Below are 54,765 nucleotides of genomic sequence, written 5' to 3' on the forward strand. Positions count from 1 at the left end.
CTTTGCCCGATTTCAGCCAGTTTCTGATAGCGGCTGCTTTCCGAATGGAAACGGCCGCCCAGGAACGATTGATAGCCTTCGGTGAGTCTTTTAGGGAACATGGTCTTCACTTCCTAGTAACGAGGCCAGGCTTGCTGGCACGCCGACAGACGCAATAAGGGGCTTCGTTTGGAAGCCCCTGTTATCGAGTCGGCAAGAAGAATTTTCCCATATTTGTCCCTACAACCCCCTGTCTAAACCCTGCTCGGCAAAGGGTTTTTTTGCCTCATCGGGGCAATCCCCCGGCGCCGGGCCGCCCCAAGGCGGGGGAAGCCCCCTTGGGGGGCAGGCAGCCCGCAGGGCGTGCCGTGGGGGCTCACATTCATTGAGCCCTGACGTCCAGCACGGTCACCTTGGTGAATTGCAGCGGCGTCACCGCCTTGACCAAGCGGATCTGTCCCGGGGGAATCGGGCCGATCACGTCGTCGTTCACCCGGCCCACTTCGCGCCCTTGCGCGTCATAAAGCACGTAGGTCAGCACCGCGCTTGAGACCGGGCGGCCCGACAGGTTGGCCAGCGACCCGGTGATGGTGGACATGTTGATGTTGGTATCGCGCACCGCCTGCACATTGCCTAGCGTGACGCCATAAGTCAGGCTTTGCGCGCTGACGGCGCCGGACATGCCGGCAAGCAAGGCTAGGGAAGCAAGGGCAAGTTTCATGGCGGTCTCCTGTGTGCCGGCGTGGCGGCGCTTGACTGTCTGCGCCGCCGTTTGCGCCGTCCGCGCATCATGCGGACAGGCTTATCTCACTCCTTTCCGCGGCCGCGCACAACGGGGCAAAAGGATGAATCGGTAACAGGTTGCGTGGGTTGTTCCCATATTCGTCGCCTAATGACAAGAATGCGTCGGAATGTCTCTAGATTGAGATTTTTAGGCCCTGTATTTTCTTAACTTTTCGATGCTTGCAGTGCGGGGTGGTTTGTTCGATGATGGCCGGGTCGGCACTGGGCCGACGGCCCGTTTCAGGCACGTTCCCACGCAAGCGGGCGCTTAACGCAAGGGAGAAACTCATGCTTTCCCGTACTAGCCAGTTGGCCTCGGCCATTGTGTTGTCCGCATGTTTTTTCGGGGCATACGCCCAGACCCCCGCCGCGCCTGCGCCCGCCAAGACGCCCACCCCGCAGCAGCAGCGCATGACCGAATGCAATAAGTCGGCCACTGGCAAGACAGGCGACGACCGCAAGGCCTACATGAGCTCCTGTCTGAAAGGCGAAGCGCCCGCGCCGGAAAAGCAGCTGACGCCGCAGCAGCAGAAAATGAAGGACTGCAACGCCAAGGCCGGTGATCAGAAGCTGACGGGCGATGCGCGCAAGACCTTCATGAGCACGTGCCTGAAGGGCTGATCGTTCGGCTTACGCCGTGGCGATCGGCGTGACCGGCGAACCGATCGCATGCGGCAGGCGCAGCGGCGGGGCGGTCAGCATGAAGTGATGGCGGCCATTGGCGTACAGGAAGTCCGCCAGATCCTTCAGATACCAAAGCTCCGCCAGCGGCAGGCCCAGTTTGAACAGGCAATGGTGGTGCAGCGGCAGCATCGCGCGCGGGCCGGGTTTTTCGCGGGCGGGGTAGGCCTCGACCGCGTAGTTGTCGGCGCAGATCGCGGCGATGCCGCTGTCCGTAATCCATTGCAGCAGCGCTGCGTCCGTGCCATCCAGCGCCGCGCCGTACGTGTGCAGCACCTCGGGGTCCGGCGTGCCGTTCATGGCGACGACGGCCTCGGCGTAGCCCGTGCGCAGCACCAGCATGTCGCCGGGTTCAACGCTGATGCCATCCGTTTGCAGCACATGCATCAGCTCGGCGTGGCCGATCAGCGTGCGGCCCGGGCCGTAGTGGCGGAACAGGTCCACCAGCACGCCGCGGCCTTGCATGCCTTTCTGCGCCAGGTTTTCCACCCCCAGCTTCAACGCCGCGGACGGGCCGCCGGTTGAGCAACCGCAGCCGGTGTGTTCACTGTCAGCGGGGCCAACGACATCAACGCCCGCCTGAAAGCCGTTGTAGTAGCGCAGTTCAGGCGTGCCATCCCCATCAGCGTCAAACAGCGCGCCCACGTGCGCCAGCGCGTCCCACTGCGTGGAGTACTGCATCGACAGCAGCACCTGATCATCGCTCAGCACGTCCAACGCATCCGGGTTGACGTTCTTCAACGGAAAGTTCAGGTAGGGCGTGCCGGCCAGTTTCGTCGGGCTCAGTTGCGGCGGATGGCGGCGCGGGTTGAGCACGTTGCCGCCGGGCAGGTCCAGCGGCAGCGACAGGCAGAAGGTCTTGCCCGCGCGAATTTCGCGCGCGCCCTTCAGCACTTGTTCTTCGGTGATGAGGTTCAGGCGGCCGAGTTGGTCGTCAGGCCCGAAGTCGCCCCAGTTGGAGCCTTCAGGCCGGTGTTTCCAGCGCTGCATGCGGTTACTCCGTCAGGAAGTCGACGACCGCGCGGGTGAAGGCTTCCGGTTGCTCCCAGTTCGAAATGTGGGAGGTGTTCAGTTCGACATAGCGCGCGCCGGCAATGGCGGCAGTCAGTTCGCGGCCTTGGGCGGGCGTTGCCGCCAGGTCGTGCGTGCTGCTGATGACGAGTGTGGGCGCGGTGATGGCGGACACTTGCTCGCGGTAGTCGGCGTCGCGCAGCGCGGCGCAGTTGGCCGAGTAGCCGGCGTCCGGCGTGCGGCGCAGCATGTCGATCAGCACTTGCGTCAGGCCCGGTTCGGCGGCGCGGTAGTCATCGGTCAGCCAGCGCTCGACGAGCGTGGGCGCCATCTTTTCCAGCGTCTGATCGGCAACGGCGGCGATGCGGGTGCTCCAGCCTTCGGCCGAGCCGATGCGCGCGGCGGTGTTGCACAGGATCAGCTTGCCGACGCGTTCCGGGTGCGCCAGCGCCAGCGCGATGCCAGTCGGGCCGCCCATGGACAGGCCGCAGAAATGCGCGCGCTTGATGTTCAGATGCGCCAGCAGCTCGGCGACATCGCCAGCCAGTTGCGCAAAGGTGTATTCGCCATCGGGAATCGACGACTTGCCGTGGCCGCGGGTGTCGTAACGCAGCACGCGAAAGTGCTTGGTCAGTTCGGGAATCTGGCGGGCCCACATGTCGGAGCAGGTGCCCAGCGAGTTGGAGAGCACGAGCACCGGCGCGTCGGCGGGGCCATCGATGACGTAGAACAGCCGTGCCTGGCTGAGTTCGGCGTAAGCCATGTGGGAATACCTCGGATAAGACAGCGGCCGCGCAATCGGCGGCCGCTTGGGGATTACAGGTGGCAGGTGCCGTCGACGTAGGCTTTGCGCCAGCGCGTGATGGTCACGCGGTCGAACAGATTGGCTTGCGAGAACGGGTCGGCGTCGATGAACTGTTGCGCGGCTTCGCGCGTGTCCAGGTCAACGATGTACAAACCGCCGCCCGCATCCTTGCCGTCGTCTTGCAGCTTGGCGCCGCACGCCAGCAGCAGCTGCTTGTTGGCGTCCAGGTATTCAAGATGCGCTGCGCGATGTTGCTGGCGCACTTCCTGATGGCGGGGCTTGTCGAAGGTTTCGATGATGTAGGGCATGGAAGGCTCCGGTCAGATCGCCGACGGGTGGCGGGCCAGCGCCGTGACGTTGATGTCCATGTACGGGAACAGCGGCAAGGACGCCAGCAGCGTGTGCAGTTCGTCGTTGCTTTCAACGTCGAAGATGCTGACGTTGGCGTAACGGCCCACCACGCGCCACAGCTCTTTCCACTTGCCGTCGCGTTGCAGTTGCTGCGCCAGGGCCTTTTCGTCGGCCTTCAGTTTGTCGGCGCGTTCGGCCGGCATGTCGACGGGCAGATTGACTTGCATTTGAACCATGAACAACATGAGTGTTTCTCCTGATCAGCGGGAAAATTTCAACGGCAGGCCGGTCAGGGCCAGCAGCTCATCGGCGGTGACGTCGCCGAACATATCAATGACGGTCACGCCGTCGGCGCGAATGTCGAACACCGCCACGTCCGTGTACACGCGCGACACGCAGCGCACGCCGGTCAGCGGATACGTGCACGCCTCGACCAGCTTGCTCTGGCCTTCGCGCGTTTGCAGTTCCATCATCACGAAGACGTCTTTGGCGCCGATGGCCAGGTCCATCGCGCCGCCCACGGCGGGGATGGCGTCGGGCGCGCCGGTGTGCCAGTTGGCCAGGTCGCCGTGTTGCGACACCTGGAAGGCGCCCAGCACGCAGATGTCCAGATGGCCGCCGCGCATCATCGCGAACGAGTCGGCGTGGTGGAAGAACGAGCAGCCGGGCAGTTCGGTCACGGGCTGCTTGCCGGCGTTGATCAGGTCGTAGTCTTCTTCGCCTTTGGCGGGCGCGGGGCCCATGCCGAGCATGCCGTTTTCGGTATGCAGGATGACTTCGCGGTCGGCCGGCAGATGGTTGGCGACGAGCGTGGGCAGGCCGATGCCCAGGTTGACGTAAGCGCCTTCAGGAATGTCCTGGGCGACGCGGGCGGCGATCTGATCGCGGGTCAGTTTGGTGCTCATTGCTGCTCCTTGGCGTCGATCTCGACGACGCGCTGCACGAAGATGCCGGGGGTGACGACGGTTTCGGGGTCCAGCGCGCCCAGCTCAACCACTTCACGCACCTGCGCCACGGCCACGCGCGCGGCGCTGGCCATGATGGGGCCGAAGTTGCGGGCGGTCTTGCGGTAGACCAGGTTGCCCCAGCGGTCGCCGCGTTCGGCCTTGATCAGCGCGTAGTCGGCATGCAGGGGATATTCCAGCACGTAGTGGCGGCCGTTGATTTCGCGGACTTCCTTGCCATCGGCAAGCGGGGTGCCGTAGCCGGTGGGCGAGAAGAACGCGCCGATGCCGGCGCCGGCGGCGCGGATGCGCTCGGCCAGGTTGCCTTGGGGCACCAGTTCCAGTTCCAGCTTGCCGCTGCGGTACAGGCCGTCGAAGATCTGCGAGTCCGCCTGGCGGGGGAACGAGCAGATGATCTTGCGCACGCGGTTGGCGCCCAGCAAGGCGGCAAGGCCTGTGGTGCCATTGCCGGCGTTGTTATTGATGATGACCAGGTCTTTCGCGCCCTGTTCGAGCAGGGCGTCGATCAATTCCATGGGCTGGCCGGCAGTGCCGAAGCCGCCAATCATGACGGTGGCGCCGTCGGGTACGTCCGCCAGGGCGGCCGCCGCGCTTGCAACAAGCTTAGAGATCATGATGTTCGCTCATAGGTGGCGTGTCATAATTTGTTCTTCATTAGAACTTTCGTTCTTCTGAAGAACATCGTTTCATGGGGACCGCATAGCGTCAAGGCAAGCCCGCGAGCTGCCATCCCCACCGTGATTGCGTTGCCTTCCAGGGCAACGGACGGCTCGCCAGCGGCGAGCTTTTTACTCTTGGGACCAGACGGATGGCCGAGCTTGACCCCCAGCAACCCAGCGACAGCTACGTGCAATCTTTCGCACGCGGCCTGTCGGTGATCCGGGCGTTCGGCCCCAACCGTTCGCAGATGACGCTGTCGGAAGTGGCGGCCGTGACGGGGCTGACCCGCGCTGGCGCGCGCCGCATCCTGCTGACGCTGGAACACCTGGGCTACGTCACCGTTGAAGACCGCAAGTTCGCCCTGACGCCGCGCATCCTGGAGCTGGGCTACGCCTATCTGTCGGGCACGCCGTTGTGGAACCTGGCGCTGCCCTACATGGAAGAAGTGGCCGAGCAGACGCGCGAATCCTGCTCCGTGTCCGTGCTGGAAGGCGCGGACATCGTCTACATCCTGCGCCTGTCCACGCACAAGGTCATGACCATCAACCTGGCCGTGGGCAGCCGGCTGCCCGCCTGGGTGACGTCGATGGGCCGCGTGCTGTTGGCCGGTCTGCCGGAAGCGGAGCTGGACCGGGTGCTGGCCATGAGCCAGATTCAGCCCTACACGGCCGACACGGTCACCAACGTGGCAGAGTTGAAGCGCGTGCTGGCCGGCGTGCGCGCCGATGGCTACGCCTGCGTCGCGCAGGAACTCGAACCGGGCTTGCAGTCGGTGGCGGTGCCCATCATTGACCGCAGCGGCCGGGTGATCGCCGCGATGAATGTCAGCGGGCATTCCAACCGCTTTTCGCGCGAGGCCATGCTGGCGGCATTCCTGCCGCCCTTGCGCCATGCCGCCGACCAGATCAACCACGCGCTGCTGCGCCGCTAGGCCACGCGGGCGGCGGGACGCAAGGCGCGTCCGGGCGAGGGGTTGAACGAGGGGCTCGGCGGTCATGGCGGCAGCGCTCAGATCGGGGCGACGCCCAACGTTGTGCCGCCGCACACATACAGCATCTGGCCCGTCACGAAACCGTTATCCGGCGACAGGAAGAACATGGCGGCGCGCGCCACGTCTTCCGGCGTGCCCAGACGCTTGACGACGATGCTGTTGATGATGCGTTCGGTTTGCGGTGCGCCTGCCGGGTTGCTCTTGGTGAAGAGGTCGGTGGCGATGGGGCCCGGGCCGATGGCGTTGACGGTGATGCCGTCGCCGCCCAGCTCCATGGCCAGCGTGCGCGTCAGGCCCACCAGGCCGGCCTTGGTGGCCGAATAGACCACGCGGTCCGGCTTGCCCAGCGCAGCGCGCGACGACATGTTCACGATGCGGCCAAAGCCGGCTTCGCGCATGGCGGGCAGCGCGGCTTGCACCAGGATCAGCGCGGTGCGCAGATGCAGGTTCACCACATAGTCCAGATCCGCCAGGGTGGCCGTGTCGGCCGTGCCAGGGCGGGTGGCGCCGGCGTTGTTCACCAGGCCCACGATGTTGTAGGCGTTGGTGACTTCGCTGGCGACGGCTTTCGTGCGCGCTTCATCGGTCAGGTCGGCCTGATACGAGACCAGTCCCGCCGGCGGGTTCTCGGGCAGCTTGTAGTCAATGTTGACCACCTTGTGGCCCGCATCCAGCAGCATGCGGATGATGGCGGCGCCAATCCCGGCGCTGCCGCCGGTGACGAGATACGCAGTCGGTTTGCTCATATCAGTTCCTGTCTGTTCGATGAAAGCGCGGTGGATCAGTGCGTGGCGTAGCCCCAGGCCAGCACGGCGGTGATGTGGATCACGCCCACCCACAGCATCATGATGACGGTATAGCCCATCACGTCGCGCAGCTTCAGCTTCGACAAGGCCAGCGCCGGCAGAATCCAGAAGGGTTGCACCAGGTCGTTCCAGGCGTTGCCCAGCATGACGGCCATGGTCGTCTGGTTCAGGGCGCTGCCGATTTCCTTCGCGGCGTCGATCATGAACGGACCCTGGATGACCCAGTGGCCGCCGGCGGACGGGGCGAAGAAGTTGATGAAGAACGAGCTGATCAGGCCCCAGAACGGCAGCGTGGCGGGCGTGGCGAAGTCAACGAACACTTGCGAGATCGACGTCACCAGACCGGAGGCGGCCATGATGGCCATGATGCCGGCGTAGAACGGGTATTGCAGGATGATGCCCGAGATCGTCTTGATGCCTTCGGTCAGCTTGGCCACGTAGGCGGCCGGCGTGCCCAGCAGGATGATGCCCAGGAACAGGATGATGAAGTTGATCAGGTTCAGGTCCAGCGAGCCGCCGTCCATGAAGTGGAACGTGACGTAGGCAATGCCCAGCGCGCCGATCAGCATGCTCAGGATGCGGCTGTTGTTCAGCTTCGAGGCAATGGTGCCTTTTTCCAGCATGTCTTCGGTGGCGTTGGAAGCGTTGGCGTCGCGGTCGATGCCCGGGTCCACTTCAACAATCTTCTCGCCCTTCTTCGGGTGCAGCCAGGCGTTAAGCAGCGGCAGCGTGATGATGATGACCAGGCTGGTGATCAGCATGGGCACCGAGAAGATGGTTTCCGACAGCGGGATGGTGCCCATCTGCTTGGCGGTCGGGTGGCCCGGCGTGGCGACCAGCACGGGGATGCTGGCGGACAAGCCCAGGCCGTACATGGTGAAGCCGCTATAGGCTGCGGCGATGATCAGCGGGTAGTGCACGCCCTTGACCTTCAGCGCCAGCTTCTTGGCGACGATGCCGCCGATGACGAGGCCAAAGCCCCAGTTCAGGTAGCTGCCCACGCCGCCGACCAAGGTCGCGACGATGATGGCGGTGTGCGGCTTGTGCACGTGGCTGACGATGCGGTTGAGCAGGCGGTCAGTCAGCGGCGCGGTGGCCAGCACGTAGCCCATGGCCAGAATCACGGCCATCTGGGTCGTGAAGGCCAACAGGCTCCAGAAGCCCTTGCCCCAGGCGCGGGTGACGTCGCCGATGCTCTGGCCTTCGATGCCCATGGCAAGCAGCACGGTGAGCAGCGTCAGCGCAATCGCGAAAACGAAAGGATCGGGCAGATACTTGCGCATCAGCTCGGTAAAGAATGAAGCCAATTTATTCATGGTGCCTCCAACAACTCCGTAGGCGGGTTCTCTTGTGTCGTGTCCGGTCCGGCATCGGGTGGCGAAGCTGGCCGCGGATGGACGTCTGGTTTTCTTTGTGTGGTTGGGCTCGTGGCCCGATGGCGCGGTTGGCGGTTGCCCCCGCGCCTTATCTTTTGGGAATGCTTGGGGGCGCGGTCAGGCGTCGCCGGCTTTGCTGTTCAGCCAGGCGGCCAGCTCGCCGAGCGTGGCGCTTTTTTCGCGCAGCACGCGTTCGCGGCGTTCGGGGCTCCAGGTGTAGAAGCCCTGGCCGCTCTTGGCGCCGATCTGGCCGCTGTCGACTTTGCTTTTCAACAGGTCGGAAGGTTCGGTGCGGTTTTCCAGGTCTTTGTACAGGTAGCTGGCGATGGCGTAGTGCACATCGATGCCGTTCATGTCGCGCTGTTCCAGCGGGCCGGACAGGGCCAGGCGGATGCCGAGGCTCCACTTGACGACTTCGTCGATGTCTTCGGCGCTGGCCACGCCTTTTTCCAGCAGCGAGATGGCTTCGCGGGCCAGGGCGTGCTGGATGCGGTTGGCGATGAAGCCGGGAATGTCCTGGCGCACCAGCACGGGCCGTTTGCCGGCAAAGCGCAGCGTGGCCATGACTTGGGTGACGGTGGCGTCAGAGGTGTCGTCGTTACGGACGACTTCGACCAGCGGGATGACGTCAGCGGGGGTGAAGAAGTGGGTGCCGACAAAACGGTCGCGGCGCGTGACGGCGCTGGCGATGGCGTTGATGGACAGGCCCGATGTATTCGTGGCGAACAGCGTGTGTGCAGGGCACAGGGCGTCAAGTTTGGCGAAGATGCCGCGCTTGAGTTCCAGGTTTTCCGGCACGGCTTCGATGACCAGGTCACAGCTGGCGGCGGCTTCCAGGGCCGGTTCCAGGCGGATGCGCTGGATGGCTTCCTGAACGTTGCCGGGGGCGTAGACGTTCAATTGGCGGTCGATGGTTTTCAAGGCGCGCTCCAGGGCGCCTTCCATCGGATCGATCAGGACAATGTTCAGTCCCTTCGAGGCGAATAATGCGGCGATGCCGCTGCCCATGGCGCCTGCGCCGATGACGGCGAGATTCTTGAGGGGAGTATCCATGTGGTTCGCTCGATGCTGTCTTGCGGGCGGCTGCCAGGCAGTCAGGCACGCGGGGGAACCAGGGTGATCTCTGTCTCTTCCTGAGGTGCCTTTCTGTGCGGCGGGGCCAGAAAAATCGTTTTGTTCTATATACGAACATTTGTGCGTGTATAGAATTTCTGGAAGAGATAGTACTAAAAGTTGCCGGGGGTGGACAAATGGGGAGGTGGGGGTGTTCGTCTGGTGGACGGGGGGCGGTGCGGGGGGGCGGTAGCGTTGCGGGGGGCGGTAGCGGTGGAGGGGGCGCTGGACGTTTGACGGTGGGTCGGGGCCGGGGGGCGGTTTCGGAGGCGGCAGGGGTGTAGCGGGAGCGTGTGGAATGCGGGCGGAGTGGGTTTTTAAGACGCCTGGTGCGGCGGCGGCCCGGGGCGCGCGGGTCAACGATTGCGGTCCGGAGCCTTCGCTCCGGACTCCCCCTTCGTCATCTTCGTTGCCGCCTGCGGCGGCTGCCTTCAGATTCCCTCGGGCTTATCGACTCCCCGCGCACCCCGGGCCGCCGCCGCACCAGGCTCCAGTCGTGGAAACGTGACGTCAGCTGGGGCGGGCGGTGTGCTTGGGGTTCTGCTCACCAGTGGGGGGGTGAGGAATATCTTGCGGGGCCCGCCCCATGCCGGCCGCGCGGGCGGCCTCGTGGGGCTTACGCGGTGTCTTGCGTCGTGGTGATGGCGCTGCGCGTCGCCTGCCGCATCTTCACCCTCGCGATTTTGGTGTCAGACTGCATTTTCCGGAAGAAATGCAGTCTGACACCGGCGCTGAAGTGCCCGTCGCCTGCCGCATCTTCACCCCGAATTGCGTAGTCCCGCTGCGATGCCGTTGATCGTCAAATGAATCGCGCTTTGCACGCGCTTGTCGACTTCCGCGTCCGGGTGCTTTTGTGCCGCGCGGTGGCGGCGGATCAGGTCAATCTGCAAATAATTCAGCGGGTCGATGTACGCAAACCGTTCGCGCAGCGAGTCTTGCAGCATGGGGTTGTCGGCCAGCAGTTCGCGTTGCGTCAACAGCTTCAGCATTTGCAGCGTGCGGCCGTGTTCGGCGCTGATGGAGCCGAACACGCGTTCACGTAGCGCGCGTTGCGGAACGAGTTGGGCGTAGCGTGCGGCGATGGCCAGGTCGGATTTGGCCAGCACCATTTCCATGTTGGACAAGAGTGTGCGGAAGGCGGGCCAGTCGCGGGCCATCTCGCGCAGTTGGGCCAGGCGGCTGCGGCGTGAACGGGGGGCGTCGGGGGCGCCGGTTTCCAGATAGGCCTCGATGGCCGAGCCCATGCCGTACCAGCCGGTCAGCATCAGGCGGCATTGGGCCCACGAAAAGCCCCAGGGAATGGCGCGCAGGTCTTCGATGCGTTGGCCCTTCTTGCGCGAAGCTGGGCGCGAGCCGATGTTCAGACCGGCGATTTCGCTGATGGGGGTGGCGGCGAAGAAGTACTCGGCAAAGCGCGGGGTGTCGTAGACCAGGCCGCGATAGGTGCGCTGCGCGGTGTCTGACATGAATGACATGGCCGGGCCGTGTTGCGCCATGTGTGCGTCTTCGGCGCTGGTGGCTTCGGCGCGCGGGGCCAGGCTGGATTCCAGCGTGGCGGCGACCAGCAGTTCCAGGTGCCAGCGGCCGACTTCGGCGTCCTTGTATTTGCTTTGGATGACTTCGCCTTGTTCGGTCAGGCGGATCTGGCCGGCGACGGTGCCGGGGGGCTGGGCCAGGATGGCGTCAAAGCTGGAGCCGCCGCCGCGTCCCACCGAGCCGCCTCGGCCGTGGAACAGGCGCAGGCGCACGTTGCGGGCCGAGAACACGTCGACCAGCGCGCGTTCGGCCTGATACAGCGACCAGTTCGAGGTGAGGAAGCCGCCGTCCTTGTTGCTGTCGGAATAGCCCAGCATGACTTCCTGCGCGCCGTTTTGCGCCTGCTTTACGCGCTGGCGGACTTCGGGCAGGTCGAGCCAGGCGGCCATGATGTCGGCGCCGCGTTGCAAGTCGGGAATGGTTTCGAAGAGCGGCACGACCATCAAGCCGTCTTCGGCCGCAATGTCCTGGCCGGCGGGGGCGATCAGGCCGGCTTCCTTTTGCAGCACCATCACTTCCAGCAGGTCGCTCAGGGTTTCGGTGTGCGACACGATGGTCTGGCGCACGGCCTGTTTGCCGTAGCGGGCGCGGCCGGCGGCGGCGGCGCGCAGCACGGCCAGTTCGCGGGTGGTGTCTTCGCTGTAGGCGATCCAGGGGGATGCGAGCGGGCGGGCTTGCGCCAGTTCGGTGCGCAACAGGGCCACGCGTTCGTCTTCGTTTAACGCCAGGTAGTCGAGCGCTTTGCCGTCGCGCTGGGTGCCGGCGCGTTCGAAGAGTTCGGCCAGCACGCGTTCGTGTACGTCGGAGCTTTGACGCAGGTCGACGGTGGCCAGGTGGAAGCCGAACACTTCCACGGCTTGTTGAAGCCCTGACAGGCGCAGTTTGGCGATGGGCGCGCCGTGGTGCGCGGCGAGCGATGCTGCGATGGTGGCCAGGTCGGCTGATAGTTCTTGCGGCGCTTGGTACGCGGGCGCGGCGACGGTGCTGCGGCGGGCCAGGTTCTGCCCGGTCAGCGCTTGCGCCGTGGCGGCAAGCCGGGCGTAGACGCCGACCAGCGCGCGGCGGTAGGGTTCGTCGCTGCGGTGGGGGGAGTCGTCGCCGCTGCTGTCGGCCAGCGCCAGCAGTTCGGCGTCGGCTGAGATCAGCAGCGTGGTGATCGACAGTTCCGCACCCAGCGCGTGGACCTCTTGCAGATAGTGTTCGAACAGCACGGTGGCCTGGCGCAGCAGCGCGCGTTCCAGCGTGCTGGCGTCCACGTTCGGGTTGCCATCGCGGTCGCCGCCAATCCAGCTGCCCATGCGCAGAAAGGGTTCCAGCGGCGCGGGCGGGGCGGCAAACGGCTTGGCGGGTTCGCGGTTCAGCAGTTTGGACAGGTCGGCGTAGACGCGCGGGATGACGGTAAGAAAGGTGCTGCGGTAGTACGACAGCGCGTTTTCAATTTCATCGGCCACGGTCAGGCGCGTGTAGCGCAGCATGCGGGTTTGCCACAACGTGGCGACGCGGCCGAGCAGGGCCGCATCCAGATCGGCGAGCTCTTGCGGCGTCAACGGGACGTCGCGCTGGGTCAGCGCGGTGGCGATTTCACGATGCACGTCCAGCGTGCTCTTGCGCTGCACTTCGGTGGGGTGCGCGGTCAGCACCGGCACGACGCAGGCATCGGCCAGCCAGCGGCGGATGCGGGCAACGCTGACGCCCTGGCTGGCCAGGGTCTGCACGGCGTCGCGCAGGCTGCCGCGTGCGGCGGTGTCGTCGATCAGGGCGCGTGCGCGTTGGCGGCGGTTCTGGTCGCGGTCTTCAGCGATGTTGGCCAGGTGCAGGAAGTAGCTGAAGGCGCGCGCAACCGAGTTCGGGTCGGTGCCTTGCAGGCGCTTGACGCGCTGTTCCAGCAGTTTGCTGTCGGCGTCGATGCCTTCGCGCCGGAATTTCACGGCGGTGCGCCGCAGCGTTTCGATGGTGTCGAAAACGCGTTTGCCTTCGCATTCCTCAATGACGGTGCCTAACAGGCGGCCTAGTAGCCGGATATCGTGACGCAAGGGTTCTGCTGAATCGGACTGCGGGCGGATGGCATTCATCGGGCGGGGGTATCCGTCTGGCGGCTGAGGAAAGGTTGGGAAAAGACGATGGGCGTTGCGGGAAAACCGGGGAATAAGACGAATCTGATTTTACGCAGCGTTCCTTACGGGAAAGCGCCTTTGCTCGGTTACAGTCCGTGCTATCCCTTCGTCTTTTTAGAAGCCCCCTTTATGCAAAATCATCAACGTCGCGCGCTCGTCCTCTTTTCGGGCGGTCAAGATTCCACCACTTGTCTCGCCTGGGCGCTGGACCGCTATGCCCATGTGGAAACGGTGGCGTTTGATTACGGTCAGCGTCATCACATCGAATTGTCTGCGCGGCTGAATGTGCTGAGCGAGATTCGGGCGAACTTTCCGGATTGGGCGCCGCGGTTGGGCGAAGACCATCTGCTGGACTTGAAGGTGCTGGGGCAGGTGGGCGATACGGCCATGACGAGCAACCGCGCGATCGAGATGCAGGCCAATGGTTTGCCGAACACGTTTGTGCCGGGGCGCAATCTGCTGTTTCTGACGCTGGCGGCGGCGCTGGGGTATCGGCGTCAGCTGGATGTGCTGGTGGGCGGGATGTGCGAGACGGATTTTTCCGGCTATCCCGATTGCCGGGACGACACGATCAAGGCGCAGCAGGTGGCGCTGGGATTGGGGTTAGGGTCGCGGGTGACGATCGAGACGCCGCTGATGTGGATTGATAAGTCCGAGACGTGGGCGCTGGCGTATCAGTTGGGTGGGGATGCGTTGGTGGAGACGATCGTTGAGGAAAGTCATACGTGCTATTTGGGGGAGCGGGGGGCGCGGCATGACTGGGGGTATGGATGTGGGGAGTGTCCGGCTTGTAAGTTGAGGAAGATTGGGTGGGAGAAGTGGGTGGTGGCTTCTGCTGCTGAGGGGTGATGGGGTGGTCGTTTTGATTGTGGGACTGGTTGATGGATCAGTCGCTGAAAGTCGTTGAAGACCCGGTTTTTTTGACGGCCGATGCGGCGGGGTCACGGGGCGCGCGGGTCAACGATTGCGGTCCGGAGCCTTCGCTCCGGACTGCCCCGTCGTCATCTTCGTCCAGGCCTGCGGCCTTCCCTTCAGATTCCCTCGGGCTTATCGACTCCCCGCGCACCCCGTGACCCCGCCGCACCGGCCTGCGGTGATTGAAACTTGACGTCCGCTGGGGCGATCAGTGTGCTTAGGGTGCTACTCACCGGTGGGTGGGTGATGGAATATCTTGCGGGGCCCGCCCCATGCCGGCCGCGCGGGCGGCCTTGTGGGGCTTACGCGGTGTCTGGCGTCGTGACGGTGGCGCTCGCGCGTCGTCCGAATTCATCCTGCTGCACCCACCCGCCCAATAAACTTCCATCGCAACGTGAACGCGGCCGCCGCAATGGCTGCCGCCAACACGATTGATAGCGCCATCGCGGTCGAAGCGCCGTGGGTATCGATGACGAAGGCATAGGCGACCGGCGCCGTCGCGGTTAGCAGGAAGCTGGGGATCAGTAGGGCGCCTACCAAAGTTCCGTAGCTGCGGAAATCGAACAGTGCCAGCGGCAGCGTGCCGCGGGTGATGGTCAGCAGGCCGTTGCAGGCGCCGTAGAGCAGGGCGTAGGCGGCGGTGGCGTAGAGGTTGCCGCGCGATAGCAGCGCCAGCAAAAAACACAGTGGCAATAGTGCGGCGACGGCGAGGGTCAGTGTCAGCGGGTGCAGTCTTGATCCCAGCGTCACGTCGGCGACGCGGGCGGTGAATTGGCCTACGCCCCATAGCGCGGCGACGCTGACGGCGGCGGCGCTGGCCAGGCCCAGGCCGGACAGTAGCGAGATCAGGTGGGCGGCGTTGCCGGCGGCAAGGAAGTTGGTCAGCATGGCGATCACGGCGTACAGCGTGCCGGCGAGCCGCCGTTCCGTGGATGTGCGGGTGAGGCCGGTGCTGGTCTGTTTCGCGGTGGCGGCGGATGCGGTGTAGCGGTCGCGTGGCAGCGCCAGGTAGAGCGGCACGGTGGCCAGCGCCAGGGCGGCGTAGACGAAGACCGCGCCGCGCCAGCCAAGCGCGTCCGATAGCGCGTGGCCCACCGGCCACATCACCGTGGAGGCCAAGCCGCCGAACAGCGTGATTTGCGACATGGGGCGGCGCGCGGTGGGGCCGGCGGCGCGGGCGAGTGAGGCGAAGGCGGCGTCGTACAGGCAGAGGCGCATGCCAAGGCCCAGCAGCAGCCACGCCAGGAAATACACCGGCACGTGGTGCGCTGCGGCCAGCAGGGCGCAGCCCGCGGCGGCGATCACGGCGCCCACCGGCATGACGCGGTGGCCGCCCCAGCGGTCAACGGCTGCGCCCGCCAGGGGGGATACCAGCGCCATCGTGACGATGGCGGCCGAGAAGCCGCCGTAGACGGTGGCGGCGTTCCAGCCCAGGTCAGCCGTCATGGCGGGGCCCAGCGCGCCGATCAGGTAGAACGTGACGCCCCAGCCGATCAGTTGCGTCAGGCCCAGGCAGACGATGGCGCGTGGGGCAATCACGGCCGTTGCGGCGGTGTGGTGTCGCCTTCTCCCAGGCTGCGTTGCATGAGGACGGTGTCGCGCCATTCGCCGTGCTTGTGGCCGACGGAACGCAGCGTGCCGACCGGATGAAAGCCTTGGGCGGCGTGCAGCGCCAGCGATGCCGCGTTGCGGCTGTCGCCCACCACCGCCAGCATCTGGCGCCAGCCGGCGGCGGTGCAGCGTTCGATCAGCGCGGCCAGCAGCTTGCCGCCGATGCCCAGGCCCGCGCGGCCGGCTTTGACGTAGACGGAATCTTCGACGGTGTGGCGGTAGGCGGGGCGGGGGCGGTACGCCGTGACGTAGCCGTAGCCCACGACTTCGCCATTGATCTCGGCGACCAGATACGGCATTTCCTTTTCCAGCACGCCCGCGCGGCGCGTGCGCATTTCCGAGATGGACGGCGGGTCCAGTTCGAACGAGGCGGTGCCGTGTTCGACGTGGTGCGCGTAGATGGTCTTGATGGCGGGCAGGTCGGCTTCCGCGCTGTCGCGGATGACGATGGTGGGGGTGTTGGGCGACATGAAAAGGGCCGGCGAAGTCGAAGGGGGAAGGGGCAAATCAGCAGCCGCCAGTGTGGGGCAAGTTTTGGCATTAATAAAGCTTTGGTCTGTTATCGTTTTTATAAGAAAAACTTTGGATAGACGCCATGCGAGGCCTGAACCTGGACCACCTGCGCACCTTTGCGCGGGTGGTTGAACTGGGCAGCTTTTCCGCCGCTGCCGAACGGGGCGGCGTGACCCAGCCCGCGGTCAGCTTGCAGATCCGCCAGCTGGAACGGCGCTTCGGTTTGAAGCTGGTTGAGCGCATTGGCCGCCGCGCCGGGCCCACCGCGGCGGGGCTGGAGTTGCTGACGCATATCCGCGTGATCGACGCGGCCCTGGCGCAGGCCGAGCAGGCGATGACGGCGCATGCGTCCCAGGTGTCTGGCCGAATCCGGCTGGGCACGGGCGCCACCGCCTGCACCTATTTGCTGCCGCCCGTGCTGGCGGAGCTGCGCCGCCGCTTTCCTGCGCTGGACGTCGTGGCCAGCACTGGCAACACGGCCGACATGCTGCGCGCCCTGGAGAACAACACGCTGGACATGGGGCTGGTGACTTTGCCCGCGCCCGGCCGTATGTTCCAGGTCACGACGGTGATGGAGGACGAGTTCGTGGCGATCTTTCCCGCCAGTGACCCGGGCGGTATTCCCGCCGTTGTCACTCCGCAGACATTGGCGCTGCGTCCGCTGGTGCTGTTCGAGCCGGGCGCCCGCACGCGCCGGCTGGTGGATGATTGGTTTGAGGCCGCGGGTGTCGCCGCCAAGCCCGTCATGGAGTTGGGCAGCACGGAAGCCATGAAAGAGATCGTGGCGGCGGGCCTGGGTTGCGCGGTGCTGCCCAAGCTGGCCGTGAGCGCTGCGGGCCAGCGCGATGCCCTGGTGGTGCGGTCGTTGACGCCGCGTTTGTCGCGCGATCTGGCTATCGTGCTTCGGCGAGACAAGCCGCTCAGCCATGGCCTGCGCCATTTGCAAGAGGCGTTGTTGGCGCTGCGCGCCTGAACGCATCGCCTCGCCCTGGACGAATCACTGAGAACATTGCATGCCTTCCTCCCCACCGCCAGTCCGCAAGCCACCCAGCTCCTCAGCCAGCTTTCCAGCCAGCACCTCAGCCAGCTCTCCAGCCAGCACCTCAGGCAGCTTTCCAGCCAGCACCTCAGGCAGCTCTCCAGCCAGCACCTCAGGCAGCTCTCCAGTCCGCGCCCCAGCCAGAACCTCAGCCCCCACCTCAGCCCCCACGCCAGTGAGCTCCTCAGCCAGCGCCCCAGCCCCCGCGCGTTCCCCCGCCGGTTTGGACCTGTTCCCGTACGAATCCTCGCGGCCGCCCGTCGCAGGCCTGGCGGTGGATTACGAAGATGGCCACCGCGTGCGCCGGCACCGCCATCGGCGCGGCCAGTTGCTTTACGCGATTTCGGGCGTGATGGTGGTGAATACGGATGCTGGCATCTGGGTCGTGCCGCCCACGCGTGGCGTGTGGGTGCCGGCGTGGGTGCCGCACGGCATCCGCATGAGTGGCGAGCCGCGCATGCGCACGGTCTTCGTCGAGCCGGGGGCCGCAGCCCATCTGCCGGCGCAGTGCTGCGTGCTGTCGATTTCGCCCCTGCTGCGCGAGCTGATGGTGGCGGCCGCCGACGTGCCGCTGGACTGGGCGCCCGACACGCGCGACGGCCGGCTGATGATGCTGTTGCTGGACGAAATGCGTCAGGAACCCGTGCTGCCGCTGCATTTGCCGCAGCCCGCGGAGCCGCGACTGGCGCGCATCTGCCGCGCCATCGTGCGGCATCCCGAGCGGCAGGCGGGGGCGGCGGAATGGGCGCGGGAATTGGGCGTGGACCCGAAGACCGTGCACCGGCTGTTCTTGCGTCACACGGGCATGACCTTCGGCCGCTGGCGCCAGCAGGCGCGCCTGCTGGCCGCCATGGAGCGGCTGGCGCGGGGCGCGCGGGTGCTGGATGTGGCGTTGGACTTGGGGTACGAAAGCCCCAGCGCCTTCGCCGCGATGTTTCGCCGTGCGGTGGGCGAGTCGCCCAGCGCCTTCGCGGCGCGCGGCCAGGCGACTGAATGATGTCCGCCTGACGTTTGCCTGATGTTTGCCTGCCGGTTGCCGGGCATTCGCCAGTCGTTTGCCCGCCGGTTGCCTGCCGTCCGGCCAATGTCCGTCTGATGGCCAATGGCCGCTCTCAGGGCGGCCATTGGTGGGGTCATCGGACAACCCCGGCCCGATCCAGCGTATTATTTACCGTTTTGCCGCCACGCTAACAGCACTCGAGACAAATCATGCCGCACTACCGTTCCCGCACATCGACCCACGGCCGCAACATGGCCGGCGCCCGCGCCTTGTGGCGCGCCACTGGCATGAAGGACGGTGATTTCGGCAAGCCGATTATCGCGGTAGTGAACTCGTTCACGCAGTTCGTGCCGGGCCACGTGCACCTGCGCGACCTGGGCGCGCTGGTCGCCAAAGAGATCGAAGCCGCAGGCGGCGTCGCCAAGGAATTCAACACGATCGCCGTCGATGACGGCATCGCCATGGGCCACGGCGGCATGCTGTATTCGCTGCCGTCGCGCGAACTCATCGCCGACTCGGTGGAATACATGGTCAACGCGCATTGCGCCGACGCCATGGTCTGCATTTCGAACTGCGACAAGATCACCCCGGGGATGCTGATGGCCGCGATGCGCCTGAACATCCCGGTCGTGTTCGTGTCCGGCGGCCCGATGGAAGCGGGCAAGGTCAAGTCGCCGACCGACGGCAAGGTCATCGCCAAGATCGACCTGATCGACGCCATGATCAAGGCCGCCGATCCGAAGGTGTCGGACGCCGAAGTCGCCGAAGTGGAACGCAGCGCGTGCCCGACGTGCGGCTCCTGTTCCGGCATGTTCACCGCCAACTCGATGAACTGCCTGACCGAAGCCATCGGCCTGGCGCTGCCAGGTAACGGCACCATCGTCGCGACCCACGCATGGCGCAAGGGCTTGTTCGAGCAAGCCGGCCGCCTGGTCGTCGACCTGTGCCGCCGCTACTACGTGGAAGAAGACGAATCGGTTCTGCCGCGCAACATCGCCACCAAGAGCGCGTTCCAGAACGCGATGGCGCTGGACGTGGCGATGGGCGGTTCCACCAACACCGTGCTGCACTTGCTGGCCGCGGCGCAGGAAGCGGGTGTGGATTTCACGATGGCCGACATCGACCGCATTTCGCGCAAGGTGCCCTGCCTGTGCAAGGCGGCGCCCGCCACCGACAAGTACCACATCGAAGACGTGCACCGCGCAGGCGGCATCCTGGGCATCCTGGGTGAACTGGCGCGCGCCGACCTGCTGGACCTGTCTTGCGGCAACGTGCACAGCGGCACGCTGGGCAACGCCATCCAGAACTGGGACGTGGCTGGTGGCGGCGCGGGTGAAGACGCGCAGAAGTTCTATCGCGCAGCACCCGGCGGCATTCCGACAACCGTGGCGTTCAGCCAGGACGCCACCTTCCTGACGCTGGACACCGACCGCCAGACGGGCTGCATCCGCAGCAAGGAAAATGCCTACTCGAAGGACGGCGGTCTGGCAGTGCTGTACGGCAACCTGGCCGAGAAGGGCTGCATTGTGAAAACGGCCGGTGTGGACGAATCGCAATGGGTCTTCACGGGCCGCGCCCGCGTGTTCGAAAGCCAGGATGACGCCGTTGAAGGCATCCTGGGCGACAAGATCGTGGCGGGCGACGTGGTCGTCATCCGCTACGAAGGCCCCAAGGGCGGCCCGGGCATGCAAGAAATGCTCTACCCCACGTCGTACCTGAAGTCCAAGGGCTTGGGCAAGACGTGCGCGCTGTTCACCGACGGCCGCTTCTCGGGCGGCTCGTCCGGCCTGGTGATCGGCCACGCCTCGCCGGAAGCGGCCGAAGGCGGCACCATCGGCCTGGTGGAAGAAGGCGACATCATCGAGATCGACATCCCGAACCGCAAGATGCATCTGGCCGTGTCCGACGAAGAACTGGCGCGCCGCCGCGCAGCGATGGACGCGCGTGCGGATGGCTGGGAGCCGGTTGGACGCGAACGCGTCGTGTCGCTGGCCTTGCAGGCGTACGCGGCCCTGGCCACGTCGGCGGACCGCGGCGCGGTGCGTGACCTGTCGCAGCTGAAGCAGAAAGCCAAGCGTTGAGGGTGGCGAACGCGTAGGAAGAACGGCGCCTTTGGGCGCCGTTTTTTTTGTCCGCGAGCACTGCAGTTTCAGCTACAGCTTATAAGCTGTAAAGCAAAAATACAGCTTATTCAGAGTGAATAAACAGCTTATAGAGAGTAAAACTGCTTTACAGCCTATACTGCGTAAATTCGAAATACAGCGTTGAGAACGGGATGAGCGAATTCACCGTCCGTACCTCGGATCAGCTTTCGGGCATGCTCCGAGCCTTCAGGAAACAAGCCGGCCTGACGCAGGGCGAGGTCGCCGAACGCTTGGGCTTGCGCCAGCAGACGTATTCCACCCTGGAGCGCAATGCTGAAACGGTCAGCGCGGGCAGGCTCATGAAGGTATTGGCCGTGCTGGGCGTGGATCTCGTGTTGCATCAGCGCGAACCCACGGACTCAAGCGGCCACGGCATTGCCGATGAACGCGATGCCGGCATGGGCGGCCATCACGCATCCCCGAAGTGGTAGTGATGGGACGCCGCTCATACGTCCGCGCATTGGCACTATGGATGAATGGTGTCTTCGTTGGCACCTGGCGGTTGCACCCGCAGTCGGGTGACGAGCTTGCCTACGACGATGCATGGGTCCAGCGGCCAGAGGGACGGGCGTTGTCGTTGTCCCTGCCTTTTCAGCCGGGCAATGCGCCCCATCGCGGAGAGGCGGTACGCGCGTATTTCGACAATCTGCTGCCCGATAGCCAAGCCATCCGCGAGCGCGTGGCTCGTCGTTTCGGCGCCGATTCAACCGGCGCCTTCGACTTGTTGGCGCAGATCGGCAGAGATTGCATCGGCGCCCTGCAAATCCTGCCTCTTGGCGAGACGCCCGCAGGGGTGCAGACCATTGACGCGGACCCGCTCTCCAGCGCCAAGATGGCGCACCTGATGGCCACGCAAAGAATTTCAGCATTGCGTTGCAGCCACATGGCCAATACCACATGACGCCTTTGTACGATGTGCTGTCCGCGTATCCGTTGCTGGGGGCTGGCCCAGGAAAGTTCTCTTCCAAAAAAATAACGTTGGCGATGGCCGTGCGGACCAAGAATACGCATTACCGCGTCAGCGAAATCATGCGGCGTCATTGGGTGCAGCTGGGCCGTCAGTTTGGCGTGATCGCGCCAAACGGCGCCAATGCCGACATCGTGATTGATGATCTGGTAGGCCGCACGCCGGGCGCAATACGCAGCGTGCAGGCCCAACTGCCCGATGCGTTTCCGCAAGACCTGGCCGACAGCATCTTCGCCGGCCTTCAGGCTGCTGCCGACAAGCTCGCCACCTAGCGCGAAAGGACACACCCCACATGGCTTTGAATTCCGATGCATTGCGCGTGTTTTTGGGCGTGGTGGACGCCGGGTCGCTGAGCGCCGCCGCTGAGATGCTGGGCCAGACGGCGTCGGGGGTCAGCCGGGGCTTGTCGCGCTTGGAAGAAGACCTGGGCGTGATCCTGCTGAACCGCACGACGCGCCGCATGGAGCTCACGGAAGAAGGCGCGCACTTTCTGCCGAAGGCGCGTCAGATTATCGCGTCGTTGGAAGAAGCCGAAGAGTGCATGCGGATGGTGCATCAGCGGCCGGCGGGGCGGTTGCGGGTGGATGCGTCGGTGCCGGTGATGCTGCATTGCGTGGTGCCGCAAGTGGCGGAATTTCGGCGCGAGTATCCCGAGATCACGCTGGAACTCACCAGCAATGACCGCATCGTGGATCTCATGGAACATCGCACCGATGTCGCCATCCGCATGGGGCCGCTGACGGATTCCACCTTGCACGCGCGGCCGCTGCGGCCGTCGCCGCGCTGGATGATGGCCAGCCCTGATTACATCGCTCGGCGCGGCGCGCCGGAGACGGTGGAGGACTTGGCCCGCCATGAAGTGCTGGGCTTCACGCAGCCCGAAAGCCTGAACGTGTGGCCGTTGAAGCACGCGGGCGGGTCCAGTTATCTGGCGACACCGACGTTGGCGACCTCAAGCGGAGAGACGCAGCGGCAATTGGCGATCCGCGGCGTGGGCATCGCGTGCCTGTCGGATTTTGTGGTGCGCGAAGATATCGCGGCGGGCAGGCTGGTGAAGGTGATGGAGGGGGTGTACAGCGATCAACTTCAGCCCATGCACGCCGTGTACCACCGCAATACGCAGCTGTCGCGGCGCATTGCGTGCTTTCTGGATTTCTTCGCGGGGCGGGTGTGATGGGGTGCGCGCGCTGAACTGCCGCTCATCCTGGATGATGAGCTCGCGCGTCACCCATCCTACGCGTGCAACGCTCTTCCAAAGGCCGACAACACCGATTCATGCAACGTTTCCGACAACGTCGGATGCGCGAATACGGTGTGCATCAAGTCCTCTTCCGTCGCTTCCAGCGACGCCGCCACGCCATACCCCGTGATCAGCTCGGACGCTTCCGGGTGGATGATGTGTGCGCCCAGCAATTCCCCCGACGTCGCATCGAACACGGTCTTGACCAAGCCTTGGTCTTCGCCCATTGCGATGGCCTTGCCGTTGCCGGCGAAGGTGAATTTGCCGACACGGATCTCGCTGCCGTTTGCCTTCGCGTGCTCGCGTGCGCGGGCTTCGGTCATGCCGATGCTGGCGACTTGCGGGTACGAATAGGTGCAGGCGGGAATGCGCAGCGAGTCGATGGCATGTACGGGTTTGCCGGCAATGGCTTCCACGCACAGCACGCCTTCGTGGCTGGCCTTGTGCGCCAGCCAGGGCGCGCCGGCCACGTCGCCAATGGCGTAAACGCCGGGCTCGGCGGTGCGGCATAAGCCATCGGTGACGATGTGGGTCTTCTCGATCTTCACGCGCGTCTTTTCCAGCCCCAGGTTTTCGACGTTGCCGACGATGCCGGCGGCGACGATGACGCGGTCGATTTCCAGTTCCGACGTCTTGCCCTGTTGGTCCAGCGTCACCTTGACGCCGGTTGCCGTCAACGCCGATGCCGTGACCGCGCATTGCGTCAGCACGCGTATGCCTTGTTTCTCGAACGCCTTGCGCGCCAGCTGCGAAATTTCCGCGTCTTCCTGCGGCAAGATTTCTGGCGTCATGTCGATCAGTGTGACGTCCGATCCGATCGCGCGGTAGAAGCTTGCGAACTCGGCGCCAATGGCGCCTGCCCCCACCACCAGCAACGACTTCGGGATCTCGGTGGGCATCAAGGCCTGGCGGTACGCCCAGATGCGCTCACCCACGGGCAGCGCGGGCAATTCGCGGGCGCGCGCGCCGGTAGCCAGAATGATGTGTTTGGCCGATAGCGTCGTGCCGTTATCCAGCGCCAGCTTGCCCGCGCCCGCCAGCGTGGCGCTGGCCGCGAACACTGTCACGCCGTTCTTCTTCATCAAATGCGCCACGCCTAGTCCCAGGCGGCCCGCCACCTTGCGCGACCGGGCGACCATGGCGGCCAGATCAGGCCGGGCTGCGCCCGCGCCCGTGACGCCGTAGTGCGACGCCTCTTGGCAGGCGCGCAGCACGGTCGCGCTGTGCAGCAGCGCCTTGGTGGGAATGCAGCCCCAGTTCAGGCAGATGCCGCCAAGTTCCGCGCGCTCTACCAACGCTACCGACATGCCCAGCTGCGCGCCGCGAATGGCGGCCACATAGCCGCCAGGGCCGCCGCCGACGACGACCAGATCAAACACGTTCTTCGTCATCGTCGGGCTCACAGCAAAATGCGCACAGGGTTTTCGATCAAAGTGCGGAAGGCGGCGAGCCAGCGCGCGCCGACCGCGCCGTCCACTGCGCGGTGATCGGCCGACAAGGTCACCGTCATGACGGTGGCGGCAACCAGGTCGCCGTTCTCGGCCACGACGGGGCGGCGTTCGGCTGCGCCCACCGCCAAGATGGCGGCCTGCGGCGGGTTGATGATGGCGGCGAACTGGCTGATGCCGTACATGCCCAGGTTGCTGACCGTCAGCGAACCGCCTGTGAACTCTTCGGGCTTCAAGCGGTTGATCTTGGCGCGTCCGGCAAGCTCCACGATTTCGCCTGCGATGGCGGACAGCGACTTCACGTCCGCGTCGCGCACGATGGGGGTGACCAGCCCGCCGTCGGTCGCAACCGCCACCGAGATGTCGGCGCCCGCGTGGTATTCGATCGCGTCTTCGTGCCAGCTGACATTCACTTCCGGCACTTCGCGCAAGGCGAGCGCCGCCGCGCGCACGATGAAGTCATTGACCGACAGCTTCACCGCGCCGCCGTGGTTCGCTTGCGCGCGAAGCGCCAGCAGCGCGTCCATCTTGCAATCCACCGACAGGTAGAAATGCGGCACGTTTTGCTTGCTTTCGGTCAGGCGGCGGGCGATGGCGCGGCGCATGCCGGTGTGCGGCACGCGCCGGGCTGCGGGGCGGCCGGCTGACGACGCCACCGCGGCCACGGGCGCACGGTCGCGTGCGGATTCAACGTCACGGCGCACGATGCGGCCATGCGGTCCGGTGCCGGCGACGCCCAGCAGGTCCACATGCCACTGCGCCGCCAGACGGCGCGCCAGCGGGCTGGCGAACAGGCGTCCGCCGGGAACCGGGGTGTTGGATGCGGGCGTGGTGGCGGATGCCTTGGGGGCGGCGACCGTGGATGTGGCCGAAGACGCAGCCGCAGAGGTGGCCGAAGACAAAGCCGCAGAGGTAGCCGAAGATGCAGCCGAAGGCGCAGCCGCAGATGCTGCCGCAGGCGCAGCCGTCGATGCCGCAGCAGCGGGTGCCGCCGCAGCGGCAACCGCAACCGCCGCGCCGCCATGTTCGGCCAGCACGCGATCAATCGCCGAGGCATCGTCGCCGTCAGCCAACAACACGCCGATAACGGTATTGATCGGCACCGACGCCGCGCCTGCCGGGACGACGATGCGGCCCAGCACGCCCGCATGCTCGGCGTTGATTTCAACAATGGCTTTTTCGGTTTCGATTTCCGCCAGCGCGTCGCCGACGGCGACCGTGTCGCCTTCTTTCTTGAGCCACTGGTGCAGGTTGCCGCCCGACGTGTCGGCGGCAACGGAGGGGAGCTTGATAAGGTGAGCCACGATAGTCGTCCTAGTTTGCGGCGGCGGCCAGGTCGGGCCGGTAGGCGGCGGGGTCGTCGTATTCGACCAGTTCCAGCACGTTGCCTTCGGGGTCGCGGAAGAACGCCAGCCACGTGCCCGGGCGCACTTCCATCGGCGCGGGCGCGCTGTCGAACACCACGCCCTTGGATTCCAGGCCGCGCACCACGCCCGCCAGATCGCGCACGATGAAGGTCAGGTAGGTGGCGCCCTGGCGGTCGAGTATGGTCTTGCCGCGCACCGCGGCGTCAGGCGCCACGCTGGGTTGCAGCAGCTTGATGCGTTCGCCGTACGGCGTCTGCAAGCGCGCCACGTCGTAGCCGTGCACGGTCAGGCCGGTGGCGCGCGCCTTGTCGGCGGGCACCGTCACTCGGTTGACGAGCGCGAGGCCGACGACGTCCGTGTAGAACGCCAGCAGGGCATCCAGGTTCTGGCAGCAGATGCCGACTTCCATCGGCACCGTCATGTGCAGCGCGCTCATGCTTGTTCTCCCAGATCCGCCAGCACATCGGCCAGGCCCGCCAGCACTTCTTCGGTGTCGGCGAACGCTGCGCGTTCCAGCACCTTCGAAATGCTGGGCGACGCCTCGCCGCCAGTCACGCGCTTGATCGGCTGGTCGAGCCAGTCGAAGTAGCGGCGCTGGATTTCATCGGACAGCATCGCGCCATACGACGTGCCGCGCGCGCCTTGCTCCACGATCAGTACGTTGTTGGTCTTCTGGATGCTGGCGCCGATGGTGTCCCAGTCCAGGCTGGCGCGGTCCAGCGTGCGCAGGTCGATGATCTCGGCGTCCACGCCGGCTTCCTCGGCGGCCTTCAATGCGCGGCCCACCATCGCCAGATACGTCAGGATGGTGACCTTGCCGCCCGTGCGGCGCACGCGGGCTTTGCCGAACGGAATGGCGTAATCCAAGTCGCCCTCGGCGACCTCGCCGGACGACCCATACAAGTCCACGTGTTCGATGACCAGCACCGGGTCCTTGGAGGCCAGCGCGGTGTTCATCAAGCCCACGTAGTCGTACGGCGTGGATGGCGCGACGATGCGCCAGCCCGGCGCGGTGGCGAAGATGCCGGCCGGGTCCATCGAGTGCTGCGAGCCGTAGCCCGTGCCCATCGCGACCTTGGTGCGCAGCACGAAGGGCACGTCGATGTCGCCGCCGAACATGTGGCGGGCCTTGCCGATCTGGTTGAAGATCTGGTCGGCCGCCACCCACATGAAGTCGGGGTACATGAATTCAACGATGGGCTTGTAGCGCCCGTCCATCGCCAGCCCGCCGCCCAGGCCGGCGAAGGCGTTTTCAGAGATCGGGGTGCCCAGCACGCGGTCGGGGTACTTGTCTTTCAGGCCACGCGTGGCGCCGTTGGTACCGCCCTTCAAGCGGTGCACGTCTTCGCCCAGCACGACGACGCCACCATCCGTTTCCATGCGGCGGTCCAGCACGTCGGCCACGGCGTCGACGAACTTGCGTTCGACCTTCGTGCCCGTGTAGTCATCGGCGTCCTGGTAGCGCAGGCCGGCCAGTTCCGAACCATCGCTGCGCAAGCCGACGTCGCGGAAGTCGGGGCTGGGCCAGAGGTCGGCGCGCACGCGGCGCTTGCCGCCGTCCGCCGCTTCGGTCAGACGGCCGGCCACGTCTTTCATGACGTCCTTGCAGCGTTGACGCAGCGCGTCCACTTCCGCTTGCGTGATCAGCTGGCGGCCGATCATTTCAGAGGCGATCTTGTCCAAAGGATCGCGGCGGCGCCATTGCGCTTCTTCGTCTTTCGAGCGATAGCCGAAGGCGCTGCCGGGGAAGGGGCCGTTCTGGTGGAAGAAGCGGTACACGTCCACTTCGACGATGGTCGGGCCGTTGCCCGCACGCATGTGCGCCACGGCTTCCGACATGGCCAGATGCACGGCCAGCGGGTCCATGCCGTCAACCTTCCACGACGGAATGTTGAACGCCAGACCACGCGCAGACAGGCGCGGTTCGGCGGTGGACTCTTCCACCGTCGTCGACACCGCGTAGCGGTTGTTTTCGATGAAGAAACACAGCGGCGTTTTCCACGCGGCGGTCAGGTTCATCGTTTCGAGCACCGAGCCGATGTTCACCGCGCCGTCACCAAAGTACGTCACGGCCACGCGGTCGGTGCCGGCGTGCTTGTGCGCCCAGCCCGCGCCCGCCGCCAGCGGCACGCCGCCGCCCACGATGGCATTGGTGCCCAGCGCGCCGGCTTCCAGCCAGCGCAAGTGCATGCTGCCCCCACGGCCCCGGCAATAGCCTTGCGCCAGCCCCATGATTTCAGCCAGCGTTTTTTGCAGGACTTCATCGATGGCGGGCGTGTGCGGGTTGCGCGGGTCCAGGCCCAGCGGGGCCACGTGCTGCAAGGCCTTGGCCAGAAACTGATGGTGGCCGCGATGCGAGCCATTGATCTGATCGCCGGCGCCCAGCGCCAGCACCGAACCGACGGCGCCGCCTTCCTGGCCGACTGACGAGTGCGCGGGGCCGTGCACCAGGCCTTCGGCGGCCAGGTCCAGCACAGCCTCTTCAAAGGCGCGAATCCAGTGCAGCTGGGTCAGCATCGTGCCGAGCAGGGCGGGGTCCGCCTGCTGCCAGTCGCGAGCCTCGACCGTCAGTTGCCGCCAGGGCGCTTGGGGCTCAAGCGGTTGGTAGGTGGCCATGAGTGAATCTCCAGAATGTTTTTAAGCGTCGGTGCGGTTAGAGGTAGCTGTAGCGGCTCCAGCCGCCGTCGGCCACCAGGGTGTGTCCGGTGATGTAGGCGGCCTGGCGCGATGCCAGAAAGACCGCCAGGTCGGCCATTTCTGCCGGCTGCGCCATGCGGCGCAGCGGCGTGCGCTGCTTCAGGCGTTCGGGGTCCAGGCGGCCGCGCGCGGCCAGGTCGCGCACCAGATCGGTCTCGACATAGCCGGGCGCCAGCGCGTTCACGCGCACGCCCATCGGGCCCCATTCCACGGCCAGCGTTTCGGTCAGCAGCACCACCGCGCCCTTCGTGGCGCAGTAGGCGGCGCGGTCGGGCGCGGCCACCACGCCGTACATCGAGGCCAGGTTGATGATGCTGCCCGACCCTGCCGGCACCATGCGGCGGCCGGCGGCCTGTGCGCACAGAAACACGCCGGTCAGGTTGATGTCGACCGCGCGCCGCCATTCGTCCACGGTGACTTCCAGCGTGGGCTTGTTGGCCGAGATGCCGGCGTTGTTGACCAGCACGTCGATGCCGCCCCAGGCCTGTTCGACTTGCGCGAACGCGCGTTCCACGGCGTCGGCATCCGTGACGGATGCCTGCACGGCCAGGGCGTCCCCGCCCGCCGCTTTCAGATCGGCCACGGCGGCGTCCAGCGCCGCAGCGTCCATGTCCAGCAGCGCCACGCGCGCGCCTTGGCGCACGAAGGCCTGCGCGGTGGAAAAGCCGATGCCTTTGGCGCCGCCGGTAATCACGACCGTTTGGCCGCGCAGGTCGCTATGGATGACTTCAGTAGGGTTGTCCAAGAGGGTTACCTGTATAGGGGTTGCGTGATGGCGGGGTCAGACCGCCAGCCATTCCTGGACGACGTCCTGGCGCTCATGCAGCTGCGCGGGCGGTCCTTCGAACACGATGCGGCCGTGGCCCATGACGCTGACCCGCGTGGACACCTTCAGCGCAATCGTCAGCTTTTGCTCCACCAGCACCACCGATACGCCGCGCTTGTGGATATCGCGGATGACGTCGGCAATCACTTCCACGATCTTCGGCGCCAGCCCTTCGGTGGGCTCGTCAATCAGCATCACCTTGGGGTTGCCCAGCAGCGAACGGCACATGGTCAGCATCTGCTGTTCGCCGCCCGACAGGTTGCCGGCCTTGGTGTTGCTGCGTTCTTTCAGGCGCGGGAAGTAGTCGAACATCTGCGCGGCCGTCCAGTAGGGCGCGTCGTCGCGCTTGGGCTGTTCGCCCATGCGCAGGTTTTCGTCCACGGTCAGGTTGGCGAAGACTTCGCGCTCTTCAGGCACAAAGCCCACGCCTGCGCGTGCGATTTCGAAGGGGCGTTTGTTGGTGATGTCGCGCCCTTCGATGGCGATGCGCCCGCCGGTCACGTCCACCAGACCCATGATGCTTTTCATGGTGGTGGAGCGGCCCGCGCCGTTGCGGCCCAGCAGGCTGACGACTTCGCCTTGCCCGATGGACAAGTCGATGCCGTGCAGGATGTGGCTCTTGCCGTAATGGGCGTGCACGCCGTGCAGGCTGAGCAGGGGGGAGTGCGCAGGGGCGTGCGCGGGGGATGTTGTCGTCATACCGTTTCCTCTCCCAGGTAGGCTTCGCGCACGCGGGCGTCGCCGCGAATTTCTGCGGGCGTGCCGGTGGCCAGGATCTCGCCATAGACCAGCACGCTGATGCGGTCGGCCAGCGAGAACACCACCTGCATATCGTGTTCGACGATCAGCAAAGTGCAGTCGCGCGTCACGTCTTTGATGAGTTCTACCGTGTAGTCGACTTCGTGCTGCGACATGCCGGCCATCGGCTCGTCCAGCAAGATGACTTTCGGGCGCGAGGCCAGCGTCATGCCGATTTCCAGCGAGCGCTGTTCGGAGTAGTTCAGGTCGCCGGCGGCGGTGGCTTGCTTGGCCGTCAGGCGCACTTTTTCCAGCAGACGGTCCACGTCTTCGTTGACGGCGCGGTTGCGTGCAATGGGGCGCCAGAAGTTGTAGACCAGCCCGTGCATGCGCAGCACCGCCAGGCGCAGGTTTTCACGCACGGACAGGCGCGGGAACACGTTGGTGATCTGAAACGATCGCGCCAGGCCCAGCCGGTTGATGGCTTCGGGGGCCAGGCCGCCAATGGAGCGCGAACGCAGGCTGATATCACCCGAGGTGGGCGCAAACGAACCCGACATCAGGTGGAACAGCGTGGACTTGCCCGCGCCGTTGGGGCCGATGACGGCATGGCGTTCACCGGCTTCAATCGCCAGGTTCACGCCGCGGATGATCTGCGCTTCGCCAAAGGACTTGCGCACGTCGGTCAGGGTCAGGATCTCGTGGCTCATTTTGCGGGCTCCAGCATAGGGGCGGCATCGCCGTCGTTACGCCACATCGCCATCGCACAGCGGCAAGCCAACAGGCCCGCGGCGAACAGCGCCACCGGAATCAGCCAGGTCGAGACCGCAAGCGGCGCCCAGTCGTGGCCGAAAAGGGGAATGGCGGGCCAGCCGGCGTCGGGGTTCATGGCGAGCAGCGCGCGGTAGTCACGCGCGAACATGCGTTGTAAGAGCTCTACCGAAAACACGGTGGCGGCGGTCAGCAGCAGGCCGCCGGCAACCGACACGATGGCGCGCGGCAGCCAGTTGGCCAGGCCGCGCTCGCGCAGCGACTTGGCGGCGCGTTGCACCAGGCCCACCAGGCCGTCCGGCACGAACAGCATCACCAGCACAAACAGAATGCCTTGATACAGCAGCCACGAACGCGTGATGTCGGCCAGCGTCTGCGACAGGAACGTCAGGATGGACGCGCCCAGCACCGGCCCCAGGAAGGCATTGACGCCGCCGATGTAGGCGAACAGCACGGCATCGGTCGACAGCTTGACCTCGAACAGCACGTAGTTGCCGGCCTCGATGTTCAAGGCCTGCAATCCCCCCGCGATGCCTGCGAACATGGCCGACAACGCAAACACCATCGTCTTCAGCGCATGCGGGCGGTAACCCAGATAGCGCAGGCGGTTGGCGTTTTCACGCAGACCCAGCGTGAGCCGGCCCAGCGGCGTACGGGTCAGGCCATACAGTGCCGCCAGCGAGATCAGCACCCAGGCCAGCACCAGGAAGTACACCTCGATGTCGGAGCCGAAGGTGAAGCCCCATGCCGGCATGCGCATGGCGGACACGCCCGCTTCGCCGCCGAACACGCCTTTCAGGTGCGGCGCCAATGCGTGCAGCAGTTCAGCCAGCGCCAAGGTGATCATCGAAAAGTACACGCCGGAACGCATGGTGGCGAACCAGCCCGCGACCAGGCCGAACAGCAGCCCGGCCACGCCGCCCACCAGCGGCATCAGCGGCGTGGGCAAGAGGCCCGCGCCACCCAATGCGTTCATCGCGTGGATGGTGGCGAACGTGCCTACGCCAAAGTACGCGGCGTGGCCAAAGGACAGCATGCCGCCCTGGCCGGCCAACAGATTGAACGCGCAGGCAAACAGCGCGGCGATCAGCATCTGAACGGCTGCCACCAGCTGGCCCGGAGGCAGCAGCCAGGGCAGCGCGCACAGCGCCGCCACACACGCAATCAACAACAAGGCGCCAGAGGCTTTACGGGTGTGGCTCATGCCTGCTCTCCCTTCAGGCCCGACGGCTTCACCAGCAGCACCACCAGCATCAGCAGGAAGGGCAGGGTGGCGGCCAGGCTGGAAATCTTCACGGTCATCAAACCGCCCACGCTTTCCGCCCACTCGCCCGCGCCGAACAGGCCGAACAGCGACGCCAGGCTGGCGTCGATACCGACCGAGAACGAACTGATCAGGCCGATCAGCAGCGACGCGATCATGGCGCCTTCCAGCGAACCGAGTCCGCCCACGACCACGACCACGAACACCAGTACGCCCAGTTCAAGCGCCATGTTGGGGTTGGTGGTGTAGAAGGCGCCGGCCACCGCACCGGCCAGGCCGGCCATGGCGGCGCCCACGCCGAACACGCTCATGAACACGAGCGGCACGTTGTGGCCCAGCGCTTCGGCCATGCGCGGCCGGTAGATGGCCGAGCGCACGACGATGCCCACGCGGGTGCGCGCCAGCAGCAGGTAGATGACGGCGAACATCGCCAGCGACACGCCGCCCATCAAGAGGCGGTAGAAGGGGTAGTCCGCATCGAACACGCGGAAGGCCGCGAAGTTCAGGAATTGCGGCACGCGGTAGTCCACGGGGAAGTCACCGTAGAACAGCTTGATCAGCTCGGCCACGATGAACGCCAGGCCAAAGGTCACCAGCAGTTCCTGCGCGTGGCCGAACTTGTGGACGCGGCGCAGGAAGAAGCGTTCAACGCCCATGCCCAGCACGCCCGAGATGATCGTCGCCAGCACCAGCGCCACCCAGAAACCGGTGACGGGCGTCAGCGTGTAGGCGGCGTAGGCGCCGATCATGTAGAACGAGGCGTGCGCAAAATTCAGCACGCCCATCATTCCGAAAATCAGTGTCAGGCCTGCCGACACCATGAATAGCAGCAGGCCGTAAATCACGCCGTTCAACAGCGAGACGGTAAAGTATTCCATGTCCGCTCCATAATTCTTGCGCTAAGACGTCACGCGTCTTGCGAGCGATTGCGCACGTTGTTTTTCCGGCCCGCGCCGGGAGTGCGCTTATTGGGGCTGGGTGATGATGGGTTGCGCGCGCGTGGCAAGGTGTCGTTGGCCAGGCGCGCGCAAGCCATCATCCCGTTCTTAATTCGGCCGCTGCATCTTGCAGGTTTCCTGCACCGGCGCCGACACGTCCGCCGCCGCCAACACCTTCACCGGCTCAAAGCCCATGTCCGTGCCGTCGGCCTTGTACTTGGCGTTCTTGCTCACTTTCGACACCACCATCGGCAACTGCACCTGGTGGTCTTCGGCGCGCATCGTGTAGGTGCCCAGCGACGACGTGTACGTGACCTTTTCCAAAGCCTTCGCCAGTTCCGGCACGGACAGCTTGCCGTCCTTGGGCTGCACCTGCTTTAACGCTTCACCCAGAAAGCGCACGCCGATCACGGTTTGCGGTTCGGTGTAGCTGGGGTAGTGGCCGGTCTTGGACTTGTAGTCTTCGGCGAACTTGGCGCCTTCTTCGCCCGCGGCTTCGATGTTGTACGGGTGAGCGATGTAGTGGCCCAGCGCGACGTCGCCGGCGTTGGCCAGGTTGCCCACCTGGTCCAGGAACACGGTGGCGAAACGCACCTTCAGACCGGCGGCCTGCGTGGCCTTCATCAACAGCAGCAGGTCGTTGGACCAGTTGCCGGTGATGACGGTGTCGGGCGTGGCCGAGCGGATGCGCGCAACGTAGGGCGCGAAGTCCTGGATCTTGTTGACTTCGTGCAGCGTCTTGCCCACCACTTCATAGCCGTACTGCTTGGCGAAGCGCTCGGTGGCGCCTTCCATGTCCTGGCCCCAGGAATAGTTCTGGTTGATGGCGTACACGCGCTTGCCCAGCGTGCCGTCGGCCGACATGACCGAGGCCAGCGACTTCACGCGCAGGTCGGCGTTGGTGGTGAAACGGAAGTGGTAGAAGTGGCACTTCTGGCCGGTCAGTTCCAGGGCTTCGCCGCCGACGTTCAGGAATACGACTTCCTTGCCGGGGTTGCGCAGATTGTGTTTGCGCACGTCTTCGGTCAGCTGCCCCGAGATGGCGGACGACGAACCCTGCACCAGCACCTGCACGCCTTCAGCGGCTGCGGCGCGGAAGCGGTCGGACGCGCCGACAGGGCCGCCCTGGTTGTCGAACTCAACGAGTTCCAGCGGCTGGCCATTCCAGCCGCCCGCCGCATTGATGCGGTCCAGCTCGTATTTGACGGCGGCGCGGAACATCAGGCCGGTGGACGCTTGCGGGCCGGACAAGGTTTCGATCAGACCGATCTTGACGGGTGCGGCGTGCGCCGATGCGGCAAAGCCGGCCAGGCACAGCAGGCCGGTGGTGAAAGCCAATTTCATGCGTGTCTCCTCCGTGGGACGGGAGTGGTAAGTGCGTGAGTCGATCAAGCGCGCTTGGTGGCGGCTCTTGTGTGGCTGGGAGTCGTGCAAGGGGGAGGGGATAAACGCGAGATAGGGGCGAATACGGTCGTGCTGCCGGTGATATTCACCCTGTTGTCTCCTGCCTGTTTTGCGGCGCTCGGCCTTGTTTTTGCTGACTGGCTTGCCTGAAAACGTGAGTTGATTTACGCTTTCGGAATAAGTTGTCAGGCAACTTTATTAAGTTGTCCGATAAATCATAGGGCAAGCGATTTTCTCGTGTCAAGCGGCGGATTCAGGAGTTCAATCAAAGATTTCGCGGCGGCCGGGAAGGCAGCAAGGCACGCCCATAACAAGCTTGGAGACAGGATGATCTCGTTTGAAGGACAGGTGGCCGTGATCACCGGCGCGGGCAATGGCATCGGCTTGGCGACGGCGCGGCTGATGGCCGCCCACGGCGCGCGGCTGGTGCTGACTGACATCAACAACGCGCGCCTGGAAGAGGTTGCAGCCGAGCTGGACCCGACCGGGCAGCGCGTCTATACGCATGCGCTGGACGTGTCCGTGTCGCATGATTGCGAACGCGTGTTCGATGCGGCCGCCAAGCATTTCGGCGGGCTGGATCACCTGGTGCATTGCGCCGGCATCTACCCGGAACAACTGGTCAAAGACACCAGCGACGAGGCCTGGCGCACGCTGATGCGCGTGAACCTGGACGGCACCTTCTATACGTGCCGGGCGGCGCAGCGCCACCTGCGTCACAACGGCTCCATCGTGCTGTTGACGTCGCTGGCCGCGCAGCGCGGCAGCTACGCGCACGCCGCCTATTCCGCGTCCAAGGGCGCGGTGCAGAGCTTCACGCGCAGCCTGGCGCTGGAGCTGGCCCCGCAGATCCGCGTGAACGCGGTGGCGCCGGGCATTATTGCGACCTCCATGACGCACGACCTGATTGGCCAGAAAGGCGCGCAGTTGCTGGAAAGCACGCCGCTACGCCGCTTTGGCACGGCCGAAGAGATCGCCGGGTCCATCGCCTTCCTGTGCTCGCCGCTGGCGGGCTTCGTGACCGGGGAAGTCATGCAGGTCAACGGCGGCATCTATATCGCTTAAAGTGCAGGACGCCGCCATTACGAGTTCACGATTTTCCATGTCGACGAATCCAGACCAGGACCCGCCGCGCAACGCGCCCAAGAGTTCGCTTTCCGCGGGCTTGGCCGACACGCTGGCCGAGCAGATACGCCAAGGGGTGCTTGCCCCCGGCGACCGCCTGCCCACCGAAAAGCAGCTGACCGAAACGTATTCGGTCAGCCGCGCCGTCGTGCGCGAGGCGCTGGCCCGGCTGAAGTCCGAAGGGCTCATCACGTCGCAACAGGGCAGCGGCGTGTTCGTGGACCCCAACTTCCAGCGCAACGCGTTTCGTATCGCCGCGCCCACGCCGGGCGACACTCAGGACCTGGAACACATCCTGGAACTGATGCTGTCCATCGAAGTCACCGCCGCGCGCTACGCGGCGCAGCGCCGCACGGATCAGGATTTGAAGAAGATGCGCCAGGCGCTGGTCGGCATGGAGTACGCGCTGATCAACGACAAGCTGGGCGATGAAGAGGACTACCAGTTCCATCAGGCCATCGTGCAGGCCACGCACAACCCGCATCTGGTGTCGCTGAACGATTATCTGGAAGCGAATGTGCGGCGCGTCATTCGCAGCGCGCGCAACAACACGGCGCGCCGGTATGCGGAGCGCATGGCCGCCGTGCAAAGCGAGCATCAGGCGATCTTTGTGGCTATCGAAGGGTCAGACCCGGATGCCGCCGGGCGCGCGGCGGAACAGCATCTGCGCAACGCGGCAGATCGGCTGCGCTTGTTTCAGGCCGAACGCCCCGCGCCGGTGTAGGCGGCGGGGCGGGGTGGCCTGGCCTGGCTTCGCTTCAGGCGAAGGTCTGTTCCATTTCGCGGCGGAATTGCACGGCCGTTGAGCGCTCGTCGTATTCCACGTCGCGCCAGCGGATCGCCTGCGATTGCCGCACGGGGTGTTTCAGTTTGACCTGATGCGACAGCCCCAGCGGCAGATAGCCTTCTTCCACGGAATCAGGCGCGGGCATCAGCCGGCCATACACCGTGTAGCCGCCTTCGCCATCCAGAATCTGGCCGGCCTGCAAATCGCGCTTGGCGGTGGCGACCACGTCGCCGTGCCAGCCGGCGGGCGCGCCAGTGGGTTCACGCCGCAGCCCGACGCTGGCCACGCTGATGCCCAGCTCCAACCCGATCAGGTGATAGGGCTTGTACATGGCGGTGTAGTTGCCGCTGGGGTCCGTTACCAGTCCGTATTCCTGGAAGCAGCGGCGCACGTAATCGCTATCGGCCGCAAGCGTCACATACACGCCCCAGCGCAGGTCGCGAAACACGGGGCGGCCATCGCGTTCCAACGATGAAATCACTTCCACCTGGCCGCGATGGTGCAAGATGCCGCCGTCTTCGCGCGGGCGCAGCACACGGGCCAGATCGTCCACGCCGCAAGGCGGGAAGTGCAGGCCCGACGGCGACGGCAGCAAGCCCGTGGCGTTGGACACCGCCGCCATCTCGATGGCGCTTTTGGTGCCGTCCAGAAAGCTGTTGAACATCTGCGCGTTGAAGTCGCCCGCCGCCACCATTTCCGCGGTGAAGCCGTAGTACGGCCACACGGTGTCGGGCGTGGACGTGTGAAATTCGGGCAGGTATTTCGTGCCCTTGCCGGCCGCCATCACTTCGAAACCGGACGCGCGCGCCCAATCCACCATTTCGCAGATCAGCGCAGGCTGGTCGCCGTAGGCCAGTGAATAGACGATGCCCGCTTCGCGCGCGCGGCGCGCCAACAGCGGGCCGGCCAGCGCGTCGGCTTCAACATTGACCATGATGATGTGCTTGCCGTATTCGCAGCAGGCCAGCACGTGGGTGATGCCGGCGGCGGCCTGGCCGGTGGCGTCGATAACGATGTCGACGTCGGGGCTCGCGATGATGGCCAAGGGGTCATCGCTGAAGAAGACTTTGCCGTTCTTCAGCGCGTCGTTGGTGTTGGCGGCGTTAAGGGCGCTGGCGGGCCAGCCGACGCGGGTCAGGGCGGCGCGGGCGCGGTCGGGCGCCAGATCCGCCACCGCCACCAGCCGCATCCCCGGCGTGCGGGGAGCCTGGCTCATGAACATGGCGCCGAACTTTCCGGCGCCCAACAGTGCAACTCGTAAAGGCTTGTGGTCGGCTTCTCGCTGCTTGAGCAGACGGTACAGATTCATGGTGCGGGCTCCTCCGGGGTGGGGGGGTACAGCCAACACAGAATAGTCCTAATTCATGACCGCTGAACAGGATTCAGGCGAACTCACTCGTCTGCTGTATAGAGCTCGCCCGCCAGCACATTGCGCCACGTCGACCACGTGATGCGGGGCCGGTCGGTAACGTGCCGGTTGTAAGGCGCGTCAAACAGAATGTGTTTCCAGCGCGGCTTCACGGCGCCTTCAATCAGGGGCTTGTCGTCGATCAGCAGATGGCCTTGAACCAGCGTCTTGTCTTTGGTCAGGATCAGCCGGTGCGTGGCGTCGCGGCCCAGGTTCTTTTCCACCCACAGGTATTTTTCGGCCACGCAATTTTCAAACTGCGATAGCGGCGACGTGCAGATGCGCACGTCCATGCCCAGCGCCAGCAATTCGCGCACGGCGTCCAGCGCGCCCGGCACGGGCGGCAGGTTGCGGATGAAGCCGGGCGCGGTGTAGATGGCCTCGGCCATATCGCGTAGTTCGGGGCCGTAATCCTCGCGGATGTAGAACGACTTGCGGTCTTCAAATTCAATGGGCGCGATGTCGGGGTAGCGCGCGCGCCAGGCGTCGATGAACGCGTGTTCGAAATCGGCCAGCACGCCGTCTTGGTCCAGCAGGATGATCATGGCGATCCCAGGGGGTTGTGCAAGCGCCTGATTGTGCCAGAGCCCGGCTAGGGTTCCACGGGGCGCGATTGCGCAACGATGCGGTAGCGGCTGCCGCCCGTCAGCGATTCGGAGGCCACCAGCACCATGCGGTCATAGCGCCAGACGAGCGGTGCAGGGGGCTGCTCAGCAGGGGCCTGCTCAGGGGAGCGATCGGGGGAGCGATCAGAGGCGTGATCGGGGGAGTGAGCTGAGGCGTGATCGGGGGAGTGATCTGAGGCGTGATCTGAGGCGTGATCAGGGGGGAAATCCGGCGTGCCTTCGGCCGGACCCGCACGTTCGATATTGCGCAGCAGCGTGACGTGCGGGCGGAAAGGCTGGGGCGGCGCAGCCAGGCCGTATCCGGCCAGCCAACGCCACAGTTCGTCATGCACGGCTTGCAGCGCGGCAGGGGTGGCGCGCGGCCCGGCCCAGAGGATGCGCTGGCGTTTGAAGACGCCGTAATGATCCAGCGTGACCTCGCCTGGCGGCAGCCGGAGTTCCGGCGTGGCGGCGGCAAGCTTGTCGGCCAGTTGCGCATCCACGGGGCCGAGAAAGGCCAGGGTCAGGTGCAGCGTTTCGGTGCGCATGACGCGCCCGCCGCAGGCAGGCCGGGCGGCTTCCGCCCAGCCGGCAAGCGAGGCGGCAAGCGGGGGCGACGGCCACAGGGCGAAGAAGAGACGGACGGTGGACATGCGCTGATTGTAGGCGCGCAGCGTCCCGTTCCGTCGTCGCTTGCCCTTCAGGTGTCGGTGGTTTCCGACTTGTTGCGCAGGCGCGAGAGCGCGGTGTCAAAGCGTTCGACGCCGGGCCGGGCAGGGCGGTCGAACCGCTCTACGCCAGGGCGGGCCGGTTTGTCGAAACGTTCCACACCGGGGCGCGCAGGCTTGTCGAAGCGTTCTACGCCAGGACGATCAAAGCGTTCCACACCCGGCCGGGTGAAGCGTTCGACACGCTGCGGCGTTTGCGTCTTGGCTTGCACGCTTTGCGCCGCGGCCTGTTCGCGCTTGGCGATGATTTCCTCGGCGCGCTGGTGGTGCGGCGCCATCTTGCGCACCATCACCCGGCCATCGCGCGGGAAGTAATTGATGCGTCGCGCATGCACGTCGCCCAGGTCCTGCCCCTTGACCGGAATGCCTTCCGTGCGCAGGTAGTTCAGGACGAATTCGCCGTTGCGCTCGCCAATGTTCATCTGCTGCATGGCACTTAGCACCGCGCCGCCGCCGAACACCTTGGCTTCCAGGCGGTCGCGCACGGCGCCCGCTTTGAGCAGTTCGTTGATCAGCACTTCCATGGCAAACGCGCCATAGCGCATCGTGGCCGACGCGGGCGACTGCATGTCGCCTTCCGGCAACATGAAATGGTTCATGCCGCCCACGCCCGTGACCGGGTCATGGATACAGGCGGCAACACACGACCCGAGTACGGTCGAGATCATCAGGTCTTCGTCGGTGACGTAGTACTCGTTGGGGAGCACTTTCACCGCCTGACATTGGAACGCGCTATCGAAATAGTGGCGCGTTGCACGGGCTTCAAGACGGGCGACCATGGGACTTAAGGGGCAAGAACAGCGATTGGGACACGAAGGACGTAGCTCGGTAAAACAGCGAATGTTTCAAAAAGTGTAAAAAAATGTCGCTTTATTCTTGCATATCCCAGCGGACAACGGGGGAAATGCTTGTAACGGCTGCGACGTGATACGTCCCTGATTATTAACGCGCTTTCCTCTCCCTGGCGCATCGCCGGCTGATTGCTGGACGCTCGAAGACGTAGTCTCCGTCCGTAAGGACGGCTTGGAATCATCGTACACAGCCATGCATGAAGCCTTTCCCCGGATCACGGGGAGGTTCAGGCTTCATACGTGGCTTTATGGAAGATTTTCCGGGCGTGGCCGCCCTGGCGCGGTGTGAACGTACTGGTATGGGAATACCAGCGCGGGTGCCCGCGCCGCTGCGATCAGAACCGCGTGCTGCGCGTCACCGACCAGCGGGCCGACAAGGCGCCCAAGGCGGCAGAGGCCACCACGGCGAAGATCAGCACGGACGCGCCCGGCAGGTGCAGGGCGAATTCCGCGCCGTAGCTGCGGGCAAGCCCAAGCAGGGCGTCGTTCAGCGGTGACAGCGCAATGGCCGACACGCCAATCGCCAGCAGTGACGCCACGGCGCCCGACAGCGCACCCAGGTACAAAAACGGCCGGCGCACGAAGGATTCCGTGGCGCCCACCAAGCGGGCGACGCCAATTTCTTCACGTTGCGACAGCGCTTGCATGCGCACGGTGTTGAACACCGTGGCCAGCACCACGACGGCGACGCACGCGGCCAGGAAACCCAGGCCGATTCGCGCAAAACGCAGAATGGCTTCCAGGCGCTGCACCCAGGCGCTGTCCAGCTGCACCAGGTCTACGTGATTCCATTGTTTCCAGGCGCCGGCCAGCTTGTCGGCGCGCCCGGCCAGGTTGTCGCCGTCGGCCAGCGTCACGACCACGGCGTCCGGCAGCGGGTTGCCGGGCAACACGGCCAGCGCCTGCTGCCACGCCGGATTGGCGCGCAGATCGGCCAGCGCGGCATCGCGTCCCACCACGCGCACGGCGCGCACGTCTTCCTGATATTCGTCCTTGATGCGTTTAGCCACGTCTGCCGCGGCGCCCGATGGAGCATCCACGCGCATGAACACAGTCACTTCCGGGGTAACGGACATCTGCCGCGCCACGGGTTGGACCGACACCAGAATGGCGCTGCCCAGCAACGGCAGGGCCAATGCCAGCGCCATCACCAGCAGGTTGGCCAGGGATGAGAACGGTTGTTTGGCCAGCCGGCGCAGGGTGACCATCAACGCATAGCGGTGCTGCCGCAGCCAGGCGTTCATGACGAGGCTCCCGGATGGCCCATGCCGGGTTCCGCGCGGCCGCCGCCCGTGCGGGGCGGGGCGGCTTGAGGCGGTGCGGCGTCTGGGGGCGGGGCGGACCCGTTCGAATCGGCGAACTTGCCCGGGTCGATGCGCAAGGTGCGAGTGGCGTAGCGCGCCATGAGGTCCTGGTCGTGCGAGGCGATCAGCGTCGTCACGCCCACGCGGTTGAAGTCGCGGAACACGTTCATGATGCGTTGCGCGTTGTCGTGGTCAAGGTTGGCGGTGGGTTCATCCGCAATCAGGATGGCGGGCCGGTTCACGATGGCGCGCGCAATCGCCAGCCGCTGCTGTTCGCCGCCCGATAGTTCGATGGGATTCAAATCTTCTTTGCCCGACAGCCCCACTTTGTCCAGCGCGGCGCGGGCGCGCGCGGCGGCGGAATCCCAGGGGTGCCCCTGAACCGCCAGCGGCAGCATCACGTTTTCGAACGCGCTTCGATCGAATAACAGATGGGTGTCTTGCAAGATGACGCCTACGGCGCGGCGCAAGTACGGCCGGGCCCGTGCGGGCAGCTTGTCCAGCCGCTGGCCGTTGACCTGGATGGACCCGCGGCTAGCGGGCTCCAGCCCGCCAATCAGCTTGAGCAGTGTGGACTTGCCGGCGCCGGACGGCCCCGAGACGAAAACGAATTCTCCCGCGCTTACGCGGAAGTTGATGTCGGCCAGAATATTTCGGCCGCGACCATATGATTTGAATACGTGTTGGAATTCGATCATGGCGGCTGTCAGATGAAGCCGCAATAGTAACTCGGGGACAGTAAGGAGACCTAAGCCGATTCGTGCCTGCCCTGTGAAAAAGCATTACGCCGTGACCAGGTGGACACCTTTTGATCAGAACGAAATGAACGCGTCTCGGACGGGTTCGAAATAGGTGAAAACGCGTCCCCGTTTTCGTACGAAAACGACGTTTGATTTCGCCAGTGTCCCTATATTTCAAGGGAATTCCCGGATGCGCCGCGTGCTTCGTGGACGCTACCATCCGCCCCATGCGTCGGCCCAACCCGGCTCGCGCAAGGCTCGCTTTATCCCACACGGAGATCACGATGAAAGTACTGAAACTCGCTGCTATTGGCGCGGCATTGTTCGCTGTTTCGGCAGCCGCCAATGCGGGCGCGACCTTCGATAACGTCAAGAAAAAAGGGTTTGTCCAGTGCGGCGTGTCGACGGGCATTCCGGGTTTCTCCATCGCCGACAGCAAGGGCGAGTACAAGGGCATTGACGTGGACATGTGCCGCGCCATCGCGTCGACCATGTTCGGCGATGCCTCCAAGGTGAAGTTCACGCCGCTGAACACGCAGCAACGCTTCACCGCGCTGCAATCCGGCGAAGTCGACGTGCTGACCCGCAACACCACCGTGACGCTGACCCGCGACACGACGCTGGGCCTGATCGGCGTTGGCGTGAACTACTACGACTCGCAAGGCGTCATGGTCTCCAAGGACCTGAACGTCAAGAGCGCAAAGGAACTGAACGGCGCCACGATCTGCGTGCAGCCGGGCACGACCACCGAGCTGAACCTGGCTGACTGGTTCCGCGGCCAGAAGATCGAATTCAAGCCGGTCGTGATCGACAAGTACGACGAAATCATCCGCGCCTTCTCGGCCGGCCGCTGCGACGCCTTCACGACCGACAAGTCGCAACTGGCCTCCACCCGCACCACGCTCGAGAATCCGGACAAGTTCGTCATCCTGCCGGAAGACTTCTCGAAGGAACCGTTGGGCCCCATGGTTCGCCAGGGCGACGAGCAATGGTTCAACATCGTGCGCTGGTCGCTGAACGCCATGCTGGAAGCCGAGGAATACGGCATCACCAAGGCGAACGTGGATGAAATGCTGAAGAGCCCCAACCCCAACATCCAGCGCATCCTGGGCGTGACCCCGGGCATGGGCAAGAACCTGGGCGTGGACGACAAGTGGGCCTACAACATCATCAAGAACGTGGGCAACTACGGTGAAAGCTTCGAAAACACGCTGGGCAAGAACAGCGCGATGAAGCTGGAACGTGGCTTGAACGCGTCGTACAAGCAAGGCGGTTTGATGTACGGCTGGCCGGTGCGCTAACACACGGCTGCCTGGCAAAACGGAGCCCTAGCGCTCCGTTTTGCCTAGCCCGCCACCGAGCGGGCGGCAGGAGTGGGGGGCGTGGCCTTGCCGGCGTTGCCACCCGGTGTACGACTTCTGTAGATTCATCATGACGACTTCCAATAAAAACGCCCCGATTTCGGCACCTCGCCGGCGGCTGAACTGGAATGACCCCGGGGTGCGCTCCGTGGTTTACCAGGTGCTTGCGCTGTCCGCGGTTGCCTGGGCCGTGTGGTTCCTGGTTTCCAACACGCTACACAACCTGTCCGTGCGCAACATCGCCACGGGCTTCGGGTTCCTGAGCCGTGAAGCCGGGTTCGCGATCGGCGAAACGCCCATCGCCTACACCCCCGCCAATGATTACGGCCGCGCCATCCTGGTCGGCCTGCTCAACACGCTACGCGTCGCCGTCATCGGCATCGTGCTGGCCACCATCCTCGGCACCCTGATCGGTATCGGCCGCCTGTCCAAGAACTGGCTGGTTGCGAAGATCACCTCGTTCTACGTCGAGGTCATGCGCAACGTGCCGCTGCTGCTGCAATTGTTCTTCTGGTACGCGCTGATCACGGAAAACATGCCGGGTCCGCGTCAGGCGCACAATCCGCTGCCCGGTGTCTTCATCTCCAACCGCGGCCTGAAAGTGCCGGGGCTGGAAGGCAATTCGCTGGACTGGATGCTGGCCGGCCTGGGCCTGGCCATCGTCGCCATCATCTTCCTGGGCCACTACGGCAAGAAGCGCCACGAAGCCACCGGCCACATGTTCCCGCTGGGCCGTTGGGCCATCGGCCTGTTGATCGGTCTGCCGTTCATCGGCTGGCTGGTCAGCGGCGCGTCGCTGACGCTGGACATGCCGGAACTGAAGGGCTTCAACTTCTCGGGCGGTTTGACCTTGTCGCCCGAATTCGCCGCATTGCTGGCGGGTCTGGTGATCTACACGTCGGCGTTCATCGCTGAAGTGGTGCGCTCGGGTATCCAGGCCGTGAACAACGGCCAATGGGAAGCTGCCGGTTCGCTGGGGCTGCCGCGCGCGAAGGTGCTGCGCCTGGTGATTCTGCCGCAGGCGCTGCGCGTGATCATCCCCCCGATGACCAGCCAGTACCTGAACCTGACGAAGAACAGCTCGCTGGCAGTCGCCATCGGCTACCCCGACATCGTGTCGGTCGTGAACACCACGCTGAACCAGACGGGCCAGGCCATCGAGGGTATTCTCATCATCATGGGCGCGTACCTGACGGTCAGCCTGTCGATCTCGATATTCATGAACTGGTACAACAAGCGCATCGCGCTGGTGGAGCGTTGAGATGAGCAGCACTACGCATACTCCCACCGAAGCCATGCCGCCGCCCAGCACGCACGTGGGCGTGTGGCCCTGGTTCAAGACCCGACTGTTCTCGTCGCCGCTGAACATCCTCATCACGGTACTGCTTGCGTGGTTCCTGTTGATGGCGGTGCCGGCGCTGCTGGAATGGGCTTTCTTCAAAGCGGACTTCAACGCGGCCAACGCGCAGGAATGCCGTGCCTCGGGGGGCGCCTGCTGGGCGTTCATCATCGAGAAGCACCGGCTGATCCTGTTCGGCACGTATCCATTCGACGAGCAATGGCGTCCGCTGATTGCCACCATCATCCTGGTGGGCGTGATCATTTGCAGCGGCATCCGTTACTTCTGGAACTGGAAGCTGGCCGCCATCTGGACCGTGGGCCTGACGGCCGTGGCGCTGCTCATGTGGGGCGGCGTGTTCGGCCTGACCTACGTGGAAAACGCGCGCTGGGGCGGCTTGCCGCTGACGCTCATCCTGTCCACGTTCGGCATTGCCTTTGCCTTCCCGATCGGCGTGCTGCTGGCCCTGGGCCGGCGTTCGAAGATGCCGGCCATCAAGGCGCTGTGCGTCGTGTACATCGAGCTGATCCGCGGCGTGCCGCTGATCAGCCTGCTGTTCATGTCGTCGGTCATGCTGCCCTTGTTCCTGCCCGAAGGCTTCTCCATCGACAAGCTCTTGCGCGCGCAGATCGCCATCATCCTGTTCGCCGCGGCCTATATCGCGGAAACGGTGCGCGGCGGCTTGCAAGCCATTCCGAAGGGCCAGTACGAAGGCGCCGATTCGCTGGGCCTGAACTACTGGCAGCAGATGCGCAAGATCATCCTGCCGCAAGCGCTGAAGATCGTGATCCCGCCGCTGGTCAGCATCTTCATTGCGCTGTTCAAGGACACGTCGCTGGTGGTGATCATCGGTATTTTCGACCTGACACTGGCAGCCAAGGCGGCCTTGTCCGACGCGGCATGGCGCGGGTTCGGCGTAGAGGCGTACCTGTTCATTTCGCTGATCTACTTCGTGTTCTGCTTTTCCATGTCCAAGTACAGTCAGGCGCTTGAAAAACGTCTTGCGACTGATCACAAACGCTAGCCACTGGCGCGCGTCCGCCTTCGGGTGGGCGCGCACAGCGATATTTACGGGAGTACAGGCATGTCGGATGCCATTATTCGTATGCAGGACGTGAACAAGTGGTACGGCCAGTTCCACGTGTTGCGCAACATCAATCTGGACGTGGCGCAGGGCGAGCGCATCGTGGTGTGCGGCCCGTCGGGCTCGGGCAAGTCCACGATGATCCGCTGCATCAACCGTCTTGAAGAGCACCAGAAAGGCCACATCATTGTGGACGGCACGGAGCTCACCAATGACTTGAAGCACATCGAGACGATCCGCAAGGACGTGGGCATGGTGTTTCAGCACTTCAATCTGTTCCCGCACCTGACCGTGCTGGAAAACCTGACGCTGGGCCCCATGTGGGTGCTGAAGAAGCCGCGCGCGGAAGCCGAAGCGACGGCCATGAAGTACCTGGAGCGCGTACGCATTCCGGAACAGGCGAAGAAATTCCCCGGCCAGTTGTCAGGCGGCCAGCAGCAGCGCGTGGCGATTGCGCGTTCGCTGTGCATGAATCCGAAGATCATGCTGTTCGATGAGCCGACCTCGGCGCTTGATCCGGAAATGGTCAAGGAAGTGCTGGACGTGATGGTGTCGTTGGCCCAGGAAAGCGGCATGACGATGATCTGCGTGACCCACGAAATGGGCTTCGCACGCAAGGTCGCCAACCGCGTGATCTTCATGGACCGCGGCGAAATCATCGAGCAGAACAACCCGGACGAGTTCTTCGACAACCCGCAGAACGAACGGACGAAGCTGTTCTTGAGCCAGATCTTGCACTGATCGGCTGAAGACCGCCTGTTCGGCAAACACCCCAAAAGTTGGATTTCGGTCCGGCTTTTGGGGTGTTTTTCATGGGTGCTTTTCTGAATGTACCTTTTGAGCGACAATCCGGTATGTTCAGATTTCGAGAAACCGAGGAATTTTCCCGTTGGCTTGAATCATTGCGAGACGCCCGAGCGCGCGCTCAAATCCTGCGGCGCTTATCCCGTGCAACAAAGGGAAATTTTGGCGATGCTGAACCCGTGGGTGAAGGCATCAGCGAAATGCGTGTGGACGTCGGTGCTGGCTACCGCGTGTACTACGCCCGAGCTGGAAGGGTGGTCTACGTGCTGCTTTGCGGTGGTAATAAGGGCAGCCAAACCAGAGACATCGCCCACGCGAAACGTCTCTGGTCGCAAATAAAACGGAGTACCGATCATGACGAAATACCGTGACTTCGACGCTGCGAATTATCTGAAAGATGATGAAACGATCGCGCATTATCTTGCGGACGCAGCGGCCGAAGATGATCCCGATGCGTTTCTCGAAGCGCTGGGCGATGTGGCACGTGCGCGCGGCATTACCGAAATCTCGCGCGAAACGGGACTCGCAAGGACGAACCTATATCGGGTGCTCGCTCCGGGCGCGAATCCCAGCTATCACACGTTGCGCAAGGTAATGAACGCGCTTGGCGTTTCGTTGACGGCGCTAGTCAAAACCAAACGGGAGCCGACTCCCCAGGGATGAGATCTGCCAGTATCCCTTTGTTACGCCATCCTTCTCCCTGCGGTATGCTACTGACCGCCATCGATCTGGAGTGAGGAGAACAACATCATGACGAAGACCCCCCGTAGCGCGGTTCGCCGCGCGCTGTTGCAAGGCGCTGTGGCGCTTGCCGTGACCCTGCCTTTCGGCGCGCCTGCGCTGGCTCAGGCCACTGATTTTCCGACGAAGCCGATCCGCTTCGTTGTGCCTTACCCGCCTGGCGGCCCGCTGGACACCATGGCCCGCATGCTGGCCGAGAAGGTGCGTGGTTCGCTGGGGCAGCCCGTGATCGTGGAAAACCGGTCGGGCGCGGGCGGCAATATTGGCGCTGACCTGGTGGCCAAGGCGCCGGCTGATGGCTACACGCTGGTGATGGGCGCTGTGGCGACGCACGCCATCAACCCCTGGCTGTTCGCGAATCTGCCGTACGACCCGGTGAAGGATTTTGCGCCGGTGACGATTGTGGCGTCGGTGCCGAATGTGCTGGTGATGAACGTTGAGTTCGCTGAGAAGAACAACATCAAGACCCTGGCGGATCTGATCGAGTACGCGAAGAAGAATCCGGGCAAGCTGAACTACGGTTCGGGCGGCAACGGCAGCGCGGGCCATCTGTCGGGTGAGTTGCTGAAGGCGCGTGCTGGCATCAATGTCGAGCACATTCCTTATCAGGGCGCGGCGCCCGCGCAGTTGGCGTTGCTGTCGGGTCAGTCGGATTTCATGTTCGACAATCTGGCGGCGTCGGCGCCGTTGATCAAGGACGGCAAGGTGAAGGCGCTGGCGGTGACGACGGCGAAGCGTTCGTCGTTGTTGGCGGATGTGCCGACGGTTGAAGAGTCGGGTGTGAAGGGCTTTGATCTGGGTACGTGGTTTGGCGTGTTCACGACGGGCGGCACGCCGGCGCCGGTGGTGGCGAAGTTGAACAAGGCGTATGCGGATGCGATGCAACAGCCGGATGTGAAGCAACGCCTGCTGACCATGGGGTCGGAGACGGGGCCGATGACGGCAGAGGCGTTTGCTGAATTTGTGAAGGGTGAGAAGGCGAAGTATCAGGAGATTGTTAAGATTTCTGGGGCTAGTTTGAATTGATGTTTTTGGGGGTTTGTTGACGCCCGTGGCGCCGGTGGCCTGCGGTGCGCGGGGCAACGATTGCGGTCCGGAGCCTTCGCTCCGGACTGCCCCTGCCTCATCCTCGTTGGCGCCTGCGGCGCCTGCCTTCGGATTCCGTTGGGCTTATCGACGCCCCGCGCACCGCAGGCCACCGGCGCCACGGGCTCCAGCAGTTGCAATCTCACGGTCGCTGGGGAGAGTTTCTTGCTTAGGGTTCTGCTCATCGGCGAGGTGGGTGAGGAAGATCTTGCGGGGCCCGCCCCATGCCGGCCGCGCGGGCGGCCTTGTGGGGCTTACGCGGTGTCTTGCGTCGGCGTAGTGTCGCTTCGCGAGGCTTGTGCGGTGTCTCGCTTCGCGGGATTTGTACGTGGGTTGCGTCGTGGGGTTTGTGCGATGTCTCGCTTCGCGGTTCGTCTACGTGGTGTCGCGTCGCTCGTCTTGTAGGATGGGGGAAGCGCTTGCGGGTGTGGCCTTGAGCGCCGATGCGCGCCGCGCGTAACCCATCAACCCTTGTCCCGTGACTTCATCATGCAATTTTCCCCCGCCATTCCCATCCTTCGTATCTTCTCCGTCGACAAAGCGCGCGAGTTCTATCTGGACTTTCTTGGCTTTGAATGGGATTGGGAACATCGCTTTGAAGCGGGCTTCCCGTTGTACGCGCAGGTGCATCGTGGCGATTTGATTTTGCATCTGTCCGAACATCACGGCGATGCCACGCCCGGGTCCGCTGTGTTTGTGCGGATGCAAGGCGTGGACGCGTATCACGCGGAAGTCTCGGCCAAACAATACGGGTATATGCGGCCGGGCGTCGAAGACTTGCCATGGGGGCGGGTGATGGCGGTTACCGATCCGTTTGGCAACCGCCTGAGCTTTTGCGAAAGTCAGGACTAGATCCTCGCCTTTCTTTGCGCACTACATCTTTGCGCGCTACATCTTGCAGTCGGCGGCGTGCACGTCGGTGTGGTCGCGGGCCAGCACTTTCAGGTTTTTGTACACGAGCTTGCCGTCTGGGCCGGCTTCGATGTGCAGCAGGTACCAGTCCTGAATGGGATGGTTGTTGGGGCCGAATTTGAATTTGCCGCGGACGCTGGCGAAGTCGGCTTTGCGTAGCGCAGCGCGGAAGTCGTCGGGGCGGCCGGTGATGTCGCCGTTGACGGCTTTCAGGGCCGAGGCAATCAGGTTGGCGGTGTCGTAGGCCTGGGCAGCGTAGGCGGTGGGCGGGCGCTTGTAGGCTTGCGTGAAGGCGTCGACGAAGTGTTTGTTTTGCGCGTTGTCCAGGTCGGCGCTCCACAGTGAACTCAGGTAGAAGCCTTTGCTTGCCGTACCGGTTGCGGCGAGCATGCGGTCGTCCATGGAATAGATCGGGGTGATCATTTTGATCTTGTCCGACAGGCCGGAATTGGCGAATTGCTTGGTCAGGTTAATGCCTGCGCCGCCCGGATGGAACTGGAAGATGGCGTCGGGGTTCAGCGAGCGGATGCGGGCGAGTTCTACCGAGAAGTCGGATTGGTCGAGCTTGGTGTAGATCTCTTCGGCAATGTCGCCTTTATAGGCGCGCTTGAAACCGGCGACGGCGTCACGGCCGGCCTGGTAGTTGGGCGCCATGACGACGACGCGTTTGACGCCCAGTTCGTTGGCGGCGATGCCGGCGGTGTCGGCGTAGGAGTCGTTCTGGAAGGCGACGGCGAAGTAGTTCGGGTTGCAGGCTTTGCCGGCGTAGTTGGAGGGGCCGGCGTTCAGGCTGACGTAGAAGCCGCCTGCGTTCAGCACCGTGGGGCCAACGGCCGCCATGACGTTCGAAAAGTTGACGCCTGTGAACAGCCGCACGCCATCCTGCACCATCTTGTCGGCGGTCTGCTTGGCGTTGGCGGGCTTGAGCGCGTCGTCTTCAACGCGCACGTTGACGGGTACGCCACCCAGCTTTCCGCCGCCTTCCTTGACGGCCAGCATGAACGCATCGCGCTCGTCTTCGCCGATGTAGCCGGCGGGCGTGGAGAGCGTGCCGATGAAGCCGATGTCCAGCGGTTTCGCCTGCGCGCCGGCCACGGATGCCACGAGCGCGAGCGCGATGGCGGCGGTGCCGCGTAAGGTGATGCTTGTCATGGTTGTCTCCTCATTTGCGCTTGTTTAGTGCGCCTGTTTAGTGCGCTTGTTTAGCGTGCGGTTCGTTGCGCCTGTTCCGTGCGCTTGTTCCGGGCGCTTGTCTTCTGCGCTGTTATGGTGCCGCGAGGCAGTGCTCTACCTTCCAGCCGTACAGCCACTGCAATGCGTCGTAAAACTGGGACTGGCTGCGGCCGGTCCACAGCATGTTGCGCACGGTGCGTTCAACGCCTCGTGCGTGATAGAGCCTGCCCATTTCGCGTGTTGACCACACCACGCGCGCGCTGCGCGGAATGCGCACCGATTCATACAAGCGGAACGCGGCTTCTAGATCGTGTTCGCATTGGCGGACGGCTTCGCCCAGCGTGACGGCGTCTTCCAGCGCCATGCAGGCGCCTTGGGCCATGTATTGCGTCATCGGATGCGCGGCGTCGCCCAGCAGGGTGACGCGGCCTTCGCCCCAGTGGTCGACGGGTTCGCGGTCGGCGGTGGCCCAGCGTTTCCATGAGGTCGGGCGGTCCAGCATTTGATGCGGGCGCGGGTGTATGCCTTCGAAGTACGACAGCACTTCTTCCTTGCTGCCTTCGCGCACGCCCCATTCTTCTTGTTCGCGGCTGTGGAAGGTGACGACCAGGTTGTATTGCTGGCCGCCGCGCAAGGGGTAATGCACCAGGTGGCAGTGCGGGCCGGCCCACAGCACGGGGGCATTGATGCGCAGTTCGTCGGGCATGTTGTCGCGTTCGACGACGGCGCGGTAGACCACGTGGCCGGTCACGCGCGCGGGGTCGCCCACGGTGCGTTCGCGGATCACGGATTTGACGCCGTCCGCGCCCACCACGGCGTCCGCGCGATAGCGGTTGCCGTCGGTGTCCACCACTTCCACGCCGTGCGCGTCCTGCGACATGCTGGCGATCTGGGTCGACGTGCGAAAGCGGATCAGCGGGTTCTGCTGCACGGCTTCCAGAATGGACAGGTGGATGTCGGCGCGGTGAATCACGGCATACGGCCCGCCAAAGCGCGTGCGGAACGCGTCGCCCGTGTCGATGCGCACGACTTCTTTGGCGTCCACCGCGTCCATCATGATGATGTGGTCGGTGAAGACGGCACGCGTGCGCGCCGTCTGGCCCACGCCCAGCGCGTCCAACGCCGCAAATGCGTTGGGCCCCAATTGAATGCCGGCGCCGATTTCGCCGATGTGCGCGGCTTGCTCCAGCAGTTGCACGGCGATTCCTTGCCTGGTCAGCGCCAGCGCGGCGGCCAGCCCGCCGATGCCGCCGCCCACCACGATGACGGATCGCGCCGCCTGCGTTGCCGTCGTTGCCATTGTTGATGTGTTCATGTTTGCTTCCTGCATGCCATCAGCCTTGCCCGCCAAGGAAGGCGCCCTGTGCTGTCAGCTGCGCCTGCAAGGCGGCAATGGAAATGTCGGCCGGTGTGAGACCTGCGCGCAGCGCCATCGCCGCCGCCGTGCCGGCCGCCTCGCCCATGACAAAGCAGCTGCCGCTGACGCGCGCGGCCGATTGGCCTTCGTGCGTCATGGACGCGCAGCGGCCCGCCACCAGCACGTTGCTGGCGACACCCGGCCCGCGCTTGGGCACCATCATGCGAAAGGGCAGCTGGTTGTAGCCGCGCGATTCGGGAATGGGCGGCCACATCCATTGCACGTCGCCCGCCGTGTGCATTTCCAGCGGCCAGCCGTTCACGCCGATGCTGTCGTCGAAGTTGGCGCAGCCCAATACGTCTTCCTTGGTCAGCACCGCTTCGCCCACGATGCGGCGCGTTTCGCGTATGCCCAGTTGCGGCGCGATGTCCAGCACATAGGCGTTTTCAAAGCCCGGCACCTTGGCGCGCAAGAAGCTCAAGTACTGCACGATTTGGCGGCGGCCTTCGAGTTCGCCTGCGGACAGCGAGCCGGCATCGGTGCCGTCCGCCGCGCTGCCGTCGGCATTGGCCAGCTGCGTAACGTTGACGCGCCATTCGTAGTCGTGCTTTTGCGGACGCACGATGGCGCCCCGGCGCGGAAACGTGAACTCGCCGCTGGCGGCGGCTTCGTCCATCAATAGCGGGATGGTCTTCCAGGCTTCCTGCGCGCGCGCGCCGTCCACGTTGCCGACTTTGAACATCAGCGTGGGGTAGAGCATGTGGCCGTGTTCGTCGCCTTTTTCAAACGGCAGGCCGCCCCATTGCGCGATGTCGGCGTCGCCCGAGCAGTCGATGAAGACCTTTGCGCGCACGGCGCAGCGCCCGGATTTCGTTTCCAGGAACAAGGCGTCGACGCGGCCTTCAGCGTCGCGCGCGAGGCCGGTCGCCAGGGCGTGGAACAGAACGTGTGCGCCGCTGGCTTGCACCAGGCCGTCGGCGGCGCATTTGAATGCCGAGATGTCGTAGGCCTGTGCGTGGATCTTGCCCAGTATCAGGTGCGGCTCGTTCAGCCCGTCCATGGCGCGCATGCGGTCCAGCAGATCGTTGGTCATGCCGTGCACCACTTGCTGGATGCTGCCGTGGATGTTGGCGTGCAGCCCGCAGAAGTTGGACACGCCCGCGGCGGTGCCCATGCCGCCCAGAAAGCCGTAGCGCTCCACGAGCAGCACGCGCGCGCCGTTGCGGGCGGCGCTGGTGGCGGCCAGGATGCCGGCGGGGCCGCCGCCCAGCACCACAACGTCATATTCCCCGTACAGCGGGACTTGGCGGGCGGGTTCGGTAATGACCATCAGATTCTCCTTGCGTGTGATGCGTGTCACTGGCCCTTGATGCCCAGCTTCTTGATCAGGGGTTCCCAGCGCGTGAGCTCGTCATCCATATAGGTGCGGAATTCGGCAGGCGTGCTGGCCACCGGGTCCATGAACTGCGCTTGCAGACGCTTGGCCACTTCCGGGTCGCGGATCGCCTGGATCAGCGCATCGGACAGCTTCTTTTGAATATCGGCCGGCACCTTCGACGACACCACGAAACCGATCCACGCCGAGCCTTCAATGCCCGGCACGCCCACTTCAGCCAAGGTCGGAATCTGGGGCAGCAGCGCCGAACGCTTGGACGACGTGACGGCCAGCGCCTTCAGGCGGCCATCCTTCACCATCGGCATGACGGCAATGGGCGGCAGCGCGGCGAATTGGGTGTCGCCCGACAGCAGTGACGTTAGCGCGGCGGGTGACGACGGATACGGCACATGCGTTGCGCGCGCGCCGATCTGTTGCAGCAGCAGCTCCACCGCCAGATGCGACACGGTGCCGGCGCCTGGTGACGGGAAGTTGTACTTGTCCGGATTCTTCTTCAGCGCTTCCAGCAGTTGGCCCACGTTGTCGATACCGGCCGAAGCGGGCACAACCAGCACGTTGGGCTGGTGCACGGCCAGCGTCAGTGGCGACAGATCGGTGGCGGGCGCATAGGGCAGCTTGTCGAACAGCAGCGTGTTGTTCACCAGCGGGCCGGTGATGGACACGCCAAACGTGTAGCCGTCGGGCTTGGCGTTGGCGATGGCGAAGGTGCCGATGTTGCCGCTTGCGCCCGGCTTGTTTTCGATGACGATGGTCTGGCCCAGGATGGCGCCGGCCTTCTCGCCAACGATACGCGCGACCTGATCGGGGCTGGAGCCGGGGCCAAAAGGCACGATGGCTTTGAGCGGTTGCGCGGGCCAGGTGTCGGCGGCCTGCGCTGCCGTCCAGGGCGTCAGCGCAGCCAGCCCCAGCAGCATGGCGGCAGCCATGGCGGGCGCGATGCGAAAGTGCGTCGGCGGCAAGAACTTAAGCATGCGTGTCTCCCACATCTTTCATGGTGTCGAAATAGGTTTGCTCGTTGGCGATGAAGGCGGCGACCATTGCGCGGTAGGTGGCGTCCACCACCTGTTCCAGGTTCGCAAAGCCGGCGTTGTGGCGCGTGGCCAGCGCGCGGGCCTTGTCGAACACCTGCGCCTGGCGCGCGGGTGCGCTTACCTGGAATGCATCGCGCTTGAAGCGCGCGGCGTCCTTCACATACATGGCGCGTTCAGCGATCAGGCGCACGATCTCGTCGTCGAGCCGGTCGATGTTGGCGCGTACGTCAGCCAGGTTGGGGCACAAGGGGCGATAGGCGGGGTCGGTGTATGCGCGCAGCGGCGCGCCGTGGGTGTCGGGCTCTTGCGGGGGAGTCGGCGTCGTCATGAGGTGTAGTCGGGTTGTTGCGCGGGCGCGGCCTGCTGGAACGCGGGCTGCGCATTGCAGTGTTCAAAAATGCGCAGGATGCGCGGGTAGGCGGACACATCGCAGCCCATGCGCTGCGCGTTGGCCACTTGCGGCACCAGGCAGCAATCAGCCAGCGTGGGCGCATCGCCAAAGCAGTACGCGCCGTGTCCGTGCCGAGCCAGCAGGGCTTCAACCGCCGTCAGCCCTTCCTTGATCCAGTGGTGATACCAGGCCGTCTTTTGTTCATCGCTTGCGCCCAGCACGTCTTGCAGATAGCGCAGGATGCGCATGTTGTTGACGGGGTGGATGTCGCAGGAGATGGCGTCCGACAGTTCCAGCACGCGTGCGCGCGCCAACGTGTCAGCGGGAATCAGGCGCGGTTCGGGGTGCGTTGCGTCCAGGTAGTCGATGATGGCAAGCGACTGCGACAGCTGCACGCCGTCATCAATCAGCAGCGGTACGCCCGCCGACGGATTCTTCGCCACATAATCGGCCGCGCGCTGCTCCTGCTTGCGCAGATTCACGGGCAGA

56 protein-coding genes (2 of these 56 running past the window's edge) are annotated in these 54,765 nt (G+C 64.7%); 20 read left to right on the top strand and 36 right to left on the bottom strand.

The genetic code is table 11. The features are described 5' to 3' along the window. Both AC1DB0_RS21240 and AC1DB0_RS21245 read right to left on the bottom strand, forming a co-directional pair. Positions 1 to 101, bottom strand: the beginning of a protein-coding gene (locus tag AC1DB0_RS21240; RefSeq protein WP_054427027.1) for a carbonic anhydrase. Its footprint begins 550 nt before the window's first position; only the first 101 of its 651 coding nucleotides appear in the window; the start codon lies at positions 99 to 101; its stop codon lies beyond the left edge, outside the window. Positions 102 to 361: 260 nt separating this feature from the next. Further along, positions 362 to 700: an FxLYD domain-containing protein gene (locus tag AC1DB0_RS21245; protein ID WP_054427028.1), complete on the bottom strand. Its 339-nt coding sequence runs from the start codon at positions 698 to 700 to the stop codon at positions 362 to 364. Positions 701 to 1,050: 350 nt separating this feature from the next. On the opposite strand from AC1DB0_RS21245, the gene AC1DB0_RS21250 reads away from it, so the two are divergent. Continuing rightward, a complete protein-coding gene (locus AC1DB0_RS21250; RefSeq protein ID WP_427220644.1) occupies positions 1,051 to 1,383 on the top strand; it encodes a PsiF family protein in 333 nt (110 codons plus the stop codon). 9 nt (positions 1,384 to 1,392) lie between these two features. On the opposite strand, the gene AC1DB0_RS21255 is transcribed toward AC1DB0_RS21250, so the two are convergent. The 6 genes from AC1DB0_RS21255 to AC1DB0_RS21280 are packed head-to-tail and all read right to left on the bottom strand — an operon-like array spanning position 1,393 to position 5,189. After that, positions 1,393 to 2,433 (bottom strand): cyclase family protein, encoded by a 1,041-nt coding sequence (locus AC1DB0_RS21255; RefSeq protein ID WP_476757567.1) that lies wholly within the window; start codon positions 2,431 to 2,433, stop codon positions 1,393 to 1,395. A gap of 4 nt (positions 2,434 to 2,437) precedes the next feature. Then, a complete protein-coding gene (gene pcaD, locus AC1DB0_RS21260; RefSeq protein WP_054427031.1) occupies positions 2,438 to 3,217 on the bottom strand; it encodes a 3-oxoadipate enol-lactonase in 780 nt (259 codons plus the stop codon). Between the two features lie 53 nt (positions 3,218 to 3,270). Further along, positions 3,271 to 3,567, bottom strand: a complete 297-nt coding sequence (locus tag AC1DB0_RS21265) for a YciI family protein (protein ID WP_054427032.1) — start codon at positions 3,565 to 3,567, stop codon at positions 3,271 to 3,273. A 12-nt stretch (positions 3,568 to 3,579) separates the two neighbouring features. After that, a complete protein-coding gene (gene catC / locus AC1DB0_RS21270) occupies positions 3,580 to 3,855 on the bottom strand; it encodes a muconolactone Delta-isomerase (protein ID WP_006227165.1) in 276 nt (91 codons plus the stop codon). Positions 3,856 to 3,870: 15 nt separating this feature from the next. After that, complete coding sequence (locus tag AC1DB0_RS21275; RefSeq protein ID WP_054427033.1) at positions 3,871 to 4,515, bottom strand: 3-oxoacid CoA-transferase subunit B; 645 nt, start codon at positions 4,513 to 4,515, stop codon at positions 3,871 to 3,873. Further along, positions 4,512 to 5,189: a 3-oxoacid CoA-transferase subunit A gene (locus tag AC1DB0_RS21280; protein WP_476757568.1), complete on the bottom strand. Its 678-nt coding sequence runs from the start codon at positions 5,187 to 5,189 to the stop codon at positions 4,512 to 4,514. Before AC1DB0_RS21280 ends, AC1DB0_RS21275 begins: the two co-directional genes overlap by 4 nt. 194 nt (positions 5,190 to 5,383) lie before the next feature. On the opposite strand from AC1DB0_RS21280, the gene AC1DB0_RS21285 reads away from it, so the two are divergent. Further along, complete coding sequence (locus AC1DB0_RS21285; protein ID WP_054427035.1) at positions 5,384 to 6,166, top strand: IclR family transcriptional regulator; 783 nt, start codon at positions 5,384 to 5,386, stop codon at positions 6,164 to 6,166. Between the two features lie 77 nt (positions 6,167 to 6,243). On the opposite strand, the gene AC1DB0_RS21290 is transcribed toward AC1DB0_RS21285, so the two are convergent. From AC1DB0_RS21290 to ppc, 4 genes are all read right to left on the bottom strand, one after another. Next, on the bottom strand, positions 6,244 to 6,972 hold the full coding sequence (locus AC1DB0_RS21290) for an SDR family NAD(P)-dependent oxidoreductase (protein WP_054427036.1): 729 nt from the start codon (positions 6,970 to 6,972) through the stop codon (positions 6,244 to 6,246). Positions 6,973 to 7,007: 35 nt separating this feature from the next. After that, a complete protein-coding gene (locus tag AC1DB0_RS21295) occupies positions 7,008 to 8,348 on the bottom strand; it encodes a short-chain fatty acid transporter (protein WP_054427037.1) in 1,341 nt (446 codons plus the stop codon). A gap of 177 nt (positions 8,349 to 8,525) precedes the next feature. Further along, positions 8,526 to 9,461 (bottom strand): 3-hydroxyacyl-CoA dehydrogenase family protein, encoded by a 936-nt coding sequence (locus AC1DB0_RS21300; RefSeq protein WP_175171552.1) that lies wholly within the window; start codon positions 9,459 to 9,461, stop codon positions 8,526 to 8,528. Between the two features lie 818 nt (positions 9,462 to 10,279). Further along, positions 10,280 to 13,129, bottom strand: coding sequence for a phosphoenolpyruvate carboxylase (gene ppc, locus AC1DB0_RS21305; RefSeq protein WP_054427039.1), 2,850 nt, complete (start codon positions 13,127 to 13,129; stop codon positions 10,280 to 10,282). A 171-nt stretch (positions 13,130 to 13,300) separates the two neighbouring features. Between ppc and queC the strand changes: the two genes are divergently transcribed. Continuing rightward, entirely contained in the window at positions 13,301 to 14,020 is a 720-nt protein-coding gene (gene queC / locus AC1DB0_RS21310; protein WP_476757569.1) for a 7-cyano-7-deazaguanine synthase QueC, read from the top strand. A gap of 417 nt (positions 14,021 to 14,437) precedes the next feature. Here the strand turns inward: queC and AC1DB0_RS21315 are convergent, their stop codons facing one another. Together AC1DB0_RS21315 and AC1DB0_RS21320 are read right to left on the bottom strand one after the other, a co-directional pair. After that, positions 14,438 to 15,625 carry an MFS transporter gene (locus tag AC1DB0_RS21315; RefSeq protein WP_476757570.1) on the bottom strand — a complete coding sequence of 396 codons (1,188 nt, stop codon included), beginning with the start codon at positions 15,623 to 15,625 and terminating at the stop codon, positions 14,438 to 14,440. Continuing rightward, complete coding sequence (locus tag AC1DB0_RS21320) at positions 15,622 to 16,167, bottom strand: GNAT family N-acetyltransferase (RefSeq protein WP_054427041.1); 546 nt, start codon at positions 16,165 to 16,167, stop codon at positions 15,622 to 15,624. The genes AC1DB0_RS21315 and AC1DB0_RS21320 overlap by 4 nt, the downstream gene beginning before the upstream one ends. A 125-nt stretch (positions 16,168 to 16,292) precedes the next feature. On the opposite strand from AC1DB0_RS21320, the gene AC1DB0_RS21325 reads away from it, so the two are divergent. The 7 genes from AC1DB0_RS21325 to AC1DB0_RS21355 all read left to right on the top strand — a co-directional run bounded on the left by AC1DB0_RS21325 (position 16,293) and on the right by AC1DB0_RS21355 (position 22,534). Continuing rightward, positions 16,293 to 17,183 (top strand): LysR family transcriptional regulator, encoded by an 891-nt coding sequence (locus AC1DB0_RS21325; protein WP_054427042.1) that lies wholly within the window; start codon positions 16,293 to 16,295, stop codon positions 17,181 to 17,183. Between the two features lie 241 nt (positions 17,184 to 17,424). Then, positions 17,425 to 18,246 carry an AraC family transcriptional regulator gene (locus tag AC1DB0_RS21330; protein ID WP_054427043.1) on the top strand — a complete coding sequence of 274 codons (822 nt, stop codon included), beginning with the start codon at positions 17,425 to 17,427 and terminating at the stop codon, positions 18,244 to 18,246. A 212-nt stretch (positions 18,247 to 18,458) separates the two neighbouring features. After that, positions 18,459 to 20,330 carry a dihydroxy-acid dehydratase gene (ilvD, locus tag AC1DB0_RS21335; RefSeq protein WP_175171549.1) on the top strand — a complete coding sequence of 624 codons (1,872 nt, stop codon included), beginning with the start codon at positions 18,459 to 18,461 and terminating at the stop codon, positions 20,328 to 20,330. Positions 20,331 to 20,524: 194 nt separating this feature from the next. Then, positions 20,525 to 20,824, top strand: coding sequence for a helix-turn-helix domain-containing protein (locus AC1DB0_RS21340; RefSeq protein ID WP_427949453.1), 300 nt, complete (start codon positions 20,525 to 20,527; stop codon positions 20,822 to 20,824). A 41-nt stretch (positions 20,825 to 20,865) separates the two neighbouring features. Continuing rightward, positions 20,866 to 21,294 (top strand): HipA N-terminal domain-containing protein, encoded by a 429-nt coding sequence (locus tag AC1DB0_RS21345; RefSeq protein WP_476757571.1) that lies wholly within the window; start codon positions 20,866 to 20,868, stop codon positions 21,292 to 21,294. Continuing rightward, positions 21,267 to 21,632 carry a HipA domain-containing protein gene (locus AC1DB0_RS21350; RefSeq protein ID WP_420840180.1) on the top strand — a complete coding sequence of 122 codons (366 nt, stop codon included), beginning with the start codon at positions 21,267 to 21,269 and terminating at the stop codon, positions 21,630 to 21,632. The genes AC1DB0_RS21345 and AC1DB0_RS21350 overlap by 28 nt, the downstream gene beginning before the upstream one ends. Positions 21,633 to 21,652: 20 nt before the next feature. Next, complete coding sequence (locus AC1DB0_RS21355) at positions 21,653 to 22,534, top strand: LysR family transcriptional regulator (protein WP_054427045.1); 882 nt, start codon at positions 21,653 to 21,655, stop codon at positions 22,532 to 22,534. 59 nt (positions 22,535 to 22,593) lie between these two features. Here AC1DB0_RS21355 and lpdA read toward each other — a convergent pair whose 3' ends face one another. The 10 genes from lpdA to AC1DB0_RS21405 all read right to left on the bottom strand — a co-directional run bounded on the left by lpdA (position 22,594) and on the right by AC1DB0_RS21405 (position 33,993). Continuing rightward, on the bottom strand, positions 22,594 to 23,991 hold the full coding sequence (gene lpdA, locus AC1DB0_RS21360) for a dihydrolipoyl dehydrogenase (RefSeq protein WP_476757572.1): 1,398 nt from the start codon (positions 23,989 to 23,991) through the stop codon (positions 22,594 to 22,596). An 8-nt stretch (positions 23,992 to 23,999) separates the two neighbouring features. Beyond that, complete coding sequence (locus tag AC1DB0_RS21365) at positions 24,000 to 25,352, bottom strand: pyruvate dehydrogenase complex dihydrolipoamide acetyltransferase (RefSeq protein ID WP_476757573.1); 1,353 nt, start codon at positions 25,350 to 25,352, stop codon at positions 24,000 to 24,002. Positions 25,353 to 25,362: 10 nt separating this feature from the next. Further along, positions 25,363 to 25,851, bottom strand: a complete 489-nt coding sequence (locus AC1DB0_RS21370; RefSeq protein WP_054427048.1) for a VOC family protein — start codon at positions 25,849 to 25,851, stop codon at positions 25,363 to 25,365. After that, positions 25,848 to 28,031 carry an alpha-ketoacid dehydrogenase subunit alpha/beta gene (locus AC1DB0_RS21375; protein ID WP_476757574.1) on the bottom strand — a complete coding sequence of 728 codons (2,184 nt, stop codon included), beginning with the start codon at positions 28,029 to 28,031 and terminating at the stop codon, positions 25,848 to 25,850. Before AC1DB0_RS21375 ends, AC1DB0_RS21370 begins: the two co-directional genes overlap by 4 nt. Positions 28,032 to 28,068: 37 nt before the next feature. Further along, on the bottom strand, positions 28,069 to 28,857 hold the full coding sequence (locus AC1DB0_RS21380; protein WP_476757575.1) for an SDR family NAD(P)-dependent oxidoreductase: 789 nt from the start codon (positions 28,855 to 28,857) through the stop codon (positions 28,069 to 28,071). 36 nt (positions 28,858 to 28,893) lie between these two features. Further along, positions 28,894 to 29,637 carry an ABC transporter ATP-binding protein gene (locus AC1DB0_RS21385; protein WP_054427051.1) on the bottom strand — a complete coding sequence of 248 codons (744 nt, stop codon included), beginning with the start codon at positions 29,635 to 29,637 and terminating at the stop codon, positions 28,894 to 28,896. After that, positions 29,634 to 30,386, bottom strand: coding sequence for an ABC transporter ATP-binding protein (locus AC1DB0_RS21390; RefSeq protein WP_054427052.1), 753 nt, complete (start codon positions 30,384 to 30,386; stop codon positions 29,634 to 29,636). Before AC1DB0_RS21390 ends, AC1DB0_RS21385 begins: the two co-directional genes overlap by 4 nt. Then, positions 30,383 to 31,651: a branched-chain amino acid ABC transporter permease gene (locus AC1DB0_RS21395; RefSeq protein ID WP_476757576.1), complete on the bottom strand. Its 1,269-nt coding sequence runs from the start codon at positions 31,649 to 31,651 to the stop codon at positions 30,383 to 30,385. The genes AC1DB0_RS21390 and AC1DB0_RS21395 overlap by 4 nt, the downstream gene beginning before the upstream one ends. Further along, entirely contained in the window at positions 31,648 to 32,589 is a 942-nt protein-coding gene (locus AC1DB0_RS21400) for a branched-chain amino acid ABC transporter permease (protein ID WP_342067912.1), read from the bottom strand. The genes AC1DB0_RS21395 and AC1DB0_RS21400 overlap by 4 nt, the downstream gene beginning before the upstream one ends. Before the next feature lie 168 nt (positions 32,590 to 32,757). Beyond that, positions 32,758 to 33,993 (bottom strand): branched-chain amino acid ABC transporter substrate-binding protein, encoded by a 1,236-nt coding sequence (locus AC1DB0_RS21405; RefSeq protein ID WP_054427055.1) that lies wholly within the window; start codon positions 33,991 to 33,993, stop codon positions 32,758 to 32,760. 387 nt (positions 33,994 to 34,380) lie between these two features. Between AC1DB0_RS21405 and AC1DB0_RS21410 the strand changes: the two genes are divergently transcribed. Beyond that, a complete protein-coding gene (locus tag AC1DB0_RS21410) occupies positions 34,381 to 35,118 on the top strand; it encodes an SDR family NAD(P)-dependent oxidoreductase (protein WP_054427056.1) in 738 nt (245 codons plus the stop codon). Positions 35,119 to 35,155: 37 nt separating this feature from the next. Beyond that, entirely contained in the window at positions 35,156 to 35,902 is a 747-nt protein-coding gene (locus AC1DB0_RS21415; protein WP_054427057.1) for a FadR/GntR family transcriptional regulator, read from the top strand. A gap of 34 nt (positions 35,903 to 35,936) precedes the next feature. On the opposite strand, the gene AC1DB0_RS21420 is transcribed toward AC1DB0_RS21415, so the two are convergent. The 6 genes from AC1DB0_RS21420 to AC1DB0_RS21445 form a co-directional block, all read right to left on the bottom strand. After that, positions 35,937 to 37,274 carry an NAD(P)H-dependent oxidoreductase gene (locus AC1DB0_RS21420; RefSeq protein ID WP_054427058.1) on the bottom strand — a complete coding sequence of 446 codons (1,338 nt, stop codon included), beginning with the start codon at positions 37,272 to 37,274 and terminating at the stop codon, positions 35,937 to 35,939. Between the two features lie 83 nt (positions 37,275 to 37,357). Further along, entirely contained in the window at positions 37,358 to 37,918 is a 561-nt protein-coding gene (locus AC1DB0_RS21425; protein WP_054427059.1) for a 5'-3'-deoxyribonucleotidase, read from the bottom strand. Between the two features lie 47 nt (positions 37,919 to 37,965). Beyond that, positions 37,966 to 38,631, bottom strand: a complete 666-nt coding sequence (gene thpR / locus AC1DB0_RS21430) for an RNA 2',3'-cyclic phosphodiesterase (RefSeq protein ID WP_476757577.1) — start codon at positions 38,629 to 38,631, stop codon at positions 37,966 to 37,968. Between the two features lie 47 nt (positions 38,632 to 38,678). Beyond that, positions 38,679 to 39,485: a chemoreceptor glutamine deamidase CheD gene (gene cheD, locus AC1DB0_RS21435; RefSeq protein WP_054427061.1), complete on the bottom strand. Its 807-nt coding sequence runs from the start codon at positions 39,483 to 39,485 to the stop codon at positions 38,679 to 38,681. 407 nt (positions 39,486 to 39,892) lie between these two features. Continuing rightward, a complete protein-coding gene (locus AC1DB0_RS21440) occupies positions 39,893 to 40,801 on the bottom strand; it encodes a cell division protein FtsX (protein ID WP_054427062.1) in 909 nt (302 codons plus the stop codon). Beyond that, the gene (locus tag AC1DB0_RS21445) at positions 40,798 to 41,559 is read right to left on the bottom strand and encodes a cell division ATP-binding protein FtsE (protein ID WP_054427063.1); all 762 of its coding nucleotides are present in this window, start codon (positions 41,557 to 41,559) and stop codon (positions 40,798 to 40,800) included. Before AC1DB0_RS21445 ends, AC1DB0_RS21440 begins: the two co-directional genes overlap by 4 nt. A gap of 326 nt (positions 41,560 to 41,885) precedes the next feature. Between AC1DB0_RS21445 and AC1DB0_RS21450 the strand changes: the two genes are divergently transcribed. The 8 genes from AC1DB0_RS21450 (at position 41,886) to AC1DB0_RS21485 (ending at position 48,868) form a co-directional block, all read left to right on the top strand. Next, entirely contained in the window at positions 41,886 to 42,902 is a 1,017-nt protein-coding gene (locus AC1DB0_RS21450) for an amino acid ABC transporter substrate-binding protein (RefSeq protein WP_054427064.1), read from the top strand. A 130-nt stretch (positions 42,903 to 43,032) separates the two neighbouring features. After that, the gene (locus AC1DB0_RS21455) at positions 43,033 to 44,223 is read left to right on the top strand and encodes an amino acid ABC transporter permease (protein ID WP_054427094.1); all 1,191 of its coding nucleotides are present in this window, start codon (positions 43,033 to 43,035) and stop codon (positions 44,221 to 44,223) included. A gap of 1 nt (position 44,224) precedes the next feature. Then, positions 44,225 to 45,325, top strand: coding sequence for an amino acid ABC transporter permease (locus AC1DB0_RS21460; protein ID WP_054427065.1), 1,101 nt, complete (start codon positions 44,225 to 44,227; stop codon positions 45,323 to 45,325). Positions 45,326 to 45,385: 60 nt separating this feature from the next. Then, positions 45,386 to 46,126, top strand: a complete 741-nt coding sequence (locus AC1DB0_RS21465) for an amino acid ABC transporter ATP-binding protein (RefSeq protein WP_046803291.1) — start codon at positions 45,386 to 45,388, stop codon at positions 46,124 to 46,126. 71 nt (positions 46,127 to 46,197) lie between these two features. Continuing rightward, positions 46,198 to 46,560, top strand: coding sequence for a type II toxin-antitoxin system RelE/ParE family toxin (locus tag AC1DB0_RS21470; protein ID WP_254600739.1), 363 nt, complete (start codon positions 46,198 to 46,200; stop codon positions 46,558 to 46,560). Continuing rightward, on the top strand, positions 46,544 to 46,852 hold the full coding sequence (locus AC1DB0_RS21475) for an addiction module antidote protein (RefSeq protein WP_054427066.1): 309 nt from the start codon (positions 46,544 to 46,546) through the stop codon (positions 46,850 to 46,852). The genes AC1DB0_RS21470 and AC1DB0_RS21475 overlap by 17 nt, the downstream gene beginning before the upstream one ends. An 87-nt stretch (positions 46,853 to 46,939) precedes the next feature. Next, positions 46,940 to 47,956: a Bug family tripartite tricarboxylate transporter substrate binding protein gene (locus tag AC1DB0_RS21480; RefSeq protein ID WP_175171540.1), complete on the top strand. Its 1,017-nt coding sequence runs from the start codon at positions 46,940 to 46,942 to the stop codon at positions 47,954 to 47,956. Between the two features lie 549 nt (positions 47,957 to 48,505). Next, positions 48,506 to 48,868 carry a glyoxalase superfamily protein gene (locus AC1DB0_RS21485; protein ID WP_441372749.1) on the top strand — a complete coding sequence of 121 codons (363 nt, stop codon included), beginning with the start codon at positions 48,506 to 48,508 and terminating at the stop codon, positions 48,866 to 48,868. Between the two features lie 36 nt (positions 48,869 to 48,904). Here AC1DB0_RS21485 and AC1DB0_RS21490 read toward each other — a convergent pair whose 3' ends face one another. The 6 genes from AC1DB0_RS21490 to maiA form a co-directional block, all read right to left on the bottom strand. Beyond that, a complete protein-coding gene (locus tag AC1DB0_RS21490) occupies positions 48,905 to 50,080 on the bottom strand; it encodes an ABC transporter substrate-binding protein (RefSeq protein WP_054427068.1) in 1,176 nt (391 codons plus the stop codon). Between the two features lie 112 nt (positions 50,081 to 50,192). Next, a complete protein-coding gene (locus AC1DB0_RS21495) occupies positions 50,193 to 51,416 on the bottom strand; it encodes a 3-hydroxybenzoate 6-monooxygenase (RefSeq protein WP_054427069.1) in 1,224 nt (407 codons plus the stop codon). A 19-nt stretch (positions 51,417 to 51,435) separates the two neighbouring features. Beyond that, on the bottom strand, positions 51,436 to 52,788 hold the full coding sequence (locus AC1DB0_RS21500) for an FAD-dependent oxidoreductase (protein WP_476757578.1): 1,353 nt from the start codon (positions 52,786 to 52,788) through the stop codon (positions 51,436 to 51,438). Between the two features lie 26 nt (positions 52,789 to 52,814). Further along, the gene (locus AC1DB0_RS21505) at positions 52,815 to 53,780 is read right to left on the bottom strand and encodes a Bug family tripartite tricarboxylate transporter substrate binding protein (protein WP_420865349.1); all 966 of its coding nucleotides are present in this window, start codon (positions 53,778 to 53,780) and stop codon (positions 52,815 to 52,817) included. Between the two features lie 37 nt (positions 53,781 to 53,817). Next, on the bottom strand, positions 53,818 to 54,213 hold the full coding sequence (locus AC1DB0_RS21510) for a chorismate mutase (RefSeq protein ID WP_476757579.1): 396 nt from the start codon (positions 54,211 to 54,213) through the stop codon (positions 53,818 to 53,820). Continuing rightward, positions 54,210 to 54,765: the 3' portion of a maleylacetoacetate isomerase gene (maiA, locus tag AC1DB0_RS21515; RefSeq protein WP_454669874.1), read on the bottom strand. 83 nt of this gene lie beyond the right edge of the window; only the last 556 of its 639 coding nucleotides appear in the window; its start codon lies beyond the right edge, outside the window; its stop codon occupies positions 54,210 to 54,212. The genes AC1DB0_RS21510 and maiA overlap by 4 nt, the downstream gene beginning before the upstream one ends.

This window comes from Achromobacter sp. 10T422, assembly GCF_056394065.1.

What these genes read in the sequence shown, in the direction of transcription:
- AC1DB0_RS21440 (WP_054427062.1), bottom strand. Translation starts at nt 40,801, where the DNA reads ATGAACGCCTGGCTGCGGCAGCACCGCTATGCGTTGATGGTCACCCTG.
- AC1DB0_RS21320 (WP_054427041.1), bottom strand. Translation starts at nt 16,167, where the DNA reads ATGTCGCCCAACACCCCCACCATCGTCATCCGCGACAGCGCGGAAGCC.
- AC1DB0_RS21410 (WP_054427056.1), top strand. Translation starts at nt 34,381, where the DNA reads ATGATCTCGTTTGAAGGACAGGTGGCCGTGATCACCGGCGCGGGCAAT.
- AC1DB0_RS21480 (WP_175171540.1), top strand. Translation starts at nt 46,940, where the DNA reads ATGACGAAGACCCCCCGTAGCGCGGTTCGCCGCGCGCTGTTGCAAGGC.
- AC1DB0_RS21425 (WP_054427059.1), bottom strand. Translation starts at nt 37,918, where the DNA reads ATGATCATCCTGCTGGACCAAGACGGCGTGCTGGCCGATTTCGAACAC.
- AC1DB0_RS21245 (WP_054427028.1), bottom strand. Translation starts at nt 700, where the DNA reads ATGAAACTTGCCCTTGCTTCCCTAGCCTTGCTTGCCGGCATGTCCGGC.
- AC1DB0_RS21505 (WP_420865349.1), bottom strand. Translation starts at nt 53,780, where the DNA reads ATGGCTGCCGCCATGCTGCTGGGGCTGGCTGCGCTGACGCCCTGGACG.
- pcaD (WP_054427031.1), bottom strand. Translation starts at nt 3,217, where the DNA reads ATGGCTTACGCCGAACTCAGCCAGGCACGGCTGTTCTACGTCATCGAT.
- AC1DB0_RS21490 (WP_054427068.1), bottom strand. Translation starts at nt 50,080, where the DNA reads ATGACAAGCATCACCTTACGCGGCACCGCCGCCATCGCGCTCGCGCTC.
- AC1DB0_RS21465 (WP_046803291.1), top strand. Translation starts at nt 45,386, where the DNA reads ATGTCGGATGCCATTATTCGTATGCAGGACGTGAACAAGTGGTACGGC.
- cheD (WP_054427061.1), bottom strand. Translation starts at nt 39,485, where the DNA reads ATGGTCGCCCGTCTTGAAGCCCGTGCAACGCGCCACTATTTCGATAGC.
- AC1DB0_RS21250 (WP_427220644.1), top strand. Translation starts at nt 1,051, where the DNA reads ATGCTTTCCCGTACTAGCCAGTTGGCCTCGGCCATTGTGTTGTCCGCA.
- AC1DB0_RS21345 (WP_476757571.1), top strand. Translation starts at nt 20,866, where the DNA reads ATGAATGGTGTCTTCGTTGGCACCTGGCGGTTGCACCCGCAGTCGGGT.
- AC1DB0_RS21375 (WP_476757574.1), bottom strand. Translation starts at nt 28,031, where the DNA reads ATGGCCACCTACCAACCGCTTGAGCCCCAAGCGCCCTGGCGGCAACTG.
- AC1DB0_RS21295 (WP_054427037.1), bottom strand. Translation starts at nt 8,348, where the DNA reads ATGAATAAATTGGCTTCATTCTTTACCGAGCTGATGCGCAAGTATCTG.
- AC1DB0_RS21385 (WP_054427051.1), bottom strand. Translation starts at nt 29,637, where the DNA reads ATGACGACAACATCCCCCGCGCACGCCCCTGCGCACTCCCCCCTGCTC.
- AC1DB0_RS21485 (WP_441372749.1), top strand. Translation starts at nt 48,506, where the DNA reads ATGCAATTTTCCCCCGCCATTCCCATCCTTCGTATCTTCTCCGTCGAC.
- AC1DB0_RS21280 (WP_476757568.1), bottom strand. Translation starts at nt 5,189, where the DNA reads ATGATCTCTAAGCTTGTTGCAAGCGCGGCGGCCGCCCTGGCGGACGTA.
- catC (WP_006227165.1), bottom strand. Translation starts at nt 3,855, where the DNA reads ATGTTGTTCATGGTTCAAATGCAAGTCAATCTGCCCGTCGACATGCCG.
- AC1DB0_RS21415 (WP_054427057.1), top strand. Translation starts at nt 35,156, where the DNA reads ATGTCGACGAATCCAGACCAGGACCCGCCGCGCAACGCGCCCAAGAGT.
- AC1DB0_RS21300 (WP_175171552.1), bottom strand. Translation starts at nt 9,461, where the DNA reads ATGGATACTCCCCTCAAGAATCTCGCCGTCATCGGCGCAGGCGCCATG.
- AC1DB0_RS21445 (WP_054427063.1), bottom strand. Translation starts at nt 41,559, where the DNA reads ATGATCGAATTCCAACACGTATTCAAATCATATGGTCGCGGCCGAAAT.
- AC1DB0_RS21500 (WP_476757578.1), bottom strand. Translation starts at nt 52,788, where the DNA reads ATGGTCATTACCGAACCCGCCCGCCAAGTCCCGCTGTACGGGGAATAT.
- AC1DB0_RS21450 (WP_054427064.1), top strand. Translation starts at nt 41,886, where the DNA reads ATGAAAGTACTGAAACTCGCTGCTATTGGCGCGGCATTGTTCGCTGTT.
- AC1DB0_RS21460 (WP_054427065.1), top strand. Translation starts at nt 44,225, where the DNA reads ATGAGCAGCACTACGCATACTCCCACCGAAGCCATGCCGCCGCCCAGC.
- ilvD (WP_175171549.1), top strand. Translation starts at nt 18,459, where the DNA reads ATGCCGCACTACCGTTCCCGCACATCGACCCACGGCCGCAACATGGCC.
- AC1DB0_RS21285 (WP_054427035.1), top strand. Translation starts at nt 5,384, where the DNA reads ATGGCCGAGCTTGACCCCCAGCAACCCAGCGACAGCTACGTGCAATCT.
- AC1DB0_RS21255 (WP_476757567.1), bottom strand. Translation starts at nt 2,433, where the DNA reads ATGCAGCGCTGGAAACACCGGCCTGAAGGCTCCAACTGGGGCGACTTC.
- queC (WP_476757569.1), top strand. Translation starts at nt 13,301, where the DNA reads ATGCAAAATCATCAACGTCGCGCGCTCGTCCTCTTTTCGGGCGGTCAA.
- AC1DB0_RS21475 (WP_054427066.1), top strand. Translation starts at nt 46,544, where the DNA reads ATGACGAAATACCGTGACTTCGACGCTGCGAATTATCTGAAAGATGAT.
- AC1DB0_RS21340 (WP_427949453.1), top strand. Translation starts at nt 20,525, where the DNA reads ATGAGCGAATTCACCGTCCGTACCTCGGATCAGCTTTCGGGCATGCTC.
- AC1DB0_RS21275 (WP_054427033.1), bottom strand. Translation starts at nt 4,515, where the DNA reads ATGAGCACCAAACTGACCCGCGATCAGATCGCCGCCCGCGTCGCCCAG.
- AC1DB0_RS21405 (WP_054427055.1), bottom strand. Translation starts at nt 33,993, where the DNA reads ATGAAATTGGCTTTCACCACCGGCCTGCTGTGCCTGGCCGGCTTTGCC.
- AC1DB0_RS21290 (WP_054427036.1), bottom strand. Translation starts at nt 6,972, where the DNA reads ATGAGCAAACCGACTGCGTATCTCGTCACCGGCGGCAGCGCCGGGATT.
- AC1DB0_RS21420 (WP_054427058.1), bottom strand. Translation starts at nt 37,274, where the DNA reads ATGAATCTGTACCGTCTGCTCAAGCAGCGAGAAGCCGACCACAAGCCT.
- AC1DB0_RS21370 (WP_054427048.1), bottom strand. Translation starts at nt 25,851, where the DNA reads ATGAGCGCGCTGCACATGACGGTGCCGATGGAAGTCGGCATCTGCTGC.
- AC1DB0_RS21265 (WP_054427032.1), bottom strand. Translation starts at nt 3,567, where the DNA reads ATGCCCTACATCATCGAAACCTTCGACAAGCCCCGCCATCAGGAAGTG.
- AC1DB0_RS21325 (WP_054427042.1), top strand. Translation starts at nt 16,293, where the DNA reads ATGCGAGGCCTGAACCTGGACCACCTGCGCACCTTTGCGCGGGTGGTT.
- AC1DB0_RS21510 (WP_476757579.1), bottom strand. Translation starts at nt 54,213, where the DNA reads ATGACGACGCCGACTCCCCCGCAAGAGCCCGACACCCACGGCGCGCCG.
- AC1DB0_RS21455 (WP_054427094.1), top strand. Translation starts at nt 43,033, where the DNA reads ATGACGACTTCCAATAAAAACGCCCCGATTTCGGCACCTCGCCGGCGG.
- AC1DB0_RS21470 (WP_254600739.1), top strand. Translation starts at nt 46,198, where the DNA reads ATGGGTGCTTTTCTGAATGTACCTTTTGAGCGACAATCCGGTATGTTC.
- AC1DB0_RS21390 (WP_054427052.1), bottom strand. Translation starts at nt 30,386, where the DNA reads ATGAGCCACGAGATCCTGACCCTGACCGACGTGCGCAAGTCCTTTGGC.
- lpdA (WP_476757572.1), bottom strand. Translation starts at nt 23,991, where the DNA reads ATGACGAAGAACGTGTTTGATCTGGTCGTCGTCGGCGGCGGCCCTGGC.
- AC1DB0_RS21355 (WP_054427045.1), top strand. Translation starts at nt 21,653, where the DNA reads ATGGCTTTGAATTCCGATGCATTGCGCGTGTTTTTGGGCGTGGTGGAC.
- AC1DB0_RS21400 (WP_342067912.1), bottom strand. Translation starts at nt 32,589, where the DNA reads ATGGAATACTTTACCGTCTCGCTGTTGAACGGCGTGATTTACGGCCTG.
- AC1DB0_RS21395 (WP_476757576.1), bottom strand. Translation starts at nt 31,651, where the DNA reads ATGAGCCACACCCGTAAAGCCTCTGGCGCCTTGTTGTTGATTGCGTGT.
- thpR (WP_476757577.1), bottom strand. Translation starts at nt 38,631, where the DNA reads ATGTCCACCGTCCGTCTCTTCTTCGCCCTGTGGCCGTCGCCCCCGCTT.
- AC1DB0_RS21495 (WP_054427069.1), bottom strand. Translation starts at nt 51,416, where the DNA reads ATGAACACATCAACAATGGCAACGACGGCAACGCAGGCGGCGCGATCC.
- ppc (WP_054427039.1), bottom strand. Translation starts at nt 13,129, where the DNA reads ATGAATGCCATCCGCCCGCAGTCCGATTCAGCAGAACCCTTGCGTCAC.